General features: G+C 65.6%; 55 protein-coding genes and 1 tRNA gene (2 of these 56 only partly in view). 37 read left to right on the top strand and 19 right to left on the bottom strand.

Annotated elements, in window-relative coordinates; translation table 11 throughout:
- The 6 genes in view from FMZ75_RS01000 to FMZ75_RS00975 are tightly spaced (at most 6 nt apart) and all read left to right on the top strand, a layout consistent with a single transcriptional unit that may run on beyond the window.
- On the top strand, nt 1-402 hold the final stretch of the coding sequence (locus FMZ75_RS01000; protein WP_166140973.1) for a beta-ketoacyl synthase. It extends 843 nt beyond the left edge of the window; only the last 402 of its 1,245 coding nucleotides appear in the window; the start codon falls outside the window, past its left edge; it ends in the stop codon at nt 400-402.
- A complete protein-coding gene (locus FMZ75_RS00995) occupies nt 403-810 on the top strand; it encodes a hypothetical protein (RefSeq protein WP_108917121.1) in 408 nt (135 codons plus the stop codon). It begins immediately after the preceding gene.
- Nucleotides 807-1,226 carry a MaoC family dehydratase gene (locus tag FMZ75_RS00990; RefSeq protein WP_108917122.1) on the top strand — a complete coding sequence of 140 codons (420 nt, stop codon included), beginning with the start codon at nt 807-809 and terminating at the stop codon, nt 1,224-1,226. Before FMZ75_RS00995 ends, FMZ75_RS00990 begins: the two co-directional genes overlap by 4 nt.
- Complete coding sequence (locus FMZ75_RS00985; RefSeq protein WP_142863233.1) at nt 1,223-2,020, top strand: SDR family oxidoreductase; 798 nt, start codon at nt 1,223-1,225, stop codon at nt 2,018-2,020. The genes FMZ75_RS00990 and FMZ75_RS00985 overlap by 4 nt, the downstream gene beginning before the upstream one ends.
- Nucleotides 2,017-3,198, top strand: a complete 1,182-nt coding sequence (locus FMZ75_RS00980; RefSeq protein ID WP_370464654.1) for a glycosyltransferase — start codon at nt 2,017-2,019, stop codon at nt 3,196-3,198. Before FMZ75_RS00985 ends, FMZ75_RS00980 begins: the two co-directional genes overlap by 4 nt.
- Nucleotides 3,199-3,204: 6 nt before the next feature.
- Nucleotides 3,205-4,497, top strand: a complete 1,293-nt coding sequence (locus FMZ75_RS00975) for a glycosyltransferase family 2 protein (protein WP_174800234.1) — start codon at nt 3,205-3,207, stop codon at nt 4,495-4,497.
- Between the two features lie 74 nt (nt 4,498-4,571).
- On the opposite strand, the gene FMZ75_RS00970 is transcribed toward FMZ75_RS00975, so the two are convergent.
- Nucleotides 4,572-5,177 (bottom strand): YqgE/AlgH family protein, encoded by a 606-nt coding sequence (locus FMZ75_RS00970; protein WP_166140972.1) that lies wholly within the window; start codon nt 5,175-5,177, stop codon nt 4,572-4,574.
- Between the two features lie 209 nt (nt 5,178-5,386).
- Here FMZ75_RS00970 and FMZ75_RS00965 point away from each other — a divergent pair, with 209 nt between their 5' ends.
- Entirely contained in the window at nt 5,387-6,181 is a 795-nt protein-coding gene (locus FMZ75_RS00965; RefSeq protein ID WP_166140971.1) for a protein-disulfide reductase DsbD domain-containing protein, read from the top strand.
- Nucleotides 6,182-6,296: 115 nt separating this feature from the next.
- Here FMZ75_RS00965 and rnhA read toward each other — a convergent pair whose 3' ends face one another.
- Genes rnhA through ispH form a run of 3 tightly spaced genes read right to left on the bottom strand, consistent with a single transcriptional unit; the run spans nt 6,297 to nt 8,713 of the window.
- Entirely contained in the window at nt 6,297-6,746 is a 450-nt protein-coding gene (gene rnhA / locus FMZ75_RS00960; RefSeq protein ID WP_108917126.1) for a ribonuclease HI, read from the bottom strand.
- On the bottom strand, nt 6,743-7,708 hold the full coding sequence (gene thrB / locus FMZ75_RS00955) for a homoserine kinase (protein WP_142863236.1): 966 nt from the start codon (nt 7,706-7,708) through the stop codon (nt 6,743-6,745). Before thrB ends, rnhA begins: the two co-directional genes overlap by 4 nt.
- Before the next feature lie 33 nt (nt 7,709-7,741).
- A complete protein-coding gene (gene ispH, locus FMZ75_RS00950) occupies nt 7,742-8,713 on the bottom strand; it encodes a 4-hydroxy-3-methylbut-2-enyl diphosphate reductase (protein ID WP_166140970.1) in 972 nt (323 codons plus the stop codon).
- A gap of 60 nt (nt 8,714-8,773) precedes the next feature.
- Between ispH and FMZ75_RS00945 the strand changes: the two genes are divergently transcribed.
- Nucleotides 8,774-9,592 (top strand): DUF937 domain-containing protein, encoded by an 819-nt coding sequence (locus FMZ75_RS00945; RefSeq protein ID WP_166140969.1) that lies wholly within the window; start codon nt 8,774-8,776, stop codon nt 9,590-9,592.
- Nucleotides 9,593-9,594: 2 nt separating this feature from the next.
- On the opposite strand, the gene FMZ75_RS00940 is transcribed toward FMZ75_RS00945, so the two are convergent.
- Nucleotides 9,595-9,762, bottom strand: a complete 168-nt coding sequence (locus tag FMZ75_RS00940; RefSeq protein ID WP_166140968.1) for a Flp family type IVb pilin — start codon at nt 9,760-9,762, stop codon at nt 9,595-9,597.
- Between the two features lie 310 nt (nt 9,763-10,072).
- On the opposite strand from FMZ75_RS00940, the gene FMZ75_RS00935 reads away from it, so the two are divergent.
- Nucleotides 10,073-11,446: a glutamate--cysteine ligase gene (locus FMZ75_RS00935; RefSeq protein WP_166140967.1), complete on the top strand. Its 1,374-nt coding sequence runs from the start codon at nt 10,073-10,075 to the stop codon at nt 11,444-11,446.
- 40 nt (nt 11,447-11,486) lie between these two features.
- Here FMZ75_RS00935 and FMZ75_RS00930 read toward each other — a convergent pair whose 3' ends face one another.
- Nucleotides 11,487-11,795, bottom strand: a complete 309-nt coding sequence (locus FMZ75_RS00930) for a hypothetical protein (protein WP_166140966.1) — start codon at nt 11,793-11,795, stop codon at nt 11,487-11,489.
- A gap of 194 nt (nt 11,796-11,989) precedes the next feature.
- The gene (locus tag FMZ75_RS00925; RefSeq protein WP_108917132.1) at nt 11,990-12,733 is read right to left on the bottom strand and encodes a 16S rRNA (uracil(1498)-N(3))-methyltransferase; all 744 of its coding nucleotides are present in this window, start codon (nt 12,731-12,733) and stop codon (nt 11,990-11,992) included.
- Between the two features lie 176 nt (nt 12,734-12,909).
- On the opposite strand from FMZ75_RS00925, the gene FMZ75_RS00920 reads away from it, so the two are divergent.
- Together FMZ75_RS00920 and ubiA are read left to right on the top strand one after the other, a co-directional pair.
- The gene (locus FMZ75_RS00920; protein WP_108917133.1) at nt 12,910-13,326 is read left to right on the top strand and encodes a hypothetical protein; all 417 of its coding nucleotides are present in this window, start codon (nt 12,910-12,912) and stop codon (nt 13,324-13,326) included.
- The gene (gene ubiA / locus FMZ75_RS00915) at nt 13,323-14,276 is read left to right on the top strand and encodes a 4-hydroxybenzoate octaprenyltransferase (protein ID WP_166140965.1); all 954 of its coding nucleotides are present in this window, start codon (nt 13,323-13,325) and stop codon (nt 14,274-14,276) included. Before FMZ75_RS00920 ends, ubiA begins: the two co-directional genes overlap by 4 nt.
- Here ubiA and FMZ75_RS00910 read toward each other — a convergent pair.
- Nucleotides 14,267-14,797, bottom strand: a complete 531-nt coding sequence (locus tag FMZ75_RS00910) for a DUF6101 family protein (protein WP_166140964.1) — start codon at nt 14,795-14,797, stop codon at nt 14,267-14,269. The genes ubiA and FMZ75_RS00910 overlap by 10 nt on opposite strands.
- Before the next feature lie 240 nt (nt 14,798-15,037).
- Here FMZ75_RS00910 and FMZ75_RS00905 point away from each other — a divergent pair, with 240 nt between their 5' ends.
- The 4 genes from FMZ75_RS00905 to lpxK all read left to right on the top strand — a co-directional run bounded on the left by FMZ75_RS00905 (nt 15,038) and on the right by lpxK (nt 18,513).
- Nucleotides 15,038-15,871 carry a 3'(2'),5'-bisphosphate nucleotidase CysQ gene (locus FMZ75_RS00905; protein WP_166140963.1) on the top strand — a complete coding sequence of 278 codons (834 nt, stop codon included), beginning with the start codon at nt 15,038-15,040 and terminating at the stop codon, nt 15,869-15,871.
- A complete protein-coding gene (locus FMZ75_RS00900) occupies nt 15,868-16,116 on the top strand; it encodes a DUF4170 domain-containing protein (RefSeq protein ID WP_166140962.1) in 249 nt (82 codons plus the stop codon). Before FMZ75_RS00905 ends, FMZ75_RS00900 begins: the two co-directional genes overlap by 4 nt.
- Nucleotides 16,117-16,230: 114 nt before the next feature.
- On the top strand, nt 16,231-17,508 hold the full coding sequence (locus tag FMZ75_RS00895) for a 3-deoxy-D-manno-octulosonic acid transferase (RefSeq protein ID WP_166140961.1): 1,278 nt from the start codon (nt 16,231-16,233) through the stop codon (nt 17,506-17,508).
- Nucleotides 17,509-17,529: 21 nt separating this feature from the next.
- Nucleotides 17,530-18,513 carry a tetraacyldisaccharide 4'-kinase gene (gene lpxK / locus FMZ75_RS00890; RefSeq protein ID WP_166140960.1) on the top strand — a complete coding sequence of 328 codons (984 nt, stop codon included), beginning with the start codon at nt 17,530-17,532 and terminating at the stop codon, nt 18,511-18,513.
- Between the two features lie 6 nt (nt 18,514-18,519).
- Here the strand turns inward: lpxK and FMZ75_RS00885 are convergent, their stop codons facing one another.
- Nucleotides 18,520-18,747 (bottom strand): DUF2093 domain-containing protein, encoded by a 228-nt coding sequence (locus FMZ75_RS00885; RefSeq protein ID WP_108917140.1) that lies wholly within the window; start codon nt 18,745-18,747, stop codon nt 18,520-18,522.
- Nucleotides 18,748-18,974: 227 nt separating this feature from the next.
- Complete coding sequence (locus FMZ75_RS00880) at nt 18,975-20,630, bottom strand: OprO/OprP family phosphate-selective porin (RefSeq protein ID WP_246728701.1); 1,656 nt, start codon at nt 20,628-20,630, stop codon at nt 18,975-18,977.
- 569 nt (nt 20,631-21,199) lie between these two features.
- Here FMZ75_RS00880 and FMZ75_RS00875 point away from each other — a divergent pair.
- From FMZ75_RS00875 to FMZ75_RS00865, 3 genes are all read left to right on the top strand, one after another.
- Nucleotides 21,200-22,858 (top strand): OprO/OprP family phosphate-selective porin, encoded by a 1,659-nt coding sequence (locus FMZ75_RS00875; protein WP_166140959.1) that lies wholly within the window; start codon nt 21,200-21,202, stop codon nt 22,856-22,858.
- A gap of 212 nt (nt 22,859-23,070) precedes the next feature.
- Nucleotides 23,071-24,735: an OprO/OprP family phosphate-selective porin gene (locus FMZ75_RS00870; protein WP_166140958.1), complete on the top strand. Its 1,665-nt coding sequence runs from the start codon at nt 23,071-23,073 to the stop codon at nt 24,733-24,735.
- Between the two features lie 241 nt (nt 24,736-24,976).
- Complete coding sequence (locus FMZ75_RS00865; protein WP_166140957.1) at nt 24,977-26,647, top strand: porin; 1,671 nt, start codon at nt 24,977-24,979, stop codon at nt 26,645-26,647.
- A 32-nt stretch (nt 26,648-26,679) separates the two neighbouring features.
- Here the strand turns inward: FMZ75_RS00865 and FMZ75_RS00860 are convergent, their stop codons facing one another.
- The gene (locus FMZ75_RS00860) at nt 26,680-27,777 is read right to left on the bottom strand and encodes a Ppx/GppA phosphatase family protein (protein ID WP_166141023.1); all 1,098 of its coding nucleotides are present in this window, start codon (nt 27,775-27,777) and stop codon (nt 26,680-26,682) included.
- Nucleotides 27,778-28,085: 308 nt separating this feature from the next.
- On the opposite strand from FMZ75_RS00860, the gene FMZ75_RS00855 reads away from it, so the two are divergent.
- The 6 genes from FMZ75_RS00855 (at nt 28,086) to FMZ75_RS00830 (ending at nt 33,360) form a co-directional block, all read left to right on the top strand.
- Nucleotides 28,086-28,159, top strand: a tRNA-Gln gene (locus FMZ75_RS00855).
- A gap of 106 nt (nt 28,160-28,265) precedes the next feature.
- The gene (locus tag FMZ75_RS00850; protein WP_142863252.1) at nt 28,266-28,553 is read left to right on the top strand and encodes a hypothetical protein; all 288 of its coding nucleotides are present in this window, start codon (nt 28,266-28,268) and stop codon (nt 28,551-28,553) included.
- 118 nt (nt 28,554-28,671) lie between these two features.
- Nucleotides 28,672-29,076, top strand: coding sequence for a hypothetical protein (locus FMZ75_RS00845; RefSeq protein ID WP_166140956.1), 405 nt, complete (start codon nt 28,672-28,674; stop codon nt 29,074-29,076).
- Between the two features lie 72 nt (nt 29,077-29,148).
- Nucleotides 29,149-29,649: an RNA polymerase sigma factor gene (locus FMZ75_RS00840; protein WP_166140955.1), complete on the top strand. Its 501-nt coding sequence runs from the start codon at nt 29,149-29,151 to the stop codon at nt 29,647-29,649.
- A gap of 93 nt (nt 29,650-29,742) precedes the next feature.
- Nucleotides 29,743-30,687 (top strand): FecR domain-containing protein, encoded by a 945-nt coding sequence (locus FMZ75_RS00835; protein WP_166140954.1) that lies wholly within the window; start codon nt 29,743-29,745, stop codon nt 30,685-30,687.
- A gap of 171 nt (nt 30,688-30,858) precedes the next feature.
- Nucleotides 30,859-33,360, top strand: coding sequence for a TonB-dependent receptor (locus FMZ75_RS00830; protein WP_166140953.1), 2,502 nt, complete (start codon nt 30,859-30,861; stop codon nt 33,358-33,360).
- Between the two features lie 3 nt (nt 33,361-33,363).
- Here FMZ75_RS00830 and FMZ75_RS00825 read toward each other — a convergent pair whose 3' ends face one another.
- Entirely contained in the window at nt 33,364-33,627 is a 264-nt protein-coding gene (locus FMZ75_RS00825) for an Imm74 family immunity protein (RefSeq protein WP_142863257.1), read from the bottom strand.
- Nucleotides 33,628-33,649: 22 nt separating this feature from the next.
- Nucleotides 33,650-34,750: an A/G-specific adenine glycosylase gene (gene mutY / locus FMZ75_RS00820; RefSeq protein ID WP_166140952.1), complete on the bottom strand. Its 1,101-nt coding sequence runs from the start codon at nt 34,748-34,750 to the stop codon at nt 33,650-33,652.
- Nucleotides 34,751-34,801: 51 nt separating this feature from the next.
- On the opposite strand from mutY, the gene FMZ75_RS00815 reads away from it, so the two are divergent.
- The gene (locus FMZ75_RS00815; protein ID WP_166140951.1) at nt 34,802-35,425 is read left to right on the top strand and encodes a DUF721 domain-containing protein; all 624 of its coding nucleotides are present in this window, start codon (nt 34,802-34,804) and stop codon (nt 35,423-35,425) included.
- On the opposite strand, the gene FMZ75_RS00810 is transcribed toward FMZ75_RS00815, so the two are convergent.
- Both FMZ75_RS00810 and FMZ75_RS00805 read right to left on the bottom strand, forming a co-directional pair.
- Nucleotides 35,426-35,746, bottom strand: coding sequence for a hypothetical protein (locus tag FMZ75_RS00810; protein WP_142863260.1), 321 nt, complete (start codon nt 35,744-35,746; stop codon nt 35,426-35,428).
- A gap of 142 nt (nt 35,747-35,888) precedes the next feature.
- Nucleotides 35,889-37,139: an FAD-binding oxidoreductase gene (locus FMZ75_RS00805; protein WP_166140950.1), complete on the bottom strand. Its 1,251-nt coding sequence runs from the start codon at nt 37,137-37,139 to the stop codon at nt 35,889-35,891.
- A 264-nt stretch (nt 37,140-37,403) separates the two neighbouring features.
- Here FMZ75_RS00805 and purB point away from each other — a divergent pair, with 264 nt between their 5' ends.
- Complete coding sequence (purB, locus tag FMZ75_RS00800; RefSeq protein ID WP_166140949.1) at nt 37,404-38,711, top strand: adenylosuccinate lyase; 1,308 nt, start codon at nt 37,404-37,406, stop codon at nt 38,709-38,711.
- A 23-nt stretch (nt 38,712-38,734) separates the two neighbouring features.
- Here purB and FMZ75_RS00795 read toward each other — a convergent pair whose 3' ends face one another.
- Entirely contained in the window at nt 38,735-39,034 is a 300-nt protein-coding gene (locus FMZ75_RS00795; protein WP_108916166.1) for a DUF6156 family protein, read from the bottom strand.
- A 609-nt stretch (nt 39,035-39,643) separates the two neighbouring features.
- Here FMZ75_RS00795 and FMZ75_RS00790 point away from each other — a divergent pair.
- The 9 genes from FMZ75_RS00790 (at nt 39,644) to FMZ75_RS00750 (ending at nt 52,007) form a co-directional block, all read left to right on the top strand.
- A complete protein-coding gene (locus FMZ75_RS00790) occupies nt 39,644-40,216 on the top strand; it encodes an ANTAR domain-containing response regulator (protein WP_036294433.1) in 573 nt (190 codons plus the stop codon).
- On the top strand, nt 40,213-41,373 hold the full coding sequence (locus FMZ75_RS00785) for a CmpA/NrtA family ABC transporter substrate-binding protein (RefSeq protein WP_166140948.1): 1,161 nt from the start codon (nt 40,213-40,215) through the stop codon (nt 41,371-41,373). The genes FMZ75_RS00790 and FMZ75_RS00785 overlap by 4 nt, the downstream gene beginning before the upstream one ends.
- Before the next feature lie 340 nt (nt 41,374-41,713).
- The gene (locus FMZ75_RS00780; protein ID WP_166140947.1) at nt 41,714-43,039 is read left to right on the top strand and encodes a CmpA/NrtA family ABC transporter substrate-binding protein; all 1,326 of its coding nucleotides are present in this window, start codon (nt 41,714-41,716) and stop codon (nt 43,037-43,039) included.
- A gap of 14 nt (nt 43,040-43,053) precedes the next feature.
- Nucleotides 43,054-43,950 carry a nitrate ABC transporter permease gene (gene ntrB, locus FMZ75_RS00775; RefSeq protein ID WP_166140946.1) on the top strand — a complete coding sequence of 299 codons (897 nt, stop codon included), beginning with the start codon at nt 43,054-43,056 and terminating at the stop codon, nt 43,948-43,950.
- A gap of 11 nt (nt 43,951-43,961) precedes the next feature.
- Entirely contained in the window at nt 43,962-44,753 is a 792-nt protein-coding gene (locus tag FMZ75_RS00770; RefSeq protein WP_142863265.1) for an ABC transporter ATP-binding protein, read from the top strand.
- Between the two features lie 12 nt (nt 44,754-44,765).
- Nucleotides 44,766-45,980, top strand: coding sequence for an NAD(P)/FAD-dependent oxidoreductase (locus FMZ75_RS00765; protein ID WP_166140945.1), 1,215 nt, complete (start codon nt 44,766-44,768; stop codon nt 45,978-45,980).
- Between the two features lie 2 nt (nt 45,981-45,982).
- Complete coding sequence (locus FMZ75_RS00760; protein ID WP_166141022.1) at nt 45,983-47,734, top strand: NirA family protein; 1,752 nt, start codon at nt 45,983-45,985, stop codon at nt 47,732-47,734.
- Nucleotides 47,731-49,323 (top strand): sulfite reductase subunit alpha, encoded by a 1,593-nt coding sequence (locus tag FMZ75_RS00755; protein WP_166140944.1) that lies wholly within the window; start codon nt 47,731-47,733, stop codon nt 49,321-49,323. The genes FMZ75_RS00760 and FMZ75_RS00755 overlap by 4 nt, the downstream gene beginning before the upstream one ends.
- Nucleotides 49,323-52,007 carry a nitrate reductase gene (locus FMZ75_RS00750; protein WP_166140943.1) on the top strand — a complete coding sequence of 895 codons (2,685 nt, stop codon included), beginning with the start codon at nt 49,323-49,325 and terminating at the stop codon, nt 52,005-52,007. Before FMZ75_RS00755 ends, FMZ75_RS00750 begins: the two co-directional genes overlap by 1 nt.
- A gap of 7 nt (nt 52,008-52,014) precedes the next feature.
- On the opposite strand, the gene pgk is transcribed toward FMZ75_RS00750, so the two are convergent.
- Nucleotides 52,015-53,208 (bottom strand): phosphoglycerate kinase, encoded by a 1,194-nt coding sequence (gene pgk / locus FMZ75_RS00745; protein WP_166140942.1) that lies wholly within the window; start codon nt 53,206-53,208, stop codon nt 52,015-52,017.
- A gap of 34 nt (nt 53,209-53,242) precedes the next feature.
- Complete coding sequence (gene gap / locus FMZ75_RS00740) at nt 53,243-54,250, bottom strand: type I glyceraldehyde-3-phosphate dehydrogenase (protein ID WP_166140941.1); 1,008 nt, start codon at nt 54,248-54,250, stop codon at nt 53,243-53,245.
- Nucleotides 54,251-54,516: 266 nt separating this feature from the next.
- On the opposite strand from gap, the gene FMZ75_RS00735 reads away from it, so the two are divergent.
- Complete coding sequence (locus FMZ75_RS00735) at nt 54,517-54,810, top strand: DUF4164 family protein (protein WP_108916035.1); 294 nt, start codon at nt 54,517-54,519, stop codon at nt 54,808-54,810.
- A 13-nt stretch (nt 54,811-54,823) separates the two neighbouring features.
- On the top strand, nt 54,824-55,207 hold the full coding sequence (locus FMZ75_RS00730) for a cell division protein ZapA (protein ID WP_166140940.1): 384 nt from the start codon (nt 54,824-54,826) through the stop codon (nt 55,205-55,207).
- Nucleotides 55,208-55,240: 33 nt separating this feature from the next.
- On the opposite strand, the gene FMZ75_RS00725 is transcribed toward FMZ75_RS00730, so the two are convergent.
- Nucleotides 55,241-55,670, bottom strand: the 3' portion of a protein-coding gene (locus tag FMZ75_RS00725; RefSeq protein WP_244594577.1) for a hypothetical protein. 80 nt of this gene lie beyond the right edge of the window; only the last 430 of its 510 coding nucleotides appear in the window; the start codon falls outside the window, past its right edge; its stop codon occupies nt 55,241-55,243.

The following is a 55,670-nucleotide window of genomic DNA, read 5'->3' as shown; positions in this document are numbered from 1 at the left end:
ATGGAGGCCGCCCTCGCCGACGCCGGCCTCGGCCCGGAGGCGATCGACTATCTCAACGCCCATGGCACAGCGACCCATGCGAACGACATCACCGAGGCGGCCGCCATCGGCCGCGTGTTCGGCGAGCGAGCGGGACGTCTGCCGGTCTCCTCGACCAAGCCGATCCACGGCCATGCGCTGGGCGCCAGCGCGGGCCTCGAGCTCGCCCTGACGATCCGCGCTCTGCAGGAGCAGATCGCGCCGCCGACGATCAATTTCCTCGATTTCGATCCGCGCTGCCCGATCGACGCCGTGCCCAATGAGGCGCGCCGCGTCGAGATTCGCACAGCCATGTCAAATTCCTTCGCCTTCGGCGGGATCAACGCCGTGCTGATCGTGCGCGCGCTCGCGGGGGAGGCCTAGATGGCCGGCGCGCCCGAGAGCGGCGAGACGCGGATCGGCCCGCTGCCCGTCTGCGCGGATGAAGAGCGCGTGATGCGCTATCGCCGCGAGACCGGGTTCCCCGATACGCTGGAGAAGATCGTGCCCGTCGCTTTTCCGGCGGTGTGGATGGCGGCGCCCGAGATCGACTCGGCGATCCGCGCGCGTCTCGGCGACGCCGATGTCGTTCCCGTGCACGAGTCGCAGAGCTTCCATTATTTCGCTCCGCTGCGCGTCGACGAGAGCTACGCCTTGACCGTCTCCGTCCGCCAGGAGGCGGAGCCGCCGCGTCTTTCCGTCAACGCCAGCGTCACGACGATCGGCGGCGAGCCGCGCCTGCACGCCGAGACGCTTTTGCGCATCGTGCCGCGCCCCGCGTGCCTCGCGTGAGCGGCGCGCGCCTGCCCGCGATCGGCGAACGAACGCCCGACTGGCGGATCGGCCCCTTCGACGCCGCCGCGCTCCAAGCCTATGCGGCTGCCTCCGGCGACGCCAATCCGCTGCATCTCGACGATGATCTCGCCCACGCCATCGGCTTCCCCGCGCCGCCCGTCCATGGCATGAAGCTTCTCGCGGCCTTCGAGCCGCTGCTCTGCGCCTGGCGGCGCGATTTGTTTCTGGCGCGGCTCTCCGCCAAATTCGTGCAGCCGGTGCTGCGCGGCGAAGAGGTCACATTGTCGGGCCGCGTGCTGCGATCATCCCCCGAGGAGGGCGTTTTCTTGCGACTTCTGGCCTATGGCGCGACACGCGCGCCGGCGCTCGTCGGCGAGGCGCTGATGACGGCGCCGCGAAAGTTCCGCCCGTGAAGCGCGGGGCGAGACGCATTCTCGTCACCGGCGCGTCGAGCGGCATCGGCCGCGCGCTGGCGCTGCGCTATGCGCAGGAGGGGCGCAACCTCGCCCTCTTCGGCCGCGACGCCGCGCGGCTGGAGGCGGTCGCGGCCGACTGCCGCGCCAAGGGCGCCGAGGCGGAGGTCACGATCGCCGATGTGCGCGATCGGCCCGGCATGGCGGCGCGCATCGCCGAGGCGGACGCGCGCGACCCGCTCGATCTCGTCATCGCCAACGCCGGAATCTCCACCGGCCTTTCGCCGGGCCAGATCGCCGAGGACCCGGAGGCCGTGCGCGGCACGCTGTCCATCAATGTGCTCGGCGTGTTCAACACGGTGGAGCCGGCCATAGAGGCGATGACGGCGCGAAAGCGCGGCCAGATCGCCGTCGTCGGCTCCATGGCGGGGCTGCGCGGCCTGCCCTATTCGCCGGCCTATTGCGCCAGCAAGGCGGCGGTTCATCTCTATGCCGATTCGCTGCGCGGCGCCCTCGCCCCGCATGGCGTGCATGTGAGCCTGATCGTCCCCGGCTTCGTGGCGACGCCGATGACCGACAAGCTGCGCGCGTGGCAGGCCGGAAAGGTGAGCGACGAGAAGGCGGCAGAGATCATCATGCGTGGCCTCGACAAGCGCGCCGCGGTGATCGCCTTTCCGCTCTTCGTCTATTATGCGATGAAGCTGTTTGCGATGCTGCCGCCCCGCGCCGTCGATTCGGCCATGCGGCTCTTCGAAGTGGCTGTGCCTCAGACCCACGAACGGGAGACGCCGTGATCGACAGCATCCTGTATTCGCTCGTCGTTCTGTCGGCTGTATTCTGGGCCTGCTCCGCCTTGCTGCTGCTCCTCTCGGTGACGGCGGCGCTCATTCATCCCTGGCTCGTCGCCATGCGCGGGAGCAGCCGGGAGCAGCCGCCCGTCTCCCTGGTCCTGCCGGTGAAAATGCTGGACCAGGGCTTCGAGCGCGCTCAAGAATCCGCTCTCGCGCAGACTTATCCACAATTGGAGGCGCTGGCCTCGGCGACGGAGGCGGAGTCGCCCGCCATTGCGGCGATGCGCGACATTTTCGCGCGCCATCCACAGATCGAGTCGCGCATTCTCCACTCCACGGCGCGTTTCGCCGCGAGTCCCAAGGTCGACAATCTCTTCGCGCCCTTCAACGCGGCGCGCAACGATGTGATCTTCATGAAGGACTCCAACATCGTGCTGGAGCCGGACGACCTTTCCGAGACGATGCGCCATTTGAAGCCCGGCGTCGGCATGGTCTGCGCGATCCCCTATGCCGCGCGGCCGGAGAATTTCGGCGCCCTCGTCGAGGCGGCGATCATGAACGGGCCGCATCAGCGCATGTTGTTCGCCGCCTCCGCGCTCGGCGGCGGCTTCGGCGTCGGCAAGATCATGCTGTTTCGCCGCAGCGACTTTTTGCGCGCCGGCGGCTTCGCCGCGATCGCCCATACGGTCGGCGAGGACAACGCCACCGCCAAGGCGCTCGGCCGCATCAAGCTCCGCACCGTCTTCTCGCATCGGCTGGTGCGCCAGGAATTGGGCGAGCGCGATCTCCGCGACGTCTACAATCGGCAATTGCGCTGGAGCGTGGTGCGCCGCGACGACGAGATTCTCTCCTTCCTGGCGGAGCCCTTCTGCCAGGCGCTGCCCGCCTTCGCGGCGGCGGCGATCGGCTCCCCGCTCGTCGGCGTCGCCCCCACGACGGCCTTGACCGTCACTTTTTGTTTGTGGCTAAGCTCGGAGACGCTGCTTTCCTTCGCCAAGGGATGGAAAGTAACCTGGGCGGCGCCGGCGATTTTCCTGGCGCGCGAGGCGTTGATGTTCGCCGTGTGGCTGCACGCCTGGACGGCCACCAAGGTCGTCTGGGCCAAGACGACGATCGACACGCGCTCCTGCGGCGAGACGGCCGCCGAAATGGAGCCGCAGGTCGCGAAGGAAGAAGGATAAAACCGCTTGATCCTCGCTCTTCTGCAATTTCTCGTCGATAGCGTCTGGCTCGCCGCGGCGCTGATCATGATTTCGATCGGCGCGGGCTTCGTCGCCATCATCGCCCGCTTCCTCTTCGATCAATTGCGCGGCGCACGCGATCCCGAGGCCGTCGCTTTGCCCGAGGATGAGCTGCCGCATGTGCTGCTGCAAATCCCCGTCTTCAACGAAGCCGAGGTGACGGAGCAGGCGCTGCGCTGCGTCGCCGAGCTCGATTGGCCCAGGGACCGGCTGCATATTCAGCTGCTCGACGATTCGACCGACGAGACGCCGCAGCGCGCCGAGGCCGTGGCGATCGAATTGCGCGCCAAGGGCGTCGACATTCATCATGTGCGCCGCGCCGATCGCTCCGGCTTCAAGGCCGGCGCCTGCGCCGAGGGGCTGAAGCTCTTCGACGCGCCCTATATCGCCATGCTGGACGCCGATTTCCGCCCGCCGGCCGATTGGCTGCGCCGCACCGTGCCGCTGCTGGTGAAGGACGATCGCGCCGGCTTCGTGCAATCGCGCTGCGAATTCTCCAATTATCGCAAGAATTGGCTGACGCGCGCGCAAGGTCTCGTGCAGGACGGCCATTTCCTCGTCGAGCAGCGCACGCGCGCGCTCGCCGGCTGGCTGTTCCAATTCAACGGCACCGGCGGCATCTGGCGCCGCCAGACGATCGAGGCCGTCGGCGGCTGGTCCGATTACTCGCTCTGCGAAGATTTGGACCTCACCGTGCGCGCGGCGCTCGGCGGATGGCATGGCATCTTCGTTTCCGAGCCGCCCATTCCCGGCCAAGTGCCGGAAGGCCTGCGCGACTATCGCCGCCAGCAGCGCCGCTGGTCCAACGGCTTCGTGCAAGTGGCGCAGAAGACCGTTCTGCCGCTGTGGAACGCGCCCTGGTCATTGACCCGCCGCGTCGCCGCCATCGTGCTGATCGTGCATCAGATATTCTTCCCGACGGCGGCGATCGGCCTCATCTGCCTGCTGCTCGGCGTGATCCTGCGCGGCTCTCTGGCGCCCTATCTGCCGGTGCTGGAGTTCATCTTCCTCGAGACGCTGGTCGTCGTGCTCGGCTTCACGCTTCTGCCATATCTGGCGCTGAAGCGCGGCTCGCTGAACGATTATGTGAAGACGATGGTCTCGGTGCCGCCGCTGATGATCTATCTCGCCTTCTCCAATGGCGCGAAGATTCTTCAAACGATGCGCGGCCGCAAATCCACCTTCAAGCGCACGCCGAAGACGGAAGTGGGCGCGGCGACGATTCAAGAGGCGGAGTGAGATGGAGCGAGTAGCGCGAGTAGCGAGTAGAATATCTTACTATTCGCTATTCGCTATTCACTATTCGCTAAATTTCACGCATGTCCCGCGGCGGACGACAGCCGCGCCAGATCGATGCCGATGAGGCCCAGAGCGCGCGCATATTTCGACTCGAGATCGGAGTCGAACAAAATGGAAGGATCGGCCGGGCAGTTGAGCCAGCCATTGTGCTGGATCTCATTCTCGAGCTGGCCGGGGTCCCAGCCGGCGTAGCCCAGCGCCAGCAGCGCCTGATTAGGCCCCTCGCCAGAGGCGATGGCGCGCAGAATGTCGATCGTGGCGGTCAAGGACACGCCATCGTCGATCGGCAGCGTCGAATTGTCGATGAAGAAATCCGAGGAGTGCAGCACGAAGCCGCGGTCGGTCTGCACCGGCCCGCCTTGCAGCACTTGAATGGTCTCGGTCTCCTTGGGCAGGCTGATGCGCTCCTGCGGCGCGATGATCTGCAACTGCACCAGAAGATCGGGGAAATTGCGGACCTGCGAAGGCTGATTGACGACAATGCCCATGGCGCCGTCTTCCGAATGGGCGCAGAGATAGACGACCGAGCGGGCGAAGCGCTGATCGACCATGCCGGGCATCGCCACCAGCATCTGCCCGTCGAGATAGCGCCTGCCGGAGGATTTGGAGCCAGCGCCCATCTCCGGGCCCGCCTCGGGGCGGATGATCGGGGCGGAAGAGCCGGCGACGCGCGACCCCGCCGACCGCCGGGCTGCGCGGACGGCCGCTCTCTCGAGGCCTTGTTTCTTGCCGACCGGGCTCATAGGGTCATACTACGCGCGGCGCCAACGCATAACAAGCGCCCTTCTACGTAGCGAAAACCGGCGCGGGGGCGCCCCGAGGACTCCTGATGCCCATTCGAAATTCCACGGCGGCGGCGCTCGCCCTCGCTCTTCTCGCCGCGCCCGCGGCCGCGCAGGACCAGGACTTCGCATCGCCCGTCGCCCGCGGCGCCCATTCGGGCGCGCGCCTTCTCTCGGCCGGCGCGCCCGATGGCGGCGTCTATCGCCTCGGCCTCGAGATCACGCTCGATCCGGGGACCGTCACCTATTGGCGCAGTCCCGGCGACGCCGGCGCGCCGCCCGTTCTCGATTTCTCGGGGTCGGAGAATGTCGCCGCCGTGGAGACGCTCTATCCCGCGCCCAAACATATCGCTGAGGCCGGCATGACGGTCGCCGGCTATGACGAGAGCCTGATCTTCCCATTGCGGGTGACGCCCGGGAAGGCGGGCGAGCGCGTGGTGGTGAAGCTCGCGCTGGATTACGCCGCCTGCGCGCAAATCTGCCTGCCGGTCAAAGCGAAGCTCTCCCTCGCTCCGCCGACAACGGGCTCCTCCCCCTTCGCGGAGACGCTGGCGGCGGCGGAGATTTTGGTGCCGCGCCGGATCGCCGCGAGCGAGGCCGGGAAATTCGTCGCGGTCGCGCGCGCCGGCGCCGGCGCATGGACGCTGCGCTATCTCGGGCCGGGGAAAGCGGCGGATGTCTTCATCGAGGCGCCGGAGCCCTTCATCATCGACAGCGTCGCCGATGGAGAGGGCGGCTTCGCGCTGAAGCTCGGCGAAGGAAAGCTGGAGGGCGCCATCGCCGCCCGCGCGACGGTCCGAACGGAAAAAGGCGGAGTGGAGCTGCCGCTGACGCTGGACTGAGCCTCGCGCAAAAAATTAGGGGCGCAGCCTCTGCTGCGCCCCTGAGTAGAAGAAGAGCTCTGCCCGAATTGATTTGGTATTTAGAGTCTCATTCGGCAAGGGGCGCCGGCCGCATTCAGCGCGCTTTCGACTGAAAGGGCGCCATGCCTTTGCGGGCGAGCGCGTCGGCGCGCTCGTTCATCTCGTCGCCGGCATGGCCGCGCACCCAATGCCAGGCGACAGCGTGACGCTCGGCGGCGGCGTCGAGCCGCGTCCAGAGGTCCATGTTTTTCACCGGCTTGCGGTCCGCCGTCTTCCAGCCGCGCGCCTTCCAGCCCTTCAGCCAGGAGGTGATGCCGTCGCGCACATATTGGGAATCGGTGTGGAGATCGACATGGCAGGGCCGCGTCAGCGCCTCCAGCGCCTCGATCGCGGCGGTGAGCTCCATGCGATTATTGGTGGTCCCCGTCTCGCCGCCGCAAATCTCCTTCTCGCGCTCGCCGAAGCGCAATATGGCGCCCCAGCCGCCCGGGCCGGGATTGCCGGAGCAGGCTCCATCCGTCCAAATGGCGACGCGTCCGCTCATGCGCGCAGACCATAATCGCGCGCGGAGCGTATGGTCCTGTGGAAACGCAGGCGCGCGAGATATTCGCGCGGGTCCTTGGGCCGCACCAGCGCGCCTCGAGGCACATTCAGCCAATCGACGAAGCGCGTCAGCAGAAAGCGCAGCGCCGCGCCGCGCGCGAGCAGCGGAAAGGCGTCCGCCTCCGCCGCCGTCAGCGGACGCGCGCGCGCGTAAGACTCCAGCAGCGCGGCGCCCTTTTCGGCGTCATAGCTTCCGGCGGCGTCGAAGCACCAGGCGTTGAGGCAGATGGCGAGATCATAGGCCAGCGAATCGACGCAGGCGAAATAGAAATCGATGAGGCCGGAGACGCGATCGCCGAGGAAGAACACATTGTCCGGGAAGAGATCGGCGTGGATGACGCCCTCCGGCAGGCCGCTGGGCCAATCGCGCTCGAGCGTCTCCAGCTCCGCGGCGACGATCGCGCCCAAATCCTCCGCCACCTCGCCCGCCCTCGCGGCGAAAGGCGCATAGAGCGGCCGCCAGCCGCCGACCGACAAAGCGTTGGCGCGGCGCAGCGGGAAATCGGCGCCGGCGAGATGCAATTGCGCCAGCGCCTCGCCGAGCCGCGCGCAATGGGCGGGCTCTGGATGATGGACGGAATAGCCGTCGAGAAAGGTGACGATCGCCGCCGGCCGCCCGGCGAGCCGCCCGAGCGCCGCGCCAGCGCGGTCGCGCACCGGCTGCGGGCAGCCGAGGCCTTTGGCGGAGAGATGCTCCATCAGCCCCAGGAAAAAGGGCAGATCGGCCTCGGCGACGCGCTTCTCATAGAGGGTGAGGATGAAGCTGCCGGCGCTCGTATGCAGATAATAATTGGAGTTCTCGACCCCTTCGGCGATGCCCTTGCAGGACAAGAGCGCGCCGAGGTCATAGCCTGCGAGAAAGGCGATCAGCTCCTCGTCGTCGACATCTGTGTAGACGGCCATGAGTTCCGCGCGGTTGGAGAAAAGCGAGGCGCGTCAGGCGAGCGCGCGCAGCTCCTTGGGGAGCGGGAAGGCGACGTCTTCCAGCGCGGCGGACACGGTCTCGACGGAAATCTCATAGCGCTCGGCGAAAGCCTCCATGATCTCCTCGACCAGCACCTCCGGCGCCGAGGCCCCGGCGCTGATGCCGAGCGAAGCAATGCCGGCGAACATGCTCCAATCGATCTCGCTGCGGCCCTGGACCAGCTGCGCCGGCGCGCCGGACCGCTCCGCCACCTCGCGCAGGCGCTGCGAATTGGAGGAATTGGGCGAGCCGACGACGAGCACCGCATCGACCTGCGGGGCCACTTGCTTCACCGCCGCCTGGCGATTGGTGGTCGCATAGCAGATGTCCTCCTTATGGGGACCGACGATCTGCGGGAAGCGCCGCGTCAGCGCGCTGACGATCTCCTGCGAATCGTCGAGCGACAGAGTGGTCTGCGTCACATAGGCGAGATCGGCCACATCCTCGAGCCGCAGCTCTTCGACCGCCTGGACCGATTCGACCAGCACCACCGCGCCCGGCGGCAGCTGGCCCATGGTGCCGACCACTTCCGGGTGGCCGGAATGGCCGACGAGCAGCACTTTGCGCCCGCGCTTGTGATGAATCTCCGCCTCGCGATGCACCTTGGTCACCAGCGGGCAGGTGGCGTCGATCGCCAGAAGATTGCGCGCGGCGGCCTCGGCGGAAACAGATTTGGCGACGCCATGGGCGGAGAAAATCACCGGCGCCGTCGTGTCCGGCACCTCCTCCAGCTCCTCGACGAAGATCGCGCCTTTTGCCTTCAGCGCCTCGACCACATAGCGATTATGGACGATCTCGTGCCGCACATAGACGGGCGGGCCGAATTTGGCGAGCGCCCGCTCCACCGCGTCGATCGCCCGCACGACGCCGGCGCAAAAGCCCCGCGGCGAGCACAGAAGAATCTTCAACGGCGGCTTCGGCGACGGGCGATGCTGAATATTCATCCTCTAGCGCCTCTTGATCGAAAGGGGGCGGCCGAAGCGCGCCGCGCTGTGATGTCCCGCATGGGGATAGCTGTCAAGCCGAGCGCCCGCTCCCTCGCCGCCTGCCCGAAAATCTGCTACACAGCCATCGACGAAGACTGGCCCGCGCCGATGCCGGAGTGTCTCGCGGCCCATCTCGCGGTCTATGAGGGGACGGGGGCGAATATGTCGAATATCGTCGATATAATACAGTCCGCTCAAGGCGGCCAGATCATCGAAAATCTCTCGGACCGCTTCGGTCTCGCGTCCTGGCAGACGCGCGCCGCCGTCGATTCGCTGCTGCCGGCGCTGGTCGCGGCGCTGAGCAAGGCCGCCGAGCGGCCCGATTCCCTGCGCCCCCTCCTCGACGCCGCCAATGACGCCGCCCATCGCGCCGCTTTCGAGAATGCCGAGGAGGCCCATTCGCAGGCCAGCCTCGACGGCGGCGACGCCATTGTCGCGCATCTCTTCGGCTCGGCCGCAGCCGCCGGCGAGGTCTCGCAATTGGCGGCCCGCGAGAGCGGCCTGCGCGCCGACGTGCTGCAACGCCTGCTGCCGGTTCTCGTCTCGATCGCCGCCGGCGGGCTCGGCTCGACGCTGGAGCGCCAAGGCGTCGCCGCCGTCTTGGATCAGCCGACGGAGCCGCCGGCGCCGGCGCCGAAGGGCGGCTGGCTGGCCGGGCTATTCGCGAGTGTGTTCGGGACCAAGCCGGCGCCGCAGCCGCGGACGGCCCCGCCGGCCGATGCGCTCCAAGAGGCGCTGGATCATATCCGCAAGACGCTCACGGCCCCGGCCGACGCCGAGCGGCGGCCCGATCTCGACGAATTGCTGGGACGGATTTTCACCTCGGCGAGAGGCTGACCTCAGGTCAGATTATTGGCGACGGGGAGATAATAGGCAGCCGAGAGCTTGGCGCCGATGATGCGCGTCGCCGCCAGGATCACGATCGAGAGGAAGAAGCCGATCATCGCATATTCGAGGGTCGTCGCTCCGCTCTCGTCCGACAGAAATCGGCGCAGGCAATTCGGCATGGATCAAATTCCTCGAGCGGTCTGGCCGAGTGGCGGGCGTCGCGCCTCATAGGACGAAAACGCGGCCTTCTCGGTAACAGAAACATAAGCTTAATTCGTCTCGAAAGCGTTAAGCCAGCCGCCGCCCCGGCGCCGCGCGCGGCGGGGCGGTCTTGCGCGCCGGCGGCTTTTCCGCCAATGCAGCAGCCGGAACGCATATTGCTTCGGCGCCGAGCCGGAAGCGCTGTCGTTCGCGCCCGCCCTTTCGCGCTCGCCGGAAGGGAAGTCGACCTATATGGACCGCTGCGCCGGTCCTCACTGAAAGTTGCTGATGGCTCGCGACGTAAACGATACGACGCCGATCACGTCGCGCAATGCGCTCGTGGAGTGGTTCGAGGCCGGAATCAAGACGCCCGACGATCTCAATGTCGGGACGGAACATGAGAAAATCCCGTTTTTCGGCGAGAGCCGCGCGCCTGTGCCCTATACGTCGCCGGCCGGCGGCATAAAGGATTTGCTCGAAGGATTGGGGGAGGCGCTCGGCTGGGAGCCGATCACCGATCGCGAGGCGATCATCGGCCTCTACGACCCGCATGGCCAAGGGGCCGTTTCGCTGGAGCCGGGCGGCCAATTCGAGCTCTCCGGCGCGCCTTTGCCCACGGTCCATGGCGTAAAGGACGAGCTCGACGCTCATTTCGCGGCTCTGGAGCCGGTGGCGCGCCGTTTCGGAATCTCCTTTCTCGATCTCGGCGCGAGCCCCAAATGGCGGCGCGCCGAGACGCCCGCAATGCCGAAGCAGCGCTACGGAATCATGGCCGCCTATATGCCGAAGGTCGGCGCGCTCGGCCTCGACATGATGTTCCGCACAGCGACCATCCAGGTCAATCTCGACTACACCTCCGAGAAGGACATGGTCGACAAGCTGCGCGTCGGCCTGGCGCTGCAGCCGATCGTCACCGCGCTCTTCGCCAATTCGCCCTTCATCGACGGCGAGCCGACCGGCTTTTTGTCGCAGCGCTCGCAGATCTGGCGCGACACCGACGCCGACCGCACCGGAATGCTGCCCTTCGCCTTCGAGCCCGGCATGGGCTTCGAGCGCTATGTGGATTATGCGCTCGACGTGCCGCTCTATTTCGTCAAACGCGGCGAGGTCTATCACAATGTCGCCGGCGCGAGCTTCCGCGATCTATTGGACGGCAAGCTCGCCGCTCTGCCGGGCGAGCGCGCGACAATGTCGGACTGGGCCAATCATTTGGGCGCCATTTTCCCGGAGGCGCGGCTCAAGCGCTATCTCGAAATGCGCGGCGCCGACGGCGGGCCGCGCTCGCATATGACGGCCCTGCCGGCGCTCTTCGTCGGGCTCTTCTATGATCGCGCGGCGCTGGACGGGGCGCTGGCGCTGATCGAGGGCTGGAGCGCCGAGGAACGGGAGACGCTGCGCGCCGATGTTCCACGCCTCGCGCTGGCGGCGCGCATCAAAGGCCGCAGCGCGCTCGAGATCGCCCGCGACATGTTGGCGCTGGCGCGCGCCGGTCTCGCCCGTCGGGCGAAGCTGGACGCGCAAGGCCGCGACGAGACGATCTATCTCGCCCCGCTGGAGGAGATCGCCGAGAGCGGCCGCACGCTCGCAGAGCGCCGGCTCGAGGCCTATCACGGAAAATGGGGCCGTTCGGTCGAGCCGGCCTTCATGGATTGCCTGCTGTAATAGGAGCGACGTCCCACGCCTCTATGCGCGCGGGCGGCGCTCAGCGCGCGTAGAGGCCGGCAGCTCCCGGCGCGCGCACATAGGAATGGCCGATCGGCCGCATTCCATCCTGCGACCCGACCGGGCCGCCGAGCCCCCCGGCGCGCACATGGCCGCCGAGACGCACGCAATTGTCGGAGCCGGCGACCGGGACGAACCCCTCGCCGAAACGGGCGCAGCGTCCATTGGGGGGAATTGCGCCGGTCGTCTGCGCCTGCGTCGCCGGCGCGCCGATGGCGGCGCAAAGGCAGAGGCAGGCGACAATCCAGCGGACGTCGAGCCCGCGAGCTTCGGCGGTGAAAACGGTCATTCGCAGATCAGCCTCGAAAATGTCTCGCATCGCAACAACCGAATGGGCGATTTGCGCCGCGCCTCGATGTTGCCGCCCGATGTTTACCAACTCGTTACTTCGCACGCTTCGACGCGAGAGGTCACGCGACGGCGACCACTTAGGTCCAATAAGGTCGAATAATCGTGGCAGCATCGTGTCGCTGCGGAAAGCCGTCAACTCCAATCTCCGAGAACCGCCTGAACCATGGCGAGCGCCGCGACGGCGGCGGTGTCGGCGCGCAATATGCGTGGGCCGAGCGCGAGGCGCGTGGCGAGCGGGGCGACGAGAATCATCTCCCGTTCCTCGGGATCGAAGCCCCCCTCCGGGCCGACCAGAACGTCGACGCCCCTATGCGCCGGCGCCGCGCGCAGAGCGGCGATCGGATCGGCGAGCTCGGCGTCCTCGTCGCAGAAGACCAGCAGCCGTTCCGCCTCCCGCGCGGCGAGATAGGCATCGAGAGAGCGCTCCTCGACCACCTCCGGCAGGCTCAGCACGCCGCATTGCTCGGCCGCCTCCGCCACATTGGCGGAAAGGCGCTCCAGATTGACGCGGCGCGCCTGGGTGCGGCGGGTGATGATCGGCGCGAGCCGCGAAACGCCCATTTCGGTGGCCTTTTGGGCCATATAGTCGAGACGCGCATGTTTGAGCGGCGCGAAGCAATAATGAAGATCGGCGCTCGCCGTCTGCGCGCGCAGTCGTTCCTCGACGACGAGAATCGCTTTGCGCTTCGCCACTTCCGCGAGGCGCGCGCGCCATTCGCCGTCGCGGCCGTTGAATAGCAGAATTGCGTCGCCCTCGCGCAGACGCAGCACATTCAACAGATAATTGAGCCGGTCGGCGTCCGGAATGATACGCGCGCCGGCCTCGAGGCGCGCCGCGACGAACAGCCGCTGCGCGGAGAATTCATAACGTGACACGAGCTTTCCCGGAGCGTGAGAGGCAGGCCGCCATCAAGCCGCCGCTTTATCCGCGAAACTGCCGGATGCTTGCAAGGGGCGCAAGTCTCTTGCTAAGACCGCTTAAACCATAAAAGGGGAACGCCGCCATGAGGGCAAGGAGCGGTATCGCGCGGAACGCGCGGGCGATTGCAGGCATGATCGCAGGCGCGCCGATATTGGGAATTCTTCTTGCGACAGCGGGAGCGTCGACCGCTCTGGCCCAGTCCTGCCAGGAGGATTTTCAGAAGCTCTCGCAGCGGCGCATGTCCCAGATCCAGACGCTCAACAATATCGGCAAGGCGTCCAAGGGCAAGATGGACCCGATCGCGGCCTGCCCGGTGGCGCGCAAGCTCGTCTCCATAGAGACCGAGATGGCCGCCTATATCGATAAGAACAAGGAATGGTGCAACATTCCCGACGCTATGGTCGACGGTTTCAAGCAGGCGCGCGGCAAGACGCAGACTTTCGCCGCCCAGGCCTGCGCGGTCGCCGCCAAGGCGAAGAAAATGCAGGAAGAACAGGCCGCAGGCATCGGCCCGCAGGCGCAGAAGCTGCCCGCCGGCCCGCTGTGAGCGCTGCGGAACGGCCTCAGGACGAGCCACGGCTGCCCGACGCCGTCGCCGACCATCCGCTCTGGCGCCTCGCGCCGGACCCGCTCCGTCCCTATGTGCAGCTCGCCCGCCTCGATCGGCCGATCGGCTGGTGGCTGCTGCTGCTGCCCTGCTGGCAGGGGAGCGCGCTCGCCGCCGCGGCGCTCGGGACGCCGCCGAATGTCTGGCATTTGCTGCTCTTCTTCATCGGCGCGGTCTCCATGCGCGGCGCCGGCTCCACCTATAACGACATCGTCGACCGCAAGATCGACGCGAAGGTGGAGCGCACGCGGCTGCGTCCGCTCGCCAGCGGCCGCGTCTCCTTGCGCGCGGCGATCGCCTTTCTCGTGGCGCAATGCCTCGTCGGCCTCGGCGTTCTTCTGTCCTTCAACGGCTTCACCATCGCGCTCGGCTTCGCCTCGCCGCTGATCGTGCTGATCTATCCTTTCGCCAAGCGCGTCACCTCCTGGCCGCAGGCGGTGCTGGGGCTGGCGTTCGCCTATGGCGCGCTGCTCGGCTGGACGGCGCTCGCCGGCGGGCTCGGCCTACCGGCCGTCCTCCTCTACGCCTCGGCGATTTTGTGGACGATCGGCTTCGACACGATCTATGCGCTGCAGGACAAGCGCGACGACACGATAGCGGGCGTTCGCTCGACGGCGCTGCTGTTCGGCGCGCATGTGCGTCTCGCCGTGGGCGCGCTCTATCTCGGCTCTGTCGTCTTCGCGGAATTGGCGCTGCTCACGGCCGATGTCGGCGGCTTCGCGCAGCTCGGTCTCGCCGCCTATGCGGCGCATCTTTGCTGGCAGGTCTATCGGACCAACGACGCCGCCACGCCGCAAGTGGCGCTCATGCTGTTCCGCTCCAATCGCGACGCCGGCCTGCTGCTCTTCGCCGGGCTCGCGGCGCAGAGCGCCATACTCGCTTATTCATAGCAGAAGATCTCGCGCTCGCCCTGATAGACCGTCGCCATGCGCTCGCCCTCGCCTTCCTTGCGGCGCGCGCAGAAGCGCGGGCGGCGCTGGACGACGGACGTCTTCTTGCGGCGCGCGATGGCCTCGCGCAGAGCGACGCCGCCGAGGCGCGGATCGATTGTCTCGAGCGCGCCGCCACGCGCGGCGAGACGCGGCAGATCGAGATAGGAGGCCCAATATTTCCAATCGGCCGAGATTGCGCCGCCGTCAGCCGTCTCGGTGAGGACGACGTCGAGATCGGGGTCCTGATGGGCGAGCGACAGCCGATAGGAGGCGCCGCCGTCCCGGCTCGGCTCGACGTCGAGAGCGACGCCGCGATAGGCCTGCACCGGCACGCTGATCATCATGGACACTCCGGCGAGACGCCGGGAAATCAGAATGTCGCGCCGGCCGACGCGCACCTGGCGCTGGCCGCCATCGGCGCGCCGATCGCGTTGGACGGCGAATTGAAGCTGCGTCTCCGCAATGCCGGTCTCGAACATGCGCCCGTTCCTTCGATCGTGATCTTGGCGTTTGGTCCCGCCTTTTCTGAGGGGCATGTTGGGCGACGGCTCGGCCAAAGCTCGCTAACAAGGCTGGTGAATCGCCCGTAAACCATTGCCTTTTCGACTGAATCTGGAGCATTGGGTTAGCATTGGGCAAACGAGATCGGCGAAATTCGCGGCAATTCGCCGAAAAGACCGCCTTGCGGGAGGGGCGCGGCTCGCTTAACGAAAGTCTCAATGGCCGACAATTCAAACGACTTGGCGCCGACCGAGCTGGCGGCTCGGCTGCCCCTGCTGGAAGCCGTCGCGCGGCGGGCGGGCGAAATCGCCATGGGCTTTTTCCGCCCCGGCGCGAGGACCAGCGCGGCCGTCTCCTATAAGGACGGCGGCTCGCCCGTGACCGAGGCGGATCTCGCCGTCGACCGCTTTCTACAGGAGGCGGCGTCGGCGCTGTTCCCGGACGCCGGCTGGCTCTCCGAGGAGACCGCGGACAATAAAGAACGCCTGCTGCGCCCACGGCTGCTCGTCGTCGACCCCATAGACGGAACGCAGGCCTTTCTGCGCGGCGACCTGCGCTGGGCGGTGTCGATCGCGCTGATCGAGGAGGGACGTCCGACGCTCGGCGTCATTCACGCCCCGGCTCTGGAATGGACCTTCGCCGCCGCCGCCGGCCATGGCGCGGCGCTCAATGGCGCGTCGATCCGCGTCTCCGAACGCGCCATTCTGGCGGGCGCGCGGCTGGAGGCGCCGCGCGGCCTTTCCGCCCGCTTCGCCGACTCCGAATATAAATTGGCGGTGCAGGATCGCACGCCCTCGCTGGCCCTGCGCGTCGCCGACGTCGCCGCCGGCCGCAATGATCTCACCATCGCCTCCGCGGATTCGAAAGACTGGGACATTGCCGCGGCCGATGTGATACTCACCGAGGCGGGCGGCGTCTTGTCCGAGCTCGAGGGGCTTCCTTTGCGCTATAATCGCCCGCAACTGCGGCGCGACATGCTGGTGGCGGCCCCGCAATCCATCTTTCCCGAGAGTCTCGCGCTGGCGCGGGCGGTTTCGAAGGGCGTGATATGAGCGAAACGACGACACAGAACGGCGGCGCGCCGCAGGCGCTTCATCTCGTTTTCGGAGGCGAGCTGATCGACCTCCAGGGCGTCGCCTTCCGCGACCCGACCAAGCTCGACATCGTCGGCATTTATTCGGACAACGCCTCGGCGCTCGCCGCCTGGAAGGCGAAAGCGCATGCCACGGTCGACAACGCTCATATGCGCTATTTTGTCGTGCAATTGCACAGCCTCCTCGATCCCGACCTGAAATGAGCCGATATCGGCGGGACCGCGCGCGGCGAGCCGACGATTCCGCATGATCTTTCGAGGCCGGCGCGCCGTGACCAGCGGCCGCCATTCTACTGGCGAGCTGCAACCGGGGCGTCGATGCCGGTCCTGACGATCTATCGATTGCTGACCATCGGATTGACGCCTCTCGCCGGCGCGGCGCTGGGCTGGCGCGCCAAGCAAGGCAAGGAAGACCCCGAGCGGATCGGCGAGCGCATGGGCGCGCCCGGTCTGGCGCGTCCCGCCGGACGGCTGGTCTGGCTGCATGGCGCGAGCCTCGGCGAGAGCCTCGCCCTGCTGCCGCTGGTCGAACGCTTCATTCAGCGCGGCGTCGAGGTTCTCGTCACCACGGGCACGGTCTCCTCCGCCAAAGTGCTGCGGGCGCGGCTGCCGGCCGGCGCTGTGCATCAATTTCTGCCGCTCGACGCGCCGCAATTCGTCGAGCGCTTTCTCGAGCATTGGCGGCCCGACATCGTGCTCTTCGCCGAGTCGGAGCTGTGGCCCAATATGATCCGCGCGATCCATGCGCGGCGGCTGCCGCTCGTTCTCGTCAATGCCACCATCTCGCGCCGCTCCGCCGCGCGCTGGCGGCGGCTGCCCGGCGGCGCGCGAAGCTTGTTCGGCGAGATCGATCTCTGCCTCGCGCAGAACGCCGAGAGCGCCGCGCGCTATCTGGGCCTCGGCGCGCCGCGCGTGCGCGTTTGCGGCAATCTGAAATTCGACGTGCCGCCCCCGCCCGTCGGCGCCGGAAGGCTCGCCGAATTCAATGGCGCCATCGGCCCGCGTCCGGTCTGGGCGGCGATCTCCACCCATGCCGGCGAGGAGGAGATCGCGATCGACGCGCATCTCTCGCTTTCCGGCGAGGCTCCCTCGCTGCTGACCATCATTGTGCCGCGCAAGCCCGAGCGCGGCGCGGAGATCGCCGCGCTCGCCAGCGCCAAAGGCCTCGCGGTCGGCCTGCGCTCGCGCGACGGCGAGCCGCGGCGCGGCGTGCAGATCTATGTCGCCGATACGGTGGGAGAGCTCGGCCTGTTTCTCCGCGCCGTCAGCGTGGTGTTCACGGGAAAATCGCTGACCGCCGAGGGCGGCCATAATCCGATCGAGCCGGCCAAGCTCGGCTGCGCGATCCTGCATGGGCCGCATGTCGAGAATTTCGCCGACATATACGGCGAACTGGCCGCCGCCCGCGCCGCCGCCCGCGTGAGCGACGCCGAATCGCTGGCGCGCGCGCTGCAATTCCTGCTCTCCGACCCCTCGCGAATGCGCAAGATGGGCCGCGCCGGCGCCGAAGTGGTGAGGAAGCTCGGCGGCGCCTCGCAGAGCATAATGGCGGCGATCGAGCCCTATCTCGCCCAATCGGCGCTGGAGCAGAAATGAGCTCGCGCCGCGCCTGCGAAAATGCGCGCGCCTGACTTCTGGCGACGCGCGCCGGCCTCGCCGCTGGCGCGCGCATTGGCGCCGCTCGGCGCGCTCTATGGCTCCGTCACTTCGGCGCGCATGGCGCGGCCGGGCGCGCGCGCCGATCTGCCGGCGATCGTGATCGGCGGGCCGACGCTCGGCGGCGACGGCAAGACGCCGGCGGCGCTCGCTGTCGCGACCTCGCTCATGGAAATGGGCGAGCGGCCGTTCTTTCTCACCCGCGGATATGGCCGCCGCGACATGCGGGGCGCGCCTTTCCTCGTCGATGCGAAAATCCATACCGCGCGCGAGACGGGCGACGAAGCGCTGCTGCTGGCGCGCTGCGCGCCGACCATCGTCGGCGTCGATCGCGCTGCGGGGGCGCGTCTCGCCCGCGATCTCGGGGCGACGGCGCTGGCGCTCGACGACGGATTGCAGAGCCGGCGACTCGAGCCCGATCTCGCGCTGATGGTCGTCGATGGATCCTATGGCGCCGGCAATGGGCTGTGCCTCCCGGCCGGCCCGTTGCGCGCGCCCTTGCGGCGCCAGCTCGCCGCGGTCGACGCGCTCATGCTCATCGGCGAGGGCGCCGCAGGAGAAGCTGTCGCCGAACATGCGAGAGCGGCAGGAAAGCCGGTTCTGCGCGCCCGCATCGCGCCCCTCGCCGATCGCCTCCCCGAACGCGCGCTCGCCTTTGCGGGCATCGCGCGGCCGCAGAAATTTTTCGCGACGCTGGAGGGTTTGGGCGTCGAGATCGTCGGCCGAAAGAGTTTCGCCGATCATTATCGCTATGCGGCGGGCGAGATCGCGGCCCTCGAGCGCGAAGCAGCGCGTCTCGGCGCGACGCTGATCACGACGGAAAAAGACGCGGCGCGTCTTTCTCCCGACGCCGCCGCGCGCGTGCAGGCTCTGCCGATCCGCTTACGCTCGGAAAAAGAGGAAATGCTCCGCCGGCTTCTGCGCCGCGCGCTGGCGCGGAATTGAGACGCCTCACGGCTTCTTCGGGAAGCTCACGCCGATGCGGGCGAGCTTGGCGTCGGTGCTGGAATAGGCCTCTTGCAGGTCGACGTTCCAATAGCGGAGCTCTTCCAGCGGAATGGGCTCGCCGGTCACAGCGCAGCGCACAAAGGCGCCCGGGCGGCGAACGCGGAAGTCGCCGTCGCGATATTCGACCTCGGCCTCGACCGCGGCCTGCGGCTGTCGTTCGAACCGGTTCATGCGGATCCTGCGTCTCGCCCGCTCGGTAAAGCGGCGCACCGACGAAATAAACGAGGTCATGCCGGATTTTCAATAGGAGAGACGCGATTGGCAAGCCGAATCGCACGCGAGCGGCCGAGCCTTCGCCGTCCCGCCCGCTGCGGCCGCGCCGGAACGGCTGCCCCGAAACGCGAATGGCCGCCCCGAAGGGGACGGCCATCGCGGAAGGAAACGGTTTCAGGCGGCGCTCACCAGAAGACCTGGGCGCGGGCGAGGAACATGCTCGGGCGGTCGCCGTTGAGATAGGCGCGATCGGACGGGGCCGAGAGCGTCAGGACTTTCGTCCAATTGGCCTGGAGACGCACGCCCCTGACCGGATACCAATTCAGCGCCAGCGTCAGATTGCCCTCGCGCCCGCCCAGCGTGGCCGTGTTGGCGAGCGCCTTCTGCGCGGCGTTTCCGACGAGGGCGGCCGCATAGACATAGCTGCTATCGACGAGGCCGCCATTATTGAGGTTGAGCTCGCTATAGCGCGCGGCGAACTCCCAGGCCCCGAGGCCGCCCTTATTGAAGGGATTCTTGATCGCCACATCGGCGAATGTGCCGGGCGAGCCCCAGTTCTGGTCATAGCCGCGATAGGAGGCGGCGCGCGATTCGCCGGTCAGGAACACCGAGCCATAGACGTAATAGCCGCTATAGGAGAGGCTCGACCCGCCGGCGTTGCCGAGCAGTAGCGCGTTGAGCGGATCGCGCTCATATTGGGAGGCGAGATATTCGGCCTGGACCGCGAAGGGCCCATAGGCCGCCGACGCCTCGAAGGCGTAGCTATACGAATATTTCAGACAGCCGTTCTTGAGCGTGAAGGGCGAATAGAGAAGCGAGAGGCCCGTCGAGGCCGTCGCTAGGCTTCCGGAGGCCGCGCAAGTGAGATCCTGCGCCGTCGGCACGCGAATCAGAGCGCCGCTGCCGCCGAGAACGTCGAACTCGTCGCGCGTTCCCTGGCCGGGCCGATAGGTGTTGGCGTTGGTCGCCGCCGTCGCGTCATTGGGCTTGTGATAGCGGAAGGACGAGCCGAAATGCAGGAGCTTGTCCTCCTCGACGATCGGCGCATAGGTGGCGCGCACCGCCGCGTCCCAATATTGGGCGCCGCCGGTGGGCGGAGCCGTCGCCGTGTCCTGCGGGCTGGTCGAGAAGAAGCCGCCCTTGACGCTCCAATGCTTGTCGCCCGCTCCGACCGCGACGCCGATATGGCGGCTCGGCGCGAGGGCCTCGGTCATGGCGCGCTCGATGAAGGTGATGTGCTTGGTCGAGCTGACCGTCTCGAGGCTGAAGGGCTCGAAGAAATTGCCGACCTGGAAAGTGACCGGCTGCTTGGTGATCTCTTCCGGCAGCAGCTTGTCGCGATAGGCGAGGAAGGCGTCGCGAATGCCGGCGGCGCCGGAGCCGGTGAAGTCGTACTGGAACTTGTAGAACCAGTTTTTATAGGCTTTGCCCTCGACCTCGAGCTGAGCACGGCGGAAGCCGGCGTTGCTGCGCGAGATGGTGTCCGCCGAGCTGGCGAAGCCGCCGTCGGTCTGGACGCGGCCGCCGATCTTGAAGTTGAACGCCTTGTCCTCGGTCTCGACGAAGAGGCCGTTCTTGAAGCTGACGAACACCGGCGGCGGGGCGACGAGCCCTGGCTGCGTCTTGGCGGAATTGATGGCGTTCTTGACCTGGGCGTTGGTCTTGGCCTGCTCGGTCATTCTCGCTTCGAGGCGCTTGATCTGATCCTTCAGCGCCTTGATCTCGCTCGCCGTATCGGCCAGCGCCGGGGCCGGAACGCCCAGCATCCCGCAGAAGGCGGCGAGCGCGACGCCGCCCGAAAGCCTCCGCGCCATTTTCGACCCGATATTCTGTTCTCTCATCAAAGCCCCCTGCGCTGGGCGTCCGGCGTCTCGCGTGATCGGTTCGGACAATTCTTCGCCGGACGAGGCTTCATTCGGAGGAATGACTATTCGTGTCGACGACAAGTTATCCTGGACGGGAACCAAACACTGCGCGGCGCGCGTCATTTACGCCATTTGCCTATTGCTCGACTTATGATGCCAAACTTCTCATCAGCCTTGCTCATCGAGTGAGCTTCTACCGATGAAATGTTCTTTTGAAACATCACATGTAATTGTCTTACATTTCGATCGGCCGTCCGCGCAAGGCCGAAATCGGATTCACTTAAGGTTTTTCACCTAGGTGTTGCCGATCGGACACAATTCGGCCTCTTTCCGATATGGGTCGCCACAATATCGCGCTCGGCCGCGACCACTCGAGCAGAGGAAAAATGCTGCAATTCGAAGGGCTAGGTGCCCCCCTACGTGGCATTTGAGCCACACCTCGAGGGGAAAGCGCCGTCACAAAGCCCCGCCCCTACGAATTGTGATGATTGTGTCACACAACGCCTCTAGCGCTGCCCAAGCGGTAAGCAATTCAAGAGGCTGACATGACACATGTACCGAAGGTCCAGACGATCGCGAAAGGCGCGACGCCTTCGAAGCTGCTGGGAGGCGTGGCCGTTGTCGCGCTCCTCGGCGCTTTCGGCGCGCCCACGGCGGCTGTCGCCGATACGGCGAGCGAGATCAAGGCGCTCAAGGCGGAGCTGAAGCGGCTCGAGCACCGGCTCGAGGAGCAGGCCAAGACAACCCATCAGGTCAAGAATGCGCTGAACTCCGCGAAGAGCGCGCCCGACCACAAGGGTCCGCCGCCGGTGTTCGTCAGCTTCAAGAACGGCCTCTTCGTCGAGACCGAGGACAAGGACTTCAACTTCAAGGTCGGCGGCCGCATTCAGATCGACGGCGGCTTCACCAGCTATCCCTCGAGCGGCTCGCGCAGCAACGTCGACTTCCGCCGCGCCCGCCTCGAGGTCGAGGGCAAGGCCTATAAGAACTGGTACTACAAGTTCCAATACGACTTCACGGGCTCGGGCAGCCAGGGCATTCGCGACGCCTTCCTCGCCTATCGCGCCAAGCTGCTGCCGTCGGAGATCACCTCGCAGCCGGTCACCTTCCAGGTCGGCAGCCAGTATGAGCCGTTCAGCATGGAGACGGTGACGTCGTCCAAGCACATCACCTTCATCGAGCGCGCGCTGCCCGGCGCCCTGGCGCCCGACCGCCACATCGGCGCGCGAGTCGGCCTCGGCGACAAGCATTGGGCCGTGCAGGCCGGCGTGTTCTCGACCAGCTTCGGTCAAGACAAGGCCCAGAATCCGGCTGCGACGGGTCATCAATATTGGGACCTGACGACCCGCGCGATCTATGCGCCGATCGTCGAGGAGGACAAGCTGCTCCATTTCGGCGGCTCGTTCATGTATCATAAGCCGAACGACTCGACCGCCGCGCAGGATCCGAACAATCTGCTGCCGGGCAGCGGCAGCCGCGACGAAACCGACATTCTGAAGAACACCTATATCGTCGTGCCGTCGGCCCAGGCGTTGAACTGCAGCCCGGCCTACAAGGCGGCGACCGGCGTGGCCCTGTTGTGGACGCCCGGCTATCTGCAGAACGGCTGCCTGAAATCCAGCTACAACTACAATTTCGAAATGGCCGCCACCTACGGCCCCTTCTCGGTGCAGGGCGAATACACCGGCGCGCATTACGAGCGTGATGCGGGCACGGCCCTGGCGCTCGGCAACAACGGCGGCTCGAGCCTCGAATATAGCGGCTATTACGTGCAGGGTTCGGTGTTCCTGACCGGCGAATCCCGCGCAGCCTCCTATAAGGGCTATGACAAGGATTGGAATTCGCCGGGCACCTTCAGCGACATCGCGATCAAGAATCCGCTCGGCAAGGGCGGCTGGGGCGCCTGGGAAATCGCCGCGCGCTATAGCGAGCTCAATCTCAACAACGGCGGTCTCGTCGACAGCAATTACGCCTATCTGGCGGCGGTCGCCGGCAATGCGGCGCAGAAGGCGCTCGCCAACACCGCGACGCTGGGCGGCCGCGAGGAGAATCTGACCCTCGCGCTGAACTGGTATCCGGTGCGGGGCGTCCGCCTCCAGGCCAACTGGACGCGCGCAATGACGCTCGTCGCTCCGTCCGACAAGCCCTATCTCAACGGCCAGCACCCGAGCACCTTCCTGTTCCGCACGCAGGTTTTCTGGTGAGAGATAAAGGCCGGGCCTCTCGGCCCGGCGAGACGTTCGATCGAGAAGAGGCCGCCCTTCGGGGCGGCCTTTTTCATTATGGAGCCAAATTTCATGGCGTGACATTTCCGCAACAGCTGCCGCTGAAAACATCCCGCGCCGACCAGCAGCCTAGTCAACCTCTATAGTCTATGACTAAGATATACTACTTAGGCGTCAATACGGGGACACTGATGAACGGGCATAAGGGATCGCGCGGACGGATAATGTGGCGGCTCTCGGGCGGCGTCGCTCTCGCCGCCTTCGCAGCGACTTTCGGGCTTCCGGCTTCCGCTCTCGCGGATACGGCGAGCGAGATCAAGGCGCTGAAGGCGCAATTGAAGCGACTCGAGACGCGACTCACGGAACAGGCCAAGTCCACCGTTCAGGTCAAGAATGCGCTCAACTCCGCCAAAGGCGCGCCGGGCGCCAATGTTCCGCCGCCCGTCTTCGTCTCCTTCCGCAACGGACTTTATGTCGAGACAGAGGACCAGGACTTCAGCTTCAAGCTCGGCGGCCACATCCAGACGGACGGCGGCTTCGCCTCCTCCGCGGACACCATTTCGCGCAGCAATGTCGGCTTCCGCCGCGCGCGCATAGAGGTCGACGGAAAGGCCTTCAAGAATTGGTATTACAAGATCCAATATGATTTCACCGGCTCCGGCGTCGCCGGCATCCGTGACTTCTATGTCGCCTATCGCGACAAATTCCTGCCGCCGGAGCTGACGTCTCTGCCGATCACCGTGCAGATCGGCAATTTCCGAGAGCCCTTCAGCCTGGAATCGACCGAATCCTCCAAGTATTTCACCTTCATCGAGCGCTCGCTGCCCTCCGTGCTCTCGCCGAGCCGCCATATCGGCGCGGCGGTCGCGATCGGCGACAAGAACTGGGCGGTCAAGACGGGCATCTTCTCGACGAGCCCGCAGGACACGCAGACCAGCCCGCCCACCGGCGAGTCCCAATATTGGGACGCCGCGGTGCGCGCGATCTACGCGCCCATCACGGAGGAGGACAAGCTGCTCCATGTCGGCGCCTCGTTCAAATATCACAAGCCGAACAACACCACCGCAGCGACCGACGCGGCCAATCTGCGCCCCGGCCAGTCCTCCGAGCGCGAGGAGACGGACGTGCTCGGCGGCGGCGGCGCCCTGACGCGCGTCTCGGCGGCTCAGGACCTCTCTTGCGCGGCCTCAGCGGCGACGCTCAACATTGCGACGACCGGCGTCGGCCAGCTCATCGCCCCCTTCGCCCGGCGCTCGAGCTGCCTGAAATATTCCTACAACTACGGATTCGAAGCCGTCGGCGCCTATGGGCCCTTTTCGCTCCAGGGCGAATATATCGCCGCCCAATATGAGCGCGACTCCACCAACGCCTTCCTCTACGGCAATGGCGGCGGAAGCAGCCTGCGCTACAGCGGCTATTACGTGCTCGGCTCGGTGTTCCTGACCGGCGAGTCGCGCGCGGCCTCCTACAAGGGCTATGACAAGGACTTCAACACGCCCGGCAGCTTCGGCGACGTGCAGATCAAGAACCCGCTGAACAAGGGCGGCTTCGGCGCCTTCGAATTCGCCGCGCGCTACAGCGAGATCAATCTCAACAATGGCGGCCTGGTCGACGGCAATTTCGTCTATGCGGCGACCGTCGCCGGCAACGCCGTCCAGAAGGCGATCGCCAGCACGGCGACGCTCGGCGGACGCCAGGACAATTTCAGCCTCGCGCTGAACTGGTATCCGGTCCGCGGCGTGCGCTTCCAGGCCAATTGGACGAAGACCCTCACGCTCGTCGCGCCCTCCGACCGCCCCTATCTCAACGGCGATCGCCCGAGCCTCTTCCTGGCGCGCGCGCAAATCTTCTGGTGAGGCCAAGACAAAATTCGATACATAGCGTTTCGAGCCATCGCGGCCGCCCTTCGGGGCGGCCGTCGCGTTTTTGGGCGAGAGGCTCGCGCCGCTCGTTGCGCGCGCTCGTTCCCGTCACGAAAAAAGTATAATAGAAACTTAGTAATTTTTCATCGCCGATTCGGCAAAGCGTCTGTTATCGAGATATTACGTAAGTCTTCATACGTAGTTCTATCGAACATTGCTTCGACGGATCGCAGAAATGCCCAAATCGAATCTTTTTATTTTGGCTTATGTCGTCGCCATAGCCTGCCCGATCGCGGCGGACGCCGAAGAGCTCCCCAAGCGCCGCGCCGCCCCGGCCGAATATGTGCGCGTCTGCGATCAATATGGCGCGGCGTTCTTCTATATTCCCGGCACCAACACTTGCCTGCGCCTCGGCGGCGCCGCCGTGGGCGAATGGCGGAGCTGGAGCACCTCCTACCGAATGTCGCGCAGCATCATCGCCACCGACAATCCCGTCGCCTTCGGAACCGGCGCCGGCGGCAATCCGCTCGGCCTACCGGGCCATGTGCCGAATCTCGGCTATTCCAACGCCCGCAGCGGCGACAACACTGGCTTCGTCGGCATCGGCCGGGCGGAACTCGACGCCCGCGCGCCCACCGACTACGGCACGATGCGCGCCTTCGTGCGGCTCGAATCCTATTTTGGTTCGGACAGCAGCGCGGCGACGGGCTCGCTGAGCGGCGGACAATATTTCGGCGGCGCCAATTTCGCGAACGGCACGACGTTCCGCACCACGGCGCGCGAGACGACGATCCTCAACAAGGCATTTTTGCAATTCGGCGGCCTCACCGTCGGCCGCGTGCAGTCTTTCTTCGATTTCTACACCGACAACATCAATTGGGAGGCGCTTCGCGGCTCCAATGCGACGGTCGGCGCGCTCGCCTATACCTACAGCTTCCGCGACGGTGTCTCCCTGAGCTTCTCCCTCGAGGACAACGTCTCGCGGCGCGGCTTCATCGGCTCGACCATCGGATCCTATAATCTGATCGCGGCGGTCTATGGCCTCACCGGGGCCGCCGCGGATTTCGCGGCCGCGGCCTGGGGCACGCGCTTTTCCGGCGTCCCGGACGGCGTGAAAATCCCCGATATCGTCGGCGCCTTCCGCATCGACCAGCCCTGGGGCGGGGCGCAGATTTCCGCGGCCGCGCATCAGCTGCGCAGCTCGATCTACACCCGCAACGCCACTGTGGCGACGCCGGTCACCGGCGTGCCGCTCGGCACGGCGATTCCGGCTGTCTCGCAGGAGGATTACGGCTATGCCGCGCAGCTGGGCTTGCAGTTCAATCTCGACAAATTCGCCCCGGAGTTTTTCCCCGAGGGCGACAAATTATGGATCCAGGGAACCTACGCTCGCGGCGCCGTCGGCTATCTGATGGGAAATAATCTGAGCTTCAACGGCGGCCCGGTGAACGGCAACGCCTTCTATGGCTATGGCAATGGCGGGGTCAAAGCCAGCAATGGCTGGGAATTCACCAGCTTCGACTGCGTCTGGACCGCGGGCGCCCATTGCGACAAATCGACCGGCTGGGCGGCGCTCGCGGCCTTCAAGCATTACTGGACGCCGACGCTCTCCTCCGGCCTCTACGGCTCGGTTCTGGAGCTCTATTACAGCCCGAGCGCCATCGCCGATTTCGGCGGCGGCGTCGGCGCGGTGAATACGACGGAATATCGCATCGGCTCCAATCTCGTCTGGACGCCGCTCAAGAATTTCGATCTCGGCGGCGAGCTCATGTATCTGCGCGACAATCACCACAGCCGGCCGGTGGGGCTCGCGCCGGACATAGCGCTGTGGTCGGTCGGCCTGCCCTCATGGAAAGGCGCCAACGCCACGGTCGAGGGGCGGCTGCGCCTGCAGCGCTCCTTCTGACGGCGCGATGGACCCGAGGCCGGCGGGCGGCCTCAATCCCCGCGCTGCGGCGCGAACGATCCGTCCGCCTCCATCATCTCGAGCAGCATCCCCTCGCGCAGGCCGCGATCGGCGATGCGTGTGCGAGAGGCCGGAAAGAGGCGTCGAATCGCCTCGAAGATCGCGCAGCCGGCGAGCACGAGATCGGCGCGTTGCGGGCCGATGCAGCCATTGGCGGCGCGCTGGTCGAAATCCATGGCGCGCAACTGGTCGATGGCGCGCGTCGCATCCTCGTCGGACAGCCAGAGTCCGTCGACGCGCCAGCGATCATAGCGCTCGAGGCCGAGATGCACGCCGGCGAGCGTCGTCACCGTGCCGGAAGTGCCGAGCAGATGGAAACGCTCGCAGCGCCGCTCCGCGGCCGTGCGCTCGGCGAAAGCGGCGAGCGCCTCGAGCGCGCGCGCGATCATCGACTCGTAAACGGCCGGGCTCACGCTTTTGCCGCCGAATCGCTCGGCGAGCGAGACGACGCCGATCTCGAGCGAGGTCCAATGACGCAAAAGACAGCCGCGCGCCGAGCGCGTCAGCCAGACGAGCTCGGTGGAGCCGCCGCCTATATCGAAGAGCAATATGCTCTCCGCGCGCGGATCGGCGAGCGAGCCGCAGCCGCGCGCGGCGAGCCGCGCCTCGGTCTCGCGGTCGATGACCTCAAGCGAGAGGCCGGTGCGCGCGCGCACGCGCTCGACGAATTCGGCGCCGTTCTCGGCGGCGCGGCAGGCCTGGGTGGCGATGAGCCGGGCGCGCGAGACGCCGCGCAGGCTCATTTTCTCGCGGCAGATTTCGAGCGCCTCGAGCGTGCGCTCGATCGCCTGCTCGCCGATGCGCCGGGAGACGCCCATGCCCTCGCCGAGGCGCACGATGCGCGAGAAAGCATCGATGATGCGCAGCATGTCGGATTTGCGCCGCGAGCGCTGCTCGGGCCGCGCGATCAGCAGCCGGCAATTATTGGTGCCGAGATCGAGCGCCGCATAGACATGATCGTCGCGCCGCTCGCCCGCGGCGCGCGCGCTGCGGGCGTCGGGCGAGCCGGGGGCGTACGGGCGGGCGTGAGCGCTCGATCCGTCGTCGGACGCGCCTGTTCCCGCGCCCATGCGCGGCGTTTCGCCGCCGTCCGGGCCCCCGCCCCAATGTTCCGGCTTTTTCAACCCGCCTCCCGACCGGCCCTCTTCCGTTCGCATCGCCGATCTTTGTCTCGACGAGACTCATGGCCGATCGCGGGAAGTGTAGCAAGGCCGGCGCGAATGCCCAAGGAGCGCGTTCGGGCAAGCATTTCGAGAGCCCCCGGCGCCGATCGTGAGCTCGAGCGCGCCGCCAACCGCGTCCAACCGTGGCGATCATGTTGACAGGAGGGCGTCCTCTCATTAGATCACCGCGACGCGCCGCTTCGCCGCGCGACCGTTGGGGGATAGTTCAACGGTAGAACAGCGGACTCTGACTCCGTTAATCTTGGTTCGAATCCAGGTCCCCCAGCCATTTGAAATCCTAGCATTTTTCCTGTTTTTCGCGAAACGGCGAGGGGCCGGGCGGCGGCGGCGGAAAAAGCTCGTCGATTGATTCCGGTCTTGCCTGCGCCTATCCTATGAGCATGACTTCGCCCGCCATTACCTTCGATCGTCTCGCCTATATCGATCGGCTCAGAGAAGCCGGCTTCGACGACAAGCAGGCGCGCGCCCAGGCGGACGCGCTGGACGCGGCGTTGCGCGACTCTGTGGCGACGAAGGCCGACTTGCGCGAGGCCGAGCTGCGGCTCGAGACGAAAATCGAGACGACGGCGGCGAATCTCCGCGCGGATATCGCCCGATGGCTTTTCGCAGCCGTCGTCGCGATCGGCGGCCTCGTTCTCGCGGCCATCAAATTCGTGAAGTGACGCCGCAGGGCCGCGCGGACGCTCATGACGCGCCCACTTGTAGAGTGCCGTCACGTCGCCGACACGGGCGGCGCCTCGGCTCTTGACGGCCGCCCGCCGATCATGGACCTTTTCCGGCATGGCGAAGCTTTGGGCCAATTTGCGGTGGACGGCGCGCGCGCTCATGCTGAGCGGGATCGTCGCGCTTTGTCTCGCGCAGGCGTTCGCCGTCGCCGCCTCCGGCTCGGCGCGCCTCGACGGCGCGTCCGCGGCCGATCGGCTCTGCCGTTCCGTCACCCATGATGCGACCCATGACGCCGATGCGGACGGCCGTCCGGCGGGCGGAAGCCATCATTGCGACATGTGCCCCGCCGCCTGCGAAGGAGCCGCGGCGGGCGCCGCCGTCGCGCCCCTGCGGCTCGGCATGGTCTTGCCCTATGCGCCGCCCTCCGTCGCGGCGCCGCGGCTCATCGAGGCTCCGGCTCCTGTCCGATCCGCATGGAACGGCTCCTGGTCGTCGCGCGCGCCGCCGCTCGGCGCCTGATCGCGCCGATTTCACGCGATGGCGCCGCGCTCCTTCCGCCGCATTCCCTCCGCACGCATCCGGACGCCGCGTATGTCGGACAGCAAATTCACCTCGTTCCGCGAGCTTTTCCTCCGCAACAAACGCGGTCTGCTCACTTTTTTGACGCGCCGGGTCGGACGCGAGGAGGCCTCGGATCTGCTTCAGGAGACCTTCGTGCGCGCGCTGCGCCACGACCGCTTCGAGAATGTCGCCGATTCGACGGCGTTTCTGAAACAGATCGCCGTCAATCTCACCAGGGATTTCGCCCGCCGGCGCAAGACCGAGACGCGCTATCTCGATTTCGGCGATCCGCCCGTCGAAACGCCCTCGGAAGCGGCGACGCCGGAAGAATCGCTCGATCGCCGCCGCAAGACGCGCATCGTGCTGGAGACGATCGACGCGCTGCCGCCCCGCTGCCGCGAGGTCTGCCTGCTGGTGATGCACGAAGGCGTCTCCGTGAACGAGGCGGCGCGGCGGCTCGGCATTTCCGAGACGATGGCGCGGCGGCATTTGCGGCTCGCTCTGCTGCGCTGCCGGGCGGCGCTCGATTGATTTTTTTTCGCGCCCCCGTTTCGTTTTCCGTTCCGGCGCGTCCTATGAGACAGCAGCCGGCGGAGGAGCCGCGCCGATCGATGGCCGAGACCTATGACCGACTATAGCGATGGGTTCGATCACGACAGCCCGCGCGTCGCCGCCGTCAATTGGTGGATACGGATGCGAGCCGATACGCTTTCGGCCGCCGAGAAGGCCGAATTCGACGCATGGCGGGCCGCCGATCCGGCCAATGCCGCAGCCTTCGACGATATGGCCGAGATGTGCGGCTTCGTGGAGAGCCTCGCGCCGAACCGGCGGGCCGAGCCCCGCCCCGCCTCCCGCCGCCCCGCGCTGGCCGGCGCGGCGACCATCGCCGCCGCGCTCTGCCTCGCCCTGGCGGTCGGCTTCGACGATCTCACGACCTGGCTGCGCGCCGACATCTACGCCGGCGTGGGTGAGCGCAAGAGCGTGACGCTGGAGGATGGCTCGCGCGTCGAGCTCGACGCGCGCTCGGCCATCGCCTTGCATTTCGAGCCCGGCCGCCGGCGGCTGACGCTGCTCGAGGGCGAGGCCTGGTTCCAGGTCGCGCCCGACGCAGCGCGTCCTTTCGTCGTGGAGGCGGCCGGCGGGTCGGTGACGGCGCTCGGCACGGCTTTCGACATCGCCATGGACAAAGGCGAGGCGCGCGTCACCGTCACCGAGCACAGCGTGGCGGTGGCGAGCGGCGGCGGCTCCGTAGTGGTCGAGGAAGGCGCGCAGAGCGCCTTTTCCGCCGAGCGCGCCGCGCGAGCGCCCGAGACCGTCGACGTCAAGCGCGCCACCGCCTGGCGTCGCGGCAGGCTGATCTTCGAGAACAGGCCGCTCGGCGAAGTGCTGGCGGCGCTCGGCCGCCACCGGCGCGGCTATGTCTATTGTCTCGGCGAAGCGAGCTGCGCCCGGCGCGTGACCGGCGTCTTCGACGCCGAGAATCCGGCCCAAGCGCTGCGCGAGATCGAGGCTTTTCTCGGCCTGCGCGCATTCCATGTCACCGACTATCTGATCCTCCTGCACGGCTGAGGCGTTTCGCAGCGCGCGAAAAAAATTTTGCGCCGCGACGTTTCGTTTTTCGCATCCACCGCGTCCAGCAAGACAGGGGCTTCTCGAGCGCCCCGAGGCGGACGATCGACGAGGAGATGCGGAGAGATGGCGAGGAAGTCGGCGCGCGGCGAGCGGCGAGGAAAAGCGAATATGGGTTCGACGGTCGCGGCGGCGGCGTTCGGCGCCTTGATGACGGGAGCGGGAGTCTCGGATTCTCCCGCGCAGGCCGCTATTGCTCCGCAGGAGCGCTCGGGAGTCATTCAGGCCTATCGCATTCCCGCGGGCTCGGTGGCTTCGGCGCTGAACGTCATCGCCGATGAGAACGATCTCCATGTGCTCTATGACGCGCGCCTCACCCATGGGCGCATGACGCCCGGCCTTTCCGGCAAATATTCGGTGCGCGAGGCGCTCGGCGCGCTGCTGGCGGGCACCGGCCTCACTTATGAATTCTCGCGCGACGGGCAGGCGGTGTCGATCGTCCTCGCGCAGAACGACGCCGGGACGCAGACCGACGCCAGCGGCGCGACGCCGCTGCCGACGATCGACATTGGCGCGCAGACGAATGGACGCGGCGACGACGCGCGCGCCCGTCCGGCGCCGGGACCGGGCGATCGCTACACGGGCTATAACGCCATGAGCGCGCCGGCGACATTGAAGGTCGACACGCCGCTCTTGAAGACGCCCATCGCCGTCGAGGTGGTGACGCGCCAGACGATGGACGATCAGCAGGCGATCAGCGTCAATGACGCGCTGGTCTCCAATGTCAGCGGCGTGACGCAGGGCATCAGCGCCATCGAGCTGTTCAAGGTGCGCGGCTTCTACAACACCGTCGGCAACGTCTACAAGAACGGGCTGATGGAATACCGACTGCGCAATCTCGACACGACGAATCTTCAATCGATCGAAGTGCTGAAAGGTCCGGCAGCCATGCTGTTCGGCAGAGGCGAGCCCGGCGGCATCATCAATCTGGTCGTCAAGCGGCCGCTCGAGACGCCCTATTTTTCATTGCATCAACAGGTAAAATCCTTCGGCGAGACGCGAACGACGGTCGACGCCACCGGACCGCTGAACGATGAAAAGAGCGTTCTCTACCGATTCAACGGCGAATTCTACAGCACCGATTCCTACCGCAATTTCGTGACCGACCGGAATCTCTTCATCGCGCCGACGATCACGATTCGTCCGACCGAACAATTCAAGGTGAATATCGATTTCGAATATCAGAACAAGACCTATGTCGACGACTATCCGATCTTCCCTGCGATCGGCGGCGCTCCGGCCAATATTCCGGTGAGCCGATATTTGGGCGAGCCGTCCATTATGAAATCGACGCCCAACCATTTCGAGCGCAAGCGCATCGCCTATGACGCGACTTACGAATTCCTTCCCGGCTGGAGCCTGACGAACCGGCTCAGCTATTACCACATCGACACGAACAACGAGAATCTGCAAATAATGGGCGTCAATCAGGCGACGGGCGTGATGAGCCGCACGGTGAACTTCCTGCCGGGCTATGGCGAGGACAGCTTCGGCGCCAATGTCGATCTGAAGGGCCGTTTCACGACCGGGCCGATCGAGCATTCCGTGCTGCTCGGATATGATTATTTCGGAACCTACCTGCCGGTGAATATCTCCTATTTCTTCAGTCCGATCAGAGCGATCAATATTTATGCGCCCACTTATTGGCTGCCCGAGAACCCGTATCGGGGGATGGCCAGCTACGGCGCGGCGGGGCAGAAATGGACCGGCGTCTACGGCCAGGACATGCTCTCCTTCTTCGACGATTCGGTGCATGTGCTGCTCGGCGGACGCTACGATTGGACGGAAACGGGCTCGAACAAGATCGGCACGTCCGACTATGCCGCGCGCGCCTCTTATGTGAATGTCTACTCCAACGCCTTCAGCCCGCGTGTCGGCGTCGTCTATCAGCCGCTTCCATGGATTTCGCTGTTCGGCGATTTCACGCAGTCCTTCGGCGCGAACAATGGCACGACGCAAAATCTCGCGCCTCTGGCTCCGCAGAAAGGCGAGCAATATGAAGCAGGCGTCAAGGCGGAGCTCCTGGACAAGCGCCTCTCGCTGACGATGGCCTATTTCGATATCGTCAAGTCCAACGTCCCCTATACCGATCCGACGAACACGCGAAACACGCTGCTGATCGGCAAGGCCCGCAGCCAGGGCTTCGAATTCGATCTGACCGGCCGCATCGACGACAATTGGAGCGTGATCGCCAATTATACGCATGACGATGTGCGCACCGTGGAGGGATCGCCCTCCTATAATCCGCTCACGCTCATCACGACCCAGCTCGCCGTCTCCGGAAAGACGCTGGCGGGGAGCCCGCGCAATTACGGCAACCTCTGGGTGAAATATGAGGCGGATGGCGCTTTCCGCGGTCTTGGCCTCGGAGCCGGCGTGTCGGTCTCCGAAAGCTATCTCGGAGACAATGCGAATTCCTTCGTCGTGCCGGGCTATGCGATCGTCAACGGCATGATTTCCTACACGACGCAGATCGCCGGCCTCACCGTCACGGGGCAGCTGAATGTGAAGAATATCGGCGATGCGAGATATTTCCCGGCGTCTTACGACCGCTACACCATCCAGACCGGCGCGCCGCGCACATTCCTCGGCTCGCTGCGGGTGGAGTTCTGACGCTCACTCGAACGTCACGCTGAGCCCGTGACGTTCGAGCTCTTCCTCTATCGCCTCCAGAATTGTCTGCAGCTCGACAATGTCGATGGAAATCTCCTCGTCGGGCGCGTCCCAATTCTCTATGTCGTCGAGGCGAATGAAGAAATCCGTGTCCTCGTCCGCATCGGGCGGCGGGGCCGTATTGACGATGGTCAGCACATGGCCGCCGGAGAGGACGCGGATCGCGCCTTCCGTCATCTCGATCACGATCGATTTGCGCCGCCCCATGCCGATGCTCCCGCTGTCGCGCTCACTCTACAATCAATCCGGCCCGAATCGCCACTTTTCGCATCAAGGTCGGAAGCCCCTCCTCGGAAAGCCTCGCGAGCGGCGTCCAACGGCCGTTCTCGATATAAGGCGGCGGCGCCGGAAGCGTCGCGGCGAATATTGTGAGACGCAGCGAAAAATGCGTGAACACATGCTCGACGGCGCCGGGCAGCTCTTTCCAGCGCGCCGCCATGGGCGCATGGGCGCGGGCGCGGGAAGGGTCGAAATCGACGCGAAAGGGCGTCGAGGGAAATTCGCTCATGCCGCCGAGCAGGCCGCGCGGCGGCCGCGTGCGCAGCAACGCCGCGCCGCCGCTGGTCACGACGAAAGCCGCGCCGCGGCGCAAAGGCTTGTCGAGCTTTTGCGCCTTGACGGGGAAGCGCTCCGTCTCGCCGCGCAGCGCCGCCGCGCAGGCGGACGCTAAGGGGCAGAGATCACAGCGCGGCGCGCGCGGCGTGCAGACCGTCGCGCCGAGATCCATCAGCGCTTGCGTGAAATCGCCGGAGCGCGCGGCGGGGAGCAGCGTCTGCGCCTGCTCGCGCAAGTCGCGCTTCGCCTCGCGGATCGGCCTGTCGATGGCGAAGAGCCGGGCGACGACTCGCTCGACATTGCCGTCGACGGCGACGCATGGCGCATCGAAAGCGATGGCCGCCACCGCCGCCGCCGTATAGGGGCCGACACCGGGCAGCGAGAGAAGATCGCCCTCCTCCCGCGGGAAAATTCCGCCGCGCTCGAAGGCCACCTGTTGCGCGCAGGCGTGGAGATTGCGGGCGCGGGCGTAATAGCCGAGACCGGCCCAGGCTTTCATCACCTCCTCCAGCGGGGCGGCGGCCAGCGCCGCGACGCTCGGCCAACGCGCGAGAAAGGCGTGGAAATAGGGTTTGACCGCCTCCACCGTCGTCTGCTGCAGCATGATTTCCGACAGCCATACGGAGTAAGGATCGGCCCGCTCGCCGGGCGCCGCGCGCCAGGGCAGATCACGCCGGCTCCGGTCGTACCAGGAGAGCAGCGCACGCGGATCGGGCCGCGGCGGCTTTTCTGCGGACGACCTTCCGGCCGACGACTTGGCGGGGACTCTCGGCATGGGCTAATCTGTCCTTACCGAGATCGGAGCCGATCGCGCAAGGAGCAGGCCATGACCGGGGCGGCGACGGGACGCTCGAAATTCAGGCAATCGCGCCTCATCGGCGAATTCATCGACAAGACGCTGGATCCTCTGGCGGTGCGGCACGGCTTCAGCGAAAGCTCGCTGCTGCTGCGCTGGGAGGCGATCGTCGGCGCGCGCGTCGCCGCCATTTGCGAGCCGGTGAAGCTGCAATGGCCGCCGCGCGCCAAAAACCGCGCGGCCGACGAGAACCAAACTGGCGCCAAAAACCGCGCGGCCGACGAGAACCAAACTGGCGCCAAAAACCGCGTGACCGACGAGAACCGAGCCGGCGCCAAAAACCGCGCGGCCGAGAAGGAGGACGAGCCGGCGACTCTGGCGCTGCGCGTCGAGCCGGGTTTCGGGCTCGACATTCAGCATATGAGCGCCGCCATCATCGAGCGCGTCAACACGCATCTCGGCTGGCGCTGCGTCGCCAAGGTCACGATGAAGCAGGAGCCGCTCGCGCCCCGACGCGTCCGGCCCGCGAAGCCGCCGGTCGATCTCGCGGCGCGCCGGCAGGCGGAGGCCGCGACCGAAGGCGTCGCCGACGAGAGGCTGCGGGCCGCGCTCGTCACGCTCGGCGAGCGGGCGCTCGCCAAGCCCGCCCGCTGATCATTGGATGATCCAATAAGCGTCGGGATCGCCGCGCATATGCACTTTCGCCAGCCGGCTGAAGGGCGGGACCACCTCGACGATGATGTCGCCGCCGAGCACGCGGCAGTCCTTGCTCTTTATGCCGCGGCGGATCATTTCCCGCGCCGCCTCGAGATCATATTGCTCCGCGAGCTCGATGACGCGCTGCATGTCGGCGCGCTCCTTGCAGCCGGCATAGCCCGGAAAGCCTTCGTAAATGACGGCGACCTCGACGGCCGCCGCATGGCCGAGTAGAAAAGGCGCGAGCGCCGCGCCGAGAAAAAACGCCGAGAGCTTCATCCTCGTCTCCCAATGAAATGATCGGCTCGCCCGTGAGGGACGCGGGACGCTTTTGAAATTGCGACAAAAATCGATCGGCGACGCAGGGGCGAATCACTGCGCGCAATGGTCGCTCATTCGGCGCTGAAATTCCTCTGTGGATTTATCGAAATCGATCGACCGCATAGGGCGCCGGATCGGTGAAAGGCGTCTCTCCGGTCATCATCTCGGCGAGCAGCCGGCCGCTCACCGGGCCGAGCGTGAAGCCGTGATGCTGATGGCCGAAGTCGAACCAGAGCCCCTGATGGCGCGGCGCCTTGCCGATGATCGGCAGCATGTCCGGGAAGCAGGGCCGGCAGCCCATCCAGGGCTTGGGGTCCAGCCGCTCGCCGAGCGGAAACAGCGTGCGGGCGAGGATTTCGTCCTTTCCCACCTGCACGGGCGTGGGCGCGGCGTCGCGGCTCGCGAATTCCGCGCCGGTGGTGAGGCGCACGCCGCGCGTCATCGGGGCCAGCACATAGCCATTGTCGGCGTCGAGCACCGGATGGAAGAGGCGCGCGCCCTCCTCGGTTCCGTAATGCATGTGATAGCCGCGCTTGACCGCGAAGGGCAGATCATAGCCCAGCGGACGGAAAATCTGGTCCGACCAGGGGCCGAGCGCGACGACGATGTCGCGCACGATCAGCGCGCCGTCATGGGTGGGCGCGCTCCAATGTCCGTCGCGCGTCTGCGCCAGCGCGCGCACGTCGCCGGCGAGAAAGCGCCCGCCGCGACGCTGGAACAGCTCCGCATAGGCCTGCGCAACGGCGCATGGATCGGCGACCGAGGCGGTGTCGCGAAAATGCACGGCGCCCACCACCGGCGCTATGTCGGGCTCGAGCGCCGAAAGGCCGGCGGCGTCCAGCTCCTCGACGCGGAGCGAAAAGTCGCGCAGCCGCGCGGCGTCGACGATCCCTTTGGCGAGGCTCCTCTCGCTGCGATAGAGCTTGATCCAGCCGGTGCGACGCACGATGTCGCCAGCGCCCGAGAGCTGGATCAGCGCGTCATGCTCCTCGAGGCAGCGCTCGACCAGCGGCAGCGCGTCCAGAGCGTGACGCTTGGCGCGCTCCGGCGAACTCTCGCGGAAATAGCGCCACAGCCAAGGCGCGACGCTCGGCAGGGCCGAGAAATGATAATGCGCCTGCGGCGAGAGATTGAGCGCATAGCGCAGGAGATCGCCGAAGTCCCGCGGGAAGAGATAAGGGAAGATGGAGGCGCGCTCGATGAGCCCGGCATTGCCGAAACTGGTCTCCAATCCGGCCGCGCCATGCCGGTCGACGAGAACGACATCTCGCCCCCGCGCCTGCAGATGCAGGGCGGCCGAGACTCCGACCATTCCCGCGCCCAGCACGGCGACATCGGCGGTCTGCTGCATGAGGTCCTCCGGGCGAACACATTCTAAAAGCGGAATATGGCGGCGCGGGCGGGTGAACGCTAGCGCAAGCGTTGCCTCATCCGCAGCAATATTTCGGCCAAGGCCGCGTCTTTTCCCCTTTGTGGTTTATTCACCACAAAGACACAAAGGACAGGAAGCGGAGCCGGCCCCGCCCCCTTCACTCTGCTCACGGAAGGGCCTAAACGATCCTCTTCCCGCCCGACCGGCCGCGCGAAGACTTTTCCCAAAAGGACGCCCAAGCCCATGATCCCTCGCTATTCCCGCCCCGAGATGACCAAGATTTGGGAGCCGCAGACGCGCTTTCGCATCTGGTTCGAGATCGAGGCCTATGCCTGCGATGCGCTCGCCGAGATCGGCGTCATCCCCAAGGAGAGCGCCAAGGCGATCTGGGACAAGGCCGATTTCGTCACTTTCGACGTCGCCCGCATCGACGAGATCGAGCGCGTGACCAAGCATGACGTCATCGCCTTTTTGACCCATCTCGGCGAGTTCATCGGCCCGGATTCACGCTTCGTGCATCAGGGCATGACCAGCTCCGACGTGCTCGACACCTGCCTCGCCGTGCAATTGGCGCGCGCCGCCGATCTTCTCATCGCCGATGTCGATGGTCTGCTCGCCGCGATAAAGCGCCGCGCGCTGGAACATAAATATACGCCGACCATCGGCCGCTCGCATGGCATTCACGCCGAGCCGACGACCTTCGGCCTCAAGCTCGCGCAAGCCTATGCCGAATTCACGCGCTCGCGCGAGCGGCTCGTCGCCGCGCGCAAGGAGATCGCGACCTGCGCCATCTCCGGCGCCGTCGGCACTTTCGCCAATGTCGATCCGCGCGTCGAGGAGCATGTCGCCAAGCAGCTCGGTCTCGCGGTGGAGCCCGTCTCCACGCAGGTCATTCCGCGCGACCGTCACGCCGCCTTCTTCGCGACGCTCGGCGTCGTGGCGTCATCGGTGGAGCGGCTGGCGATAGAGATCCGCCATCTGCAACGCACAGAGGTGCTGGAAGCGGAGGAATATTTCTCGGCCGGGCAGAAGGGCTCTTCCGCCATGCCGCACAAGCGCAATCCCGTGCTCACCGAAAATCTCACCGGCCTCGCGCGGCTGGTGCGCGGCATGGTGACGCCGGCACTGGAGAATGTCGCGCTATGGCATGAGCGCGACATTTCGCATTCTTCCGTCGAGCGCAATATCGGCCCCGACGCGACAGTGACGCTCGACTTCGCGCTCTCGCGCCTGACCAGCGTCATCGATCAGCTCATGATCTATCCCGAGAATATGCAGAAGAATCTCGACCGTCTCGGCGGGCTCGTGCATTCGCAGCGCGTGCTGCTGGCGCTGACGCAAAAGGGCGTCTCGCGCGAGGACGCTTATTCGCTGGTGCAGCGCAACGCCATGCCTGTGTGGCGCGGCGAAGGCGAGTTCCGCAAGCTGCTCGGCGCCGACGCCGAGGTGAGCGCGAAGCTCTCGCCCGCGGAGCTCGATGAATTGTTCGATCTCGCCTATCACTTCAAGCATGTCGACACGATCTTTGATCGCGTCTTCGGCAAGGCGTGAATCAGACGAGGCGTGACGCGCGCTCACGCCACCGTCTGCTTGCCATTCTCGTCGAACAGCACCTCGGTCTCGTCCTCGCCCATCAGAATGAGCGCGCGGGCGAGACCGCCCTCGGCGCGATATTCGTAAGCGTGGCGCAGCTCCACCTCGCCATAGACCATCTTCTCGCACAGAAGCAGACGCTCGGCCTCGTCATAGCGGGCGCGAAAGAATGTGTTGCGATTGGCGAGGTCGTTCGGATCGAGCGGCGACGTCAATTTGAGCGGAAGGCTCACGCCGCTATAGGTAAGGAAATAGTAATAACCGTCACTGTCCGCCTTCATGCGTTTGTCTCCCGTCGGACCGGCATTGGCGCTCCCGCCGGCCTCGTCGGAGCGATTGCGTAGCGCGCTCCGCGCAAAAAGAAAACCGCCTCGCTGCGACCAATTCTGCGCTTGACGAAATCGAGAATCGAGATCACCATTTCATCATCGCGTCACAGGGGGCCGCGGGAAACGGCGACGAGCCGAACCCGGGCGAACCGATCGAGCGGGACCTCGAGGGATGAGAACGCGATGGGCGGGCCGGCGTGGCAACGCACGCAGGCCTCGAGTCGAGCGATACATGCGAGAGGAGCATGACGCCACCGGGTCACACCGTTTGACCTCAGCCGAGGTCGATGGCGCAGCGAAGAAATCGAGCGCAGGTTTCCTCAAGCGCCGACATTCGTGACATCCCCGACGGGCGGCGAAACGCGAAGGCCAAGCGCGACGCCTCCCAATCTTCCGAATCTGGAGCTTTCCGGAGATTTCGCATTTTGCGAAACAAGCGGCCCCGCCAGCCTCAGCGCTGCGGGGCCATCTCATGTCTTCCCCCTCCCGCCGAAATCATTTGTAATTCGTCCGCATATTCGCTAGCGCCTGCCTGCGGCGCAGCGTCGCGGAGGCGTCGATTTGAAAATCGTCATCGTCGATGAGAGTCCGGTGCGGGCTGCGATCCTCGAGGATGGATTGCGCGAGGCCGGCTTCACCAATGTCGAGCGCATTGCCGAAATGCGCAGCCTGCTCGCGCGCATCTATGCGATCGATCCGGACGTCATCCTCATCGATCTCGAAAATCCGAGCCGCGACATATTGGAGCAGATGTTCCAAGTGAGCCGCGCCGTGCGCAGGCCCGTGGCCATGTTCGTCGATCAGAGCGACGCCGCTTCCATTCAGGCTTCCGTCGACGCTGGCGTCTCCGCCTATATCGTCGACGGGCTGAAGAAAGAGCGCATCAAATCCATTCTCGATCTCTGCGTGTCGCGCTTCAACGCCTTCTCACGCCTGCAGGACGAATTGGCGCGCGCCAAATCGGAGATAGAAGAGCGCAAGACGATCGACCGCGCCAAAGGCCTGCTGATGAAGGCGAAGAAGCTCAGCGAAGAGGACGCCTATCGGCTGATGCGCAGCACGGCCATGCGCGAGAAGAAGAAGATTTTCGAGATCGCTCAGGCGATCATCACCGCCTCGGAGCTGTTCAAATGACCGCGGAGCGCGAACATTTACGCATCGGCTTCATTCCGCTCGCGGACGCCGCCGCGCTCTTCGTCGCCGTGGACAAGGGTTTCGCCGCGCAGGAAGGGCTCGATGTCGAGCTCGTGCAGGAAGTCTCCTGGTCCAATGTGCGCGACAAGCTCAATATCGGCATGTTCGACGCCGCGCATCTTCTCGCGCCCATCGCCGTCGCTTCCAGCCTCGGCGTCGGCCATGTGAAGACGCCGATCGTCGCGCCCTACAATCTCGCCATGAATGGCAACGCCATCACCGTCTCCCCCACGCTGCACGCAGCGATGAATGCGCGTCTCGACGGCGATGCGCTCGATCCGCTGGCCACGGCGCGCGCGCTCGCCCGCGTCGTCGCCGATCGCAAGGCCGCTCAGGCGGAGCCGCTGACCTTCGGCATGACCTTTCCCTTCTCCGGCCATAACTACCAATTGCGCTATTGGATGGCGGCCGGCGGCGTCGATCCGGATGAGGATGTGCGCCTCGTGGTGCTGCCGCCGCCCTATATGGTCGGAAGCCTGGCGCAGGGCCATGTCGACGGCTTTTGCGTCGGCGCGCCGTGGAATTCGGTCGCCGTCGATCTCGGCGTCGGACATATTCTGCATTTTTCGGTCGAGCTGTTCTCGCGCTGCGCGGAAAAGTCGCTCGCCATGCGCGAGAGCTTCGCGCTCGAGCACCCGAATGTCGTCGCCGCTCTGCTGCGCGCGCTGCGTCGCGCCGCGCGTTTCATCGCCGAAGCCGATCCGCATGAGATCGCCGCTCTGCTCGCACGGCCGGATCGCGTCGGCGTCGGCGCCGATGTAATCTTGCGGACGCTGCAAGGCCGGCTCAAGATCGCGCCCGATGGCGCGACGCGCGAGAATGCGCGCTATCTGCTGCTCGGCCAGGAAGGCGCCGAGCGGCCCGACCCCACTCAGGCTGCATGGCTCTATGCGCAAATGGCGCGCTGGGGACAGGCGCCCGTCTCATCCGCCCTTCTCGACGCGGCGAAAGCCGTGTTCCGCCCCGATCTCTTCGACGCCACTCTGCCTGCGGCGCCGCGCTCCGGCGACGCCATCAGCGCCTTCTGCGGCCCAAAATTCGATGATCGCGACCTCGACGCCTATCTCTCCGCCTTCCCCATTCGCCGCACGCCATAGCCTGTTTTTTTATCGATCCGGCGCCTGCCTATTGGGCAAGGCGCCGACTGAGGCGTCGCGCCTCGCCGCGACGGTTCTACAAAAATCCTTTGATTTACAAAGGATAATGGCTGTTCCGCCATTTGGCGCGCAGCTTGCAACACTCTCCCCGACGATGCGCCTCGCGCATCTTTCCATTTGTCCAACGACGGACGAACAGCAACGCCGCTGTCCCGAGGAGTTCGCGCGCCATGCGCTCTCCCGAGGGAAGCGGCTTTTTGCGTTTCGCGCCGTCGACTAAAGGACGGCGCCGACTCGCCCTGACCGATGCGCTCGCAGCGCGAAGAGGACGACGGTGACGATGACAGACGAAACAAGCTCAGCGAAAACCAATGCGGCCATGACGCTCGATCGTCGCGCGCTGCTGCGCGGCGCGGCCGGCGCCGCGGCGAGCTTCGCCGCCATTCGCACGGCCTTCCCCGGCGGCGCCTTCGCGCAAGGCGCAGGGCCGGAAACGACGAAAGCGATCCTCGGCTATATCGCGCTGGTCGACGCCGCGCCGCTCATCATCGCCAAGGAAAAAGGCCTTTTCGCCAAGCATGGCATGCCGGATGTCGAGGTCGTCAAGCAGGCCTCCTGGGGCGCGACGCGCGACAATCTCGTGCTCGGCGGCGCCGCGAACGGCATAGACGGCGCGCATATTCTCACGCCCATGCCCTACCTCATCACCACCGGCAAAGTGACGCAGAACAATGCGCCGACGCCCATGTACATACTCGCGCGCCTCAATCTCGACGCGCAGGGCATTTCCGTCGCCAATGAATATAAGGATCTAAAGGTCACAACCAACGCCTCGGCGCTGCGCGAGGCCTTCGCCAAGAAGAAAGCCGAAGGCAAAGAAGTGAAGGTCGCCATGACCTTCCCCGGCGGCACGCATGATTTGTGGCTGCGCTATTGGCTCGCCGCGGCCGGCATAGATCCCGACAAAGACGTCTCGACCATCGTCGTGGCGCCCCCGCAAATGGTGGCCAATATGAAGGTCGGCAATATGGACGCCTTTTGCGTCGGCGAGCCGTGGAACGAGCAGCTCGCCAATCAGAACATCGGCTACACCGCCTGCGCGACCGGCGAGATCTGGTCGAAGCATCCAGAAAAAGCGCTCGGCCTGCGCGCCGATTGGGTAGACAAAAACCCGCGCGCCGCACGCGCGCTCACCGCCGCCGTGCTGGAAGCGCAGCAATGGTGCGACAAAACGGAGAACAAAGCCGAGCTCGCGGAGATCGTCGGCAAGCGCCAGTGGCTCAACGTGCCCGTAGCCGACATCGTCGGACGCTTGAGAGGCGATCTCAATTACGGCAACGGCCGCATCGAGAAAAGCACGAAGCAGTTCATGAAATTCTGGCGCGACGCCGCCTCCTATCCTTTCAAGAGTCACGACGCCTGGTTCGTCACCGAGGACATTCGCTGGGGCAAGCTCGAGCCGACGACGAACATCAAGGCGCTCGTCGACAAGGTGAATCGCGAGGACATTTGGCGCGAGGCGGCGAAGTCCATCAATGTCCCGGCGAAGGAGATTCCCGCATCCACGTCGCGCGGCAAGGAGACCTTCTTCGACGGCAAGGTCTTCGATCCGGAAAATCCGCAAGCCTATCTGAAGAGCCTATCCATCAAGCGCGCGCAGGTTTGACCGAAGAGGCCGAAATGACGATGCAAATCACCAAGAATGATCTCGTCGACGCGACGCCTGGCGACGATCGTTCGATCGACGAGCTCTATGCGCGGCGGCGCGTTCCGCTGGTCGAAAAATATGGCGCGAATATTCGCGCCTTCTTCGCGGCGGTCCTGCCGCCGATCATCGTGCTCGCAATATTGCTGGGCGTCTGGCAGCTTCTCTGCATCAAGCCGACCTCCGCCCTGCCACCGCCCTCGCGCATTTGGAGCGAGGCGAATGATCTCATCCTGCATCCCTTCTTCGTCGCGGGACCGCAGGATATCGGCCTCGGCTGGCGCGTGCTGACCTCTCTGCAACGCGTCGCCCTCGGCTTCGGACTCGCCAGCGTCGCCGGCGTGCTGCTCGGCGTCGTCGTCGGACAATCGCGCTGGGCGATGCGCGGGCTCGATCCGCTGTTCCAAGTGCTGCGTACCGTGCCGCCGCTCGCCTGGCTGCCGATCTCGCTCGCGGCCTTTCGCGACAGTCACCCTTCGGCGATCTTCGTGATCTTCATCACCTCCATCTGGCCGATCATCATCAACACGGCCGTCGGCGTGCGCAATATTCCGCAGGATTATCGCAATGTCGCCGCCGTGCTGCGGCTCAATCACCTCGAGTTCTTCTGGAAGATCATGATTCCCTCGGCCGCGCCGTATATTTTCACCGGCCTGCGCATCGGCGTCGGTCTCTCCTGGCTCGCCATTGTCGCCGCGGAAATGCTGACCGGCGGCGTCGGCATCGGCTTCTTCATCTGGGACGCCTGGAACTCCTCGCGCCTCTCCGACATTTTCGTCGCCCTCGCCTATATCGGCGTCACCGGCTTCGTGCTCGATCGCATCGTCGCCACGATCGGCGCATTCGCCACGCGCGGCGCGCAAGCCTCCTGAAAGGATTCGCCATGAGCTATCTCCGCATCGATCATGTCGACAAAATTTTCGCGAGCGGCGCCCGCGCGACGAAAGTGCTCGAAGCCGTCGATCTCACTGTCGAGAAGGGACAACTCGTCACCATCATCGGCCATTCCGGCTGCGGCAAATCCACGCTGCTCAATATCGTCGCCGGGCTGGTGAGCGCGAGCGCCGGCGGCGTCGTGCTGGAAAATCGTCAAGTCGATACGCCCGGGCCGGATCGCGCCGTCGTCTTCCAGAATCATTCGCTGCTGCCTTGGCTCACCGTCTACGACAATGTGCGCCTCGCCGTGGACAAAGTGTTCTCGCGCAAAAAGAGCCGCGCCGAACGCCATGATTGGACCATGCGCAATCTCGAGCTCGTGCAGATGACCCATGCGAAGGACAAGCGTCCGAGCGAGATTTCCGGCGGCATGAAGCAGCGCGTCGGCATCGCTCGCGCGCTCGCCATGGAGCCGAAGGTTCTGCTGCTCGACGAGCCCTTCGGCGCGCTCGACGCGCTCACCCGCGCGCATTTGCAAGATCAGGTGATGGCGCTGCATCGCACGCTCGGCAATACGGTGATGATGATCACGCATGATGTGGACGAGGCTGTGCTGCTCTCCGACCGCATCGTGATGATGACCAATGGTCCCTGCGCCACGATCGGCGAGACGCTGGACGTAGCTCTGCCGCGCCCGCGTGATCGCGTCGCTCTTTCCACCGATCCTCACTATCTCGAATGCAGGCGCCGCGTGCTGCAATTCCTCTATGAGCGTCATCACTATGTCGAAGCGGCGTGAGGCGGACGAAAAATGAGCGAGCCTCTCGTCATCATCGGCAATGGCATGGCCGCCGCGCGCCTCGTCGACGAATTGTCGAAGCGCGCGCTCGGCCGCTACGCCATCGCCGTCATCGGCGAGGAGCCGCGCCTCGCCTATAATCGCGTGCTGCTCTCTTCCGTGCTCGCGGGCGACGCGGACATGGCCGAGATAGAGCTGAGGCCCGCGGGCTGGTGGCGCGACCGCGGCGTTACTCTTCTCTACGGCGCCAAGGCGCACGCCATAGACCTCGCGACGAGACGAGTGTCGCTAGAGAGTGGCGAAAGCGTCGGCTTTTCCAAGCTCGTGCTCGCCACCGGCTCGCGCGCGCTGCGTCTGCCGCTGCCCGGCGCGCAGCTGCAAGGCGTTCATGTGTTCCGCGACGGCGCCGACGTCGACGCGCTGAAGCGCCTCGCGGCGCAGCGCAAGAAAATCATCGTCATCGGCGGCGGCCTGCTCGGTCTCGAAGCCGCCTATGGCCTCGTCAAAAGCGGCGCCGAGGTCTCACTCGCGCATGTCACCGATCGGCTGATGGAGCGGCAGCTGGACAAGGACGCGGCCGAGCTGCTGAAACGAATTATCGAGAGCAAAGGAATTGACGTTCTGCTGGAAGCGCGCACGACACGCATCCTCGGCGATGACCGCGTCAGCGCGATAGAGCTTGCCGATGGTCGGCGGCTCGCGGCCGATGGCGTCGTCTTCGCCGCGGGAATTGCGCCCAATATGGAGCTGGCGCGCGACGCGGGCGTGAGCACGCAAAGAGGAATCGTCATCGACGATCATATGGAAACGAATATCGCCGATATCTTTGCGATCGGCGAATGCGCGCAGCACAGAGGCGTCTGCTATGGCCTCGTCGAGCCCGCCTATGACCAGGCGCGCGTCCTCGCCGCGAGACTCTGCGGCGAAAGCGACATTTACGAAGGAAGCATCGTCTCCACCAATCTGAAGGTCTCCGGCGTCAATGTCTTTTCCGCCGGCGAGTTTATGGAAAGCGACGGCGCCGAGACGATCTCCTGGCGCGACTTTGGGCTCGGCCTCTACAAAAAGCTGATCATTGAGGACGGCCGTCTCGCCGGCGCCGTGCTCGTCGGCGACACCAGCGCCGCGCTCTGGTGCATCGAGCTCATTCGCTCGCGCGCCGATGTGACGCAATGGCGCGATGCGCTGATCTTCGGCCGCGCGCTCTGCGAAAGAAAGGCGGCATGACCATGGCCGGCGATTTCACAGCAGAACAAAAGCGCTATCTCGAAGGCTTCGCCTCCGGCTTCCAGGCCTCGCGCGCGCAACGCGCCACGCCGACCAAGGAAAGGCCGACCGGCCCCGACGCCATTCATTTCGCGGCGCAGGATCGCGCCGTCGCGAATGGCGTCGCGCTCAATGAGCAAGAGAAAATCAAGCGCGAGGAACATCCCTTCGACGCCTATGCGCGACTCGTCGCGCAGGCCAAGCGCAATGAGCCGCCGAAACCCGCCGATAACTTTCGTTGGCGCTATCATGGGTTATTCTATGTCGCGCCGACACAAGCGGCCTATATGTGCCGCCTGCGCATCCCCAATGGAATTCTCACCCATTGGCAATTCGCCGGCCTCGCCGATCTCGCCGACAGCCATGGCGGCGGCTATCTGCATGTGACGACGCGCGCCAATCTGCAAATCCGCGAGATAGAGCCCGAGAGCGCCGTCGCCATGATCGAAGGCGTGCAGAGCGTCGGCCTGTGGACGCGCGGCTCCGGCGCCGACAATATTCGCAACATCACCGGAACGCCGACCGCCGGAATCGATCCGCAGGAGCTCATCGACACGCGCCCCTTCGCGCGCGCGCTGCATTTCCACATTCTCAACGACCGCTCGCTCTCCGGCCTGCCGCGCAAATTCAACATCGCTTTCGACGGCGGCGGCCGCATCGCCGTGCTCGAGGATACTAATGACGTCGCCTTTCAGGCGGTCGAGATTCGTGACGGGCATGGGCTCGCGCCGGGCGTCTATTTCCGTCTCGCGCTCGGCGGCATCACCGGCCATAAGGATCTCGCGCGTGACACCGGCGTGATCGTTCCCCCGGACGAAGCCGTCGAGATCGCCGACGCCATATTGCGCGTCTTCATCGAGACCGGCGACCGCACCAATCGCGCGCGGGCGCGATTGAAATATGTGCTCGATCAATTGGGTTTCGATCGATTTCTGACGCTCGTCGAGGAAAAGCTCGGACGTCCCCTGCTCCGCGCGCGGCAGGAGGCGATCGCGCCACGGCCCGGCTTCGACAGGCTCGCGCATATCGGCGCACATGCGCAGAAAGAGGCGCGGAAAAGCTGGGTCGGCGTCGCATTGAAGCTCGGTCGCCTGACGAGCGACGAAGCGCGCGGTCTCGCGACGATCGCGCGCGAGCTCGGAGATGGCGACATAAGGCTCACCGTCTGGCAAAATCTGCTCATTTCTGGAGTTGCCGACGCGCGGATCGACGACGCGCTCACGCGGATCGAAGCGCTCGGACTTTCGACGAAGGCGTCGCCGGTCCGCGCGGGCCTCGTCGCCTGCACGGGCAATGTCGGCTGCCGTTTCGCCGCCGCCGACACCAAAAGGCATGCGGACGAGATCGCCACGCATTGCGAGGAGAGAATAGAGATCGATACGCCGATCAACATACATTTGACTGGCTGCCGTCATTCCTGCGCTCAGCATTATATCGGCGACATCGGCCTCGTCGGCGCGCGCGTTCCGATCAATGAGGAAGGCGATACGGTCGAAGGCTACAATTTGATTGTCGGCGGCGGCTTCGGCGCGGAGGGCGCGATCGGCCGCGAGCTGCTCGAGAATGTCGCGGCGACAGATGCGCCGCGCAAGATCGAGAGCCTGTTGCGCGCCTATCTCGCGCATCGCGCGACCGGCGAAGAGAGCTTCGCCGCCTTCACGCGGCGCCATGACGCAGAAGCTTTGCGACGGTTGATCGCGGAGACGGAACAATGACCAAGATCACGCAGCCGCAACGTCTCGATCTCATTCCACCCTCGGCTCCATTCTCTGAAGAGCAGCGCGCCTGGCTCAACGGTTTTTTCGCCGGGTTGATGTCGATGGACGACGCCGGCGTCGTCGCTCTGTCGCCAGCGGAAAATGCGGCCATCGCCGGCGACGCGGATGATGGCGCCGCGCCTTGGCATGATCCGACACTGCAATTGCAGGAGCGCATGACGCTCGCGCAAGGCCGTCCTTTGCGTCGACGGATGATGGCCGCAATGGCGCAGCAGGACTGCGGCCAATGTGGCTATGATTGCCAAAATTATGCGGAGGCGCTGTTCGCCCATAAGGAGGAGCGCCTCAATCTCTGCGCGCCCGGCGGCAAGGACACCGCGCGCATGTTGAAGACGCTCACGCAAGAGCGCGGCGCTGCGCCATCCACCGAGTCGGCGTCGACAGCGCCGTCGGTCTCGCATTCCACATCGGCGCCGGGCCGTTCACGCGACAATCCGGTCGAGGCGATATTTCTGTCGCGTCGGAGGCTGAACAAGCCGGCATCGGAAAAGGAGACATGGCATATAGAGCTCGATCTCTCGAGGAGCGGAATCGATTACAGCGCCGGCGATTCTCTCGGCGTCTTTGCGCAGAATGATCTCGGCCTCGTCGATCAGATCATCGCCATGATCGGCGCCTCGCCGCTCGCGCCAGTGAAGGGCAAGAGCCTTCGCGAAGCGCTGCGTGACGATTGCGCGCTTTCGCCTGCGCCCGATCGGCTCTTCGAGCTGATCTCCTTCCTCACCGGCGGCGAGACGCGCGCAAAGGCGCGCGCGCTGGCGCAGGGAGAAGATAGAGACAATGACGCCGCCGATCTCGACGTGCTGGCGGCGCTGATGAAATTTCCCGGCGTGCGGCCGCATGCGGAAGCTTTCGTCGAGGCGCTCGAGCCTCTGCAGCCGCGGCTCTATTCCATATCCTCCTCGCCGAAGGCGGCGCCGGGGCGCGTGTCGCTCACTGTCGACGCCGTGCGCTACAAGATCGGCAAGCGCCTGCGCAAAGGCGTCGCCTCCACTTTTCTCGCGGAGCGCATCGAGAACGAAGCGCCGGTGAAAGTCTATGTGCAGGCGTCGCATGACTTTTCGCTTCCGGATGATCCGAATGCGCCGGTTGTCATGATCGGCCCCGGCACGGGCGTGGCGCCGTTTCGCGCCTTTCTGCAAGAGCGGCGGGCGATCGGCGCGCACGGACGCAATTGGCTGTTCTTCGGCCATCAGCGCAGCGATTGCGATTTCTTCTATGCAGATGAATTGAACGCGATGAAGTCCTCCGGCCTGCTCACGCGCCTCTCGCTCGCCTGGTCGCGCGACGGCTCCGAGAAATTCTATGTGCAGGACCGTATGCGCGAAGTCGGGCGCGATCTCTTCGCCTGGCTCGCCAATGGCGCGCATATCTATGTCTGCGGCGACGCCAAACGCATGGCCAAGGATGTCGAGCGCGCGCTCGTCGATATCGTCGCGCAATATGGCGCGCGCGCCACTGACGAGGCGGTCGCCTTCGTCGCCGAATTGAAGAAGAGCGGCCGCTACCGACAGGATGTCTATTGATGCAGAGAGTCGATCCGCGCAGCGCCTCTGTCGCGACCGTTTGCCCCTATTGCGGCGTCGGCTGCGGCGTGCTGGCGACGCCGGATGGATGCGGCGGCGCGGCTGTCGCCGGCGATCCCGATCATCCGGCGAATCATGGGCGGCTCTGCTCCAAAGGCTCCGCCCTGCATGAGACGCTGTCGCTCGACGGGCGTCTGCTGCATCCTATGCTGCGCGCCGGTGAGACGCTACGACGCGCGACATGGGACGCGGCGCTGGATCATGTCGCACAGGGCTTTGCGCGCATCATCGATACGCATGGGCCGCAGGCGGTGGCGTTCTATCTCTCCGGCCAATTGCTGACGGAGGATTATTACGCCGCCAACAAGCTGATCAAGGGCTTCATCGGCTCGCCCAATGTCGATACCAATTCGCGGCTGTGCATGGCCTCGACAGTGGCGGGACATAAGCGCGCCTTGGGCGCCGATGTGGTGCCGGGATGCTATGAGGATCTCGATTGCGCCAATCTCATCGTGCTCGTCGGCTCCAATGCGGCTTGGTGTCATCCGATTTTGTTTCAACGCATGTTGCGCAACAAGCAGGAGCGCGGCGCGAAGATCGTCGTCATCGATCCGCGCCGCACGGCGACCGCGGAAGAGGCCGATCTCTTTCTGCCCATCGCGCCCGGCGGCGATGTTGCGCTCTTCTGCGGCCTTCTCGCACATCTCGTCGCCAATGGCGCGACCTGCGACGACTATATCACGCAGCATACCGAAGGCTTCACGCAAGCGCTCGACGCCGCGCGCGCGATCGCGCCGACCATCGCCGCGACCGCCGCCGCGACGGGGCTGCGCGAGGTCGATGTCGCGGCTTTCTTCGAGCTCTTCGCCACGACGCAGAAGACTGTCACGGCCTTTTCCCAGGGCGTCAATCAATCCGCGCAGGGGACCGACAAGGTCGACGCGATCATTCATTGTCATCTCGCGACGGGACGCATCGGCGCGCCCGGCGCCGCGCCCTTCTCGCTCACCGGCCAGCCCAACGCCATGGGCGGACGCGAGGTCGGCGGCCTCGCCAATCAGCTCGCCGCGCATATGGGCTTTTCCGACGCCGAGGTCGATCGCGTTCGGCGCTTCTGGAACGCGCCGCGCATTGCGACGCATGAAGGCTTGAAGGCCGTGCAAATGTTCGAGGCCATCGCACGCGGCGAGATAAAGGCGCTGTGGGTGATGGGAACCAACCCCGCCGTCTCGCTGCCTCGAGCCGATGACGCACGCGCGGCGCTTGCGAAGCTCGATCTCTTCGTCGTCTCGGACAATGTGCTGTCGAACGATACGATAAACGCCGGCGCGCATGTGCTGCTGCCGGCGCAGGCCTGGGGCGAGAAATCCGGCACGGTCACGAATTCGGAGCGGCGCATCTCGCGTCAGCGCGCCTTTCTGCCCTCGCCCGGCGAGGCGAAGCCGGATTGGCGCATCGTCAGCGACGTCGCGACGCGCATGGGCTTTAGCGACGCCTTTCGTTTTCGGTCCGCCGCGGATGTGTTTCGCGAACATGCGGCGCTCTCGGCTTTCGAGAATGACGGCGCGCGCAGCTTCGACATAGGCGGGGTCGCGACGCTCTCGGATGAAGCCTATGACGCGCTGCATCCGACGCTATGGCCGATCCGCGCCGGCGAGACGAAAGGGCGCGAACGCTTTTTCGGCGAGGGCGGCTATTTCACCGCCAATGGCAAGGCGCGCTTCGTCGCGCCCGAGCCGCCGTCGCTGAAGGCCGCGACAACGGCGGCCTTTCCCTTCCACCTCAACACCGGGCGCATTCGCGACCAATGGCACACGATGACGCGCACGGGCAAAAGCCCGCGTCTCGCGCGGCATTCGCCCTTTCCCTTCGTCGAGATTCATCCCGCCGACGCTGCGCCGCTCGGCCTCGTCGATGGCGGCTTCGCCTGCGTCTCGACACGCCATAGCGAATGCCTGCTCGTAGTGTGTGTCACCGATCGCCAGCGGCGCGGGCAATTATTCGCGCCCATTCATTGGAGCGACGAGACGGCCTCTTTCGCGCGCGTCGGCGCGCTCGTCGCCGCGAACGTCGACCCGCATTCGGGACAGCCGGAAGCGAAGGCGACTCCGGCGCGCATAGATGCGGTCACATTCAAATCGCGCGGCTTTCTGCTCTCGCGCGCGCCGCTGCGGCCGATGATCGCCGCGCTCGGAACCAAGGTCGTCGTCGCCGGCGGTCACGGCCTTCTCTTCGCCTCGGACGCGGCTCTCGGATCATGGCGCGATTATGCGGCGTCGCTCGGCGATGAGGCAGGTGTCGCGGAATATCTCGACGAGGCGCGCGGCATCTATCGCGCCGCGCGCTTTCGCGAGCAGCGCGTCGATTTCTGTCTCTTCGTCGGAAGAGAGGATGCGCGCGGCGCCTTCGACGCGGCGACGGCGCTGTTCGAGACAGAGTCGCTCGGCTTGGAGCAGCGCAAGGCGCTTTTGTCGGGACGCTCGCCCGATGGCGCGGCGCAGGATGGTCCGATCGTCTGCGCCTGCTTCGGCGTCGGCGCCGCGGCGATCGACGCGGCCATCGCGAAGGGCGCGCACAGCGTCGCCGCGATCGGCGAGACGCTGCGCGCCGGCACGAATTGCGGCTCCTGCATTCCAGAGCTGAAGCGCGCCATCGCCGCGGCGCGCGCCTGCTGCGAAGAGTGAGCGCGGCTTATTTCGTCAGCGCCGCGACGCCGGGAAGCTCCTTGCCCTCGAGCCATTCGAGGAAAGCGCCGCCCGCGGTCGAGAGATAGCTGAACTCCTGCGCCGCATGGGCCTGATTGAGCGCGGCCACAGTGTCGCCGCCGCCGGCGACGGAGAGCAGTCTGCCTTCCACGGTCAAACGCGCCGCCGTCTGCGCGACGGCGTTGGTGCCTTCGTCGAAAGGCGGCAGCTCGAAGGCGCCGAGCGGGCCGTTCCACACCAGCGTCTTCGCCTTGGCGAGCAGGCTCTCTATATGGGCGATGCTCTTCGGCCCGACGTCGAGGATCATGTCGCTCTCGCCGACATGCTCGATCGCGACGATGTGCGAGGGCGCATGAGCTTCGAATTTCTGCGCGACAGTGGCGTCGATCGGCAGCACGATCTCGCAATTGGACGATTGCGCATCGGCGAGAATGGCGCGCGCCTTTTCGAGCAGTTCGTGCTCGCACAGCGACTTGCCGACCGGCTTGCCCTCAGCGGCGAGGAATGTATTGGCCATGCCGCCGCCGATGACGAGAATATCGACCTTGCGGATGAGATTGCCGAGCAGATCGAGCTTGGTGGAGATTTTCGCGCCGCCGACGATCGCCATAACGGGGCGCGCGGGATGCTCCAGCGCCTCGGAGAGCGCCTGCAGCTCCGCCTGCATGGTGCGGCCGGCATAGGCCGGTAGAAGATGCGCCAGCCCTTCCGTCGAGGCGTGTGCGCGATGCGCGGCGGAGAAGGCGTCGTTCACATAGACATCGCCGAGCTCGGCGAGCTGCGCCGCGAAGGCGGGATCGTTCTTCTCCTCGCCCTTGTGAAAGCGCGTGTTCTCGAGCAGCAGAATGTCGCCATTTTTGAGCTGCGCGATCGCCGCGCCGGCGACATCGCCGACGCAATCATCGGCGAAGGCAATTTTGCGCTTGGCGGTCTCCTCTATCGCGGAGACGATGGGCTTCAAGGAATCCTCTTCCTTGCGCTCGCCCTTGGGGCGGCCGAAATGGGCGAGAAGGATGACCTTGCCGCCCTTTTTCGAAATATCCTCGATCGTCGGCAGCACACGCTCTATGCGCGTCTTGTCGGTGACGACGCCATTCTCGGTCGGCACATTGAGATCGACGCGCAACAGGACGCGCTTGCCGTCGAGATCGGCGGAATCGAGGGTTTTGAAAGACGGCATGATCGTGTCCCGGTGAATGAGGAAAAAATCGCGTCTAGATGAGCTTGGCGATCGTCGCGGCGACATCCGTCATGCGGCCGGAGAAGCCCCATTCATTGTCGTACCAGGACAGGATGCGCACCAGCTCGCCCTCGATCACCTTAGTCTGATCGAGATGAAACACGGATGAACGCGGATCATGGTTGAAATCGACCGAGACATTCTTGTCGTCCGTGTAGCCGAGCACGCCCTTCAGCGGACCGTCGGCGGCGGCGATGATGGCGGCGTTGATCTCTTCCACGCTCGTCTTGCGCCTGGGGACGAATTTGAGATCGACAGCCGAGACATTGGGCGTCGGCACGCGAATGGCGGCGCCGTCGAGCTTGCCTTTCAGCTCCGGCAGCACCAGGCCCACGGCCTTCGCCGCGCCGGTGGAAGTGGGAATCATCGACAGAGCGGCGGCGCGAGCGCGGTAGAGGTCCTTGTGATACGTGTCCAGCGTCGGCTGGTCGCCCGTGTAGGAGTGGATCGTCGTCATGAAGCCACGCTCTATGCCGATGGCGTCATTCAGCACCTTGGCGACGGGCGCGAGGCAATTGGTGGTGCAGGAGGCGTTGGAGATCACGAGATCGTCCTTCGTGATCTTGTCCTGATTGACGCCATAGACGACGGTGATGTCGGCGCCTTCGGAAGGCGCGGAGACCAGCACGCGGCGCGCGCCGGCGTCGAGCAGCGCTTTGGCCTTGTCGCGCGCTGTGAAAAGGCCCGTGCATTCGAGCGCAATGTCGATTTCGAGCGCCTTATACGGCAGCTCGGCCGGATTCTTGATCGCCGTGACCTTGATCGGCCCATAGCCCACGTCGATCGAATCGCCATCGACCTTCACCTCGCGCGGGAAGCGGCCATGCACGGAATCATAGCGCAGCAGATGGGCGTTGGTCTCGACAGAGCCGAGATCGTTGATCGTCACCACCTCGAGGTCGGTGCGGCCGGTCTCGACGATGTAGCGAAGAATATTGCGTCCGATGCGTCCGAACCCATTGATCGCCACTCTCACGGCCATAGCGGTGCTCCTTCTCATCTGCTCGCTCGGGCGGGGCCGGGCGGCCGCTGAACCGCCCAAAATCGGGGCTTTGCCCATTTTGCCGCTTTTTGTGGCGGCGAACGCCCGCTCGAATGAGCGGCTTGATAACAGGTCGCGCCCCCCTGTCAACGCGGCTGCCGGCCGCTCTGCGGCGGAGCCGCGGCTCGGATTGGGGTTTACGCGATTGTCGCCAGGAGATAACGATTCTTACGTGCGAATCTAATCGCGATCGGTCCGGTTTCCATATGACGCAAGTCCCACACAGGCTCGACGACGCGCTGCAACGGCTCTCCGCCGCGCTGGAGCGGCTGGAGGAGACTGTCGCGCGACGCAGAGAGGCGGAGCTGTCGCACGCCGACCTCGAGGAGGAGCTCGCCGTCATGCAGGACGATCGCAGCCGCCTCGGTCTCGAGCTCGACGCCGCCCTCGCCCAGAACAGCGCGCTGGAGAAGGCGCGCGACGAGGTGCTGACGCGTCTCGACCGCACGAGCCTCGGCATTATCGCCGTGCTCGGCGACGAGGACAGGACGCAGACCTAGCGAGAGGCGGCGAATGGCGCATGTGGTGGTGACGATCGCGGGCCGGACCTATCGCATGGCCTGCGAGGATGGCGAGGAAGCCCATCTCGACGAGTTGGCCAAGCTCGTCGAAAACAAGATCCTGTCCTTGCGTGACGGCTTCGGCGACATTGGCGAGCAGCGCATCACCGTGATGGCGGCGCTCACCCTCGCCGACGAGGCGTCGATCGCGACGCGCAAGCTCGAGGCCGTGCAAACAGAGCTGGCGACGCTGCGCGCGGATGCCGCTGCGGCGAAAGAGGCGGAGGCCGCTCTCACGGAGAAGCTGGCCGCCGCGCTCGAGAATGCGACGATGCGCGTCGAGCGTCTCTCGCGAGACCTTCGGCATGGGGGCGACGAGACGCCCCCTATGCTCTGAGACTTGCAGCGCGGCCCGAGCCGGGCGCGCGCGTCAGCGCCCCCAGGCCTCGAATTCCGGCTGGTGCTTGACCTTCTCGAGCTCGTCGGCCTGCTGCGACAGCTGAATATGCCGGCGTTCCGCCGCGTCGCGCTCCGCGCCATCCTTGAGAATGGCGATCTTGAGCTGCTCGGTCGCCTTGCGGGCGAGGCCGTTGATCCAGCGGTTGATATTGGTGACGACCAGATTCTTGCGCGCCAGCTCGGCGTCGCGGCCGGTCGCGTCGCTCTTCAAAATGTCGCGCTCCTTGACCGCCGCGGCGAGTTGCGCGTCGAGCTCGGCGAGCTTGTCCGGCGCGGCGCCGGCGCGCGCCTTCTCGATGGCGGCGATGCCGTCGTCCAGCCAGGAGATTTGCTGCGCGAGCACACCGTCCTTGATCGGGCCCTTGACGTCGAAGGAATTGGGCAGCGGAAAAAACGGGCTG

Source organism: Methylosinus sp. RM1 (genome assembly GCF_011378635.1).
Taxonomy (GTDB): Bacteria; Pseudomonadota; Alphaproteobacteria; order Rhizobiales; family Beijerinckiaceae; genus Methylosinus; species Methylosinus sporium.
The sequence above is the reverse complement of the archived record's forward strand: the minus strand, read 5'-3'. Positions and strand labels throughout refer to the sequence as shown.

Coding starts and splice junctions, on each gene's coding strand:
- FMZ75_RS00910 (WP_166140964.1), bottom strand. CDS start 14,797: ATGTTCGAGACCGGCATTGCGGAGACGCAGCTTCAATTCGCCGTCCAA.
- FMZ75_RS00755 (WP_166140944.1), top strand. CDS start 47,731: ATGACCAAGATCACGCAGCCGCAACGTCTCGATCTCATTCCACCCTCG.
- FMZ75_RS00905 (WP_166140963.1), top strand. CDS start 15,038: ATGGCCGACAATTCAAACGACTTGGCGCCGACCGAGCTGGCGGCTCGG.
- FMZ75_RS00940 (WP_166140968.1), bottom strand. CDS start 9,762: ATGCCGAATTGCCTGCGCCGATTTCTGTCGGACGAGAGCGGAGCGACG.
- FMZ75_RS00920 (WP_108917133.1), top strand. CDS start 12,910: ATGATCGCAGGCGCGCCGATATTGGGAATTCTTCTTGCGACAGCGGGA.
- FMZ75_RS00875 (WP_166140959.1), top strand. CDS start 21,200: ATGACACATGTACCGAAGGTCCAGACGATCGCGAAAGGCGCGACGCCT.
- FMZ75_RS00785 (WP_166140948.1), top strand. CDS start 40,213: ATGACCGCGGAGCGCGAACATTTACGCATCGGCTTCATTCCGCTCGCG.
- FMZ75_RS00730 (WP_166140940.1), top strand. CDS start 54,824: ATGGCGCATGTGGTGGTGACGATCGCGGGCCGGACCTATCGCATGGCC.
- FMZ75_RS00870 (WP_166140958.1), top strand. CDS start 23,071: ATGAACGGGCATAAGGGATCGCGCGGACGGATAATGTGGCGGCTCTCG.
- FMZ75_RS00885 (WP_108917140.1), bottom strand. CDS start 18,747: ATGAACCGGTTCGAACGACAGCCGCAGGCCGCGGTCGAGGCCGAGGTC.
- FMZ75_RS00850 (WP_142863252.1), top strand. CDS start 28,266: ATGAGCATGACTTCGCCCGCCATTACCTTCGATCGTCTCGCCTATATC.
- FMZ75_RS00865 (WP_166140957.1), top strand. CDS start 24,977: ATGCCCAAATCGAATCTTTTTATTTTGGCTTATGTCGTCGCCATAGCC.
- FMZ75_RS00825 (WP_142863257.1), bottom strand. CDS start 33,627: ATGGGGCGGCGCAAATCGATCGTGATCGAGATGACGGAAGGCGCGATC.
- FMZ75_RS00735 (WP_108916035.1), top strand. CDS start 54,517: ATGACGCAAGTCCCACACAGGCTCGACGACGCGCTGCAACGGCTCTCC.
- FMZ75_RS00765 (WP_166140945.1), top strand. CDS start 44,766: ATGAGCGAGCCTCTCGTCATCATCGGCAATGGCATGGCCGCCGCGCGC.
- FMZ75_RS00835 (WP_166140954.1), top strand. CDS start 29,743: ATGACCGACTATAGCGATGGGTTCGATCACGACAGCCCGCGCGTCGCC.
- lpxK (WP_166140960.1), top strand. CDS start 17,530: ATGCGCGCGCCTGACTTCTGGCGACGCGCGCCGGCCTCGCCGCTGGCG.
- FMZ75_RS00760 (WP_166141022.1), top strand. CDS start 45,983: ATGGCCGGCGATTTCACAGCAGAACAAAAGCGCTATCTCGAAGGCTTC.
- FMZ75_RS00945 (WP_166140969.1), top strand. CDS start 8,774: ATGGGGATAGCTGTCAAGCCGAGCGCCCGCTCCCTCGCCGCCTGCCCG.
- FMZ75_RS00780 (WP_166140947.1), top strand. CDS start 41,714: ATGACAGACGAAACAAGCTCAGCGAAAACCAATGCGGCCATGACGCTC.
- FMZ75_RS00860 (WP_166141023.1), bottom strand. CDS start 27,777: ATGGGCGCGGGAACAGGCGCGTCCGACGACGGATCGAGCGCTCACGCC.
- FMZ75_RS00830 (WP_166140953.1), top strand. CDS start 30,859: ATGGGTTCGACGGTCGCGGCGGCGGCGTTCGGCGCCTTGATGACGGGA.
- FMZ75_RS00970 (WP_166140972.1), bottom strand. CDS start 5,177: ATGGGCGCTGGCTCCAAATCCTCCGGCAGGCGCTATCTCGACGGGCAG.
- FMZ75_RS00935 (WP_166140967.1), top strand. CDS start 10,073: ATGGCTCGCGACGTAAACGATACGACGCCGATCACGTCGCGCAATGCG.
- FMZ75_RS00750 (WP_166140943.1), top strand. CDS start 49,323: ATGCAGAGAGTCGATCCGCGCAGCGCCTCTGTCGCGACCGTTTGCCCC.
- FMZ75_RS00995 (WP_108917121.1), top strand. CDS start 403: ATGGCCGGCGCGCCCGAGAGCGGCGAGACGCGGATCGGCCCGCTGCCC.
- ntrB (WP_166140946.1), top strand. CDS start 43,054: ATGACGATGCAAATCACCAAGAATGATCTCGTCGACGCGACGCCTGGC.
- mutY (WP_166140952.1), bottom strand. CDS start 34,750: ATGCCGAGAGTCCCCGCCAAGTCGTCGGCCGGAAGGTCGTCCGCAGAA.
- FMZ75_RS00840 (WP_166140955.1), top strand. CDS start 29,149: ATGTCGGACAGCAAATTCACCTCGTTCCGCGAGCTTTTCCTCCGCAAC.
- thrB (WP_142863236.1), bottom strand. CDS start 7,708: ATGGCCGTCTACACAGATGTCGACGACGAGGAGCTGATCGCCTTTCTC.
- FMZ75_RS00805 (WP_166140950.1), bottom strand. CDS start 37,139: ATGCAGCAGACCGCCGATGTCGCCGTGCTGGGCGCGGGAATGGTCGGA.
- FMZ75_RS00880 (WP_246728701.1), bottom strand. CDS start 20,630: ATGAGAGAACAGAATATCGGGTCGAAAATGGCGCGGAGGCTTTCGGGC.
- FMZ75_RS00795 (WP_108916166.1), bottom strand. CDS start 39,034: ATGAAGGCGGACAGTGACGGTTATTACTATTTCCTTACCTATAGCGGC.
- FMZ75_RS00815 (WP_166140951.1), top strand. CDS start 34,802: ATGACCGGGGCGGCGACGGGACGCTCGAAATTCAGGCAATCGCGCCTC.
- rnhA (WP_108917126.1), bottom strand. CDS start 6,746: ATGAGCGGACGCGTCGCCATTTGGACGGATGGAGCCTGCTCCGGCAAT.
- ispH (WP_166140970.1), bottom strand. CDS start 8,713: ATGAATATTCAGCATCGCCCGTCGCCGAAGCCGCCGTTGAAGATTCTT.
- gap (WP_166140941.1), bottom strand. CDS start 54,250: ATGGCCGTGAGAGTGGCGATCAATGGGTTCGGACGCATCGGACGCAAT.
- FMZ75_RS00770 (WP_142863265.1), top strand. CDS start 43,962: ATGAGCTATCTCCGCATCGATCATGTCGACAAAATTTTCGCGAGCGGC.
- FMZ75_RS00965 (WP_166140971.1), top strand. CDS start 5,387: ATGCCCATTCGAAATTCCACGGCGGCGGCGCTCGCCCTCGCTCTTCTC.
- FMZ75_RS00930 (WP_166140966.1), bottom strand. CDS start 11,795: ATGACCGTTTTCACCGCCGAAGCTCGCGGGCTCGACGTCCGCTGGATT.
- purB (WP_166140949.1), top strand. CDS start 37,404: ATGATCCCTCGCTATTCCCGCCCCGAGATGACCAAGATTTGGGAGCCG.
- pgk (WP_166140942.1), bottom strand. CDS start 53,208: ATGCCGTCTTTCAAAACCCTCGATTCCGCCGATCTCGACGGCAAGCGC.
- FMZ75_RS00810 (WP_142863260.1), bottom strand. CDS start 35,746: ATGAAGCTCTCGGCGTTTTTTCTCGGCGCGGCGCTCGCGCCTTTTCTA.
- FMZ75_RS00895 (WP_166140961.1), top strand. CDS start 16,231: ATGCCGGTCCTGACGATCTATCGATTGCTGACCATCGGATTGACGCCT.
- FMZ75_RS00900 (WP_166140962.1), top strand. CDS start 15,868: ATGAGCGAAACGACGACACAGAACGGCGGCGCGCCGCAGGCGCTTCAT.
- FMZ75_RS00845 (WP_166140956.1), top strand. CDS start 28,672: ATGGCGAAGCTTTGGGCCAATTTGCGGTGGACGGCGCGCGCGCTCATG.